This is a genomic window from Arthrobacter sp. NPDC093128, assembly GCF_040683875.1.
GTDB lineage: Bacteria > Actinomycetota > Actinomycetes > Actinomycetales > Micrococcaceae > Arthrobacter.
Genome location: NZ_JBFBEY010000008.1, coordinates 57672 through 112532, shown reverse-complemented (window position 1 = coordinate 112532; position 54861 = coordinate 57672). Strand labels below are relative to the sequence as shown.

Here is a 54861-nt window from a genome sequence, read left to right as displayed (position 1 = left end):
TTCCGGTAGCAGGGAATCCCGGCGAAGGCCCCGGAATTCCCGCGGTTTACAGGCATTACGACGGCGGCCGCGGTCGGGTTTCGCTGTGCGTGAACGGGCCCCGGGCAGGCAAGAGGCGGCCGGCTGCATCAGCCCGGCCGCCCCTTTTGCCCTGTCGCCGACAGCTCAGTCGCGTGGCGCCTCGGTGTCCGTGTCGTCCTCGGCGTCGTTTTCCGGGGTCAGGTCCGCTTCGTCATCGATGAGCCGGTGTTCGGCACGCTCGCCAGCGGTTCCCGCCGTGCCGTAATCGCCGTCGGGGTATTCCGCGTCACCGGCCGTGACGAGGTTCTCTCCAACGGTCCCGGCATTGCCGTAGTCGCCGGCCTCGTACTCGCCTTCGACGGCGCCGGCCGCTTCCTCCACAACGTCGCCGGCGGCGCCGTAGCTGCCATCCGGATACTCTCCTTCTGCCGCGGCTAGCGCTTCCTCGCCCGCGATGCCTGCGCTGCCGTAGTCGCCGTCGACATACTGGCCGGGCTCACCTTCAACGGCCGCATCCCGGTCATCGGCGGGCTGCTTTGGTGCTTCAAATTCACTGTTCTCTGACACTGACGGATCCCTCCTGGAAGCATCGGACGCCCGGACGGGCACAGTGGCAGTCTATCCATCCGCCCGCCCCTCCGACAGGGCCGAACGGGCCCCTTCCCGGGCCCCGTTCGCTGGTCGCACAGGTCCGCGCGCGGGCCAGCATCCGGTCCCCGCGCACGACGGCGGGCGGCCACGAAAACGTGCCGCCCGCCGTCGTCCGTCACTGCGTCAGCAGTTCATCTCAGTTGCGCACGACCTCCAGTTCGATGGCCGCCCACGAAAGGGCGGGCAGGCTCACGCGGACTTCGCCACCGGCGGCCTTGACTCCCTCCAGCGGCGTGAGGCCGACGGCTCCGGGGTTCTCCTGCGTGTTGGTGATGAAACGGTCGGCGCCGTCAGGAACGCGGAGGACTTCGGCCCGGACCACCTGCCGGGCATCGAAGCCGCGAAGCACCACTTCGATGTCCGCCGCTTCTTCCAGCCCGCGGTTGGCGAGGAACAGCGCGATGCGCCCCGTCTCCTCGTTCCATGTGGCGCTGACGTCCACGAGGTCGGCGTCGCCGAATTTGGCGTTGCTGTACTTATCCGAATCGACCGCCAGCCGGAGGATCTGGCCGTGGGCCAGCTCGGCCATGCGGGCGAACGGGTGGAAGATGGTCTGCTTCCAGGCCGGCCCGTTTTCCTCACTCAGGATGGGGGCGATCACGTTGACCAGCTGCGCCTGGTTGGCGATCTTGACGCGGTCCCCGTGCCGGAGCAGGGAGTTGAGGAAGGTCCCGACGACGACGGCGTCCGTCACGTTGTACTGGTCCTCGATGACGCGGGGGTGCTCGCGCCAGCCGTGCTTGCCCACTTGCTCGGGGCTGTCGGCGTCTCCGGGGCGGGTGTACCAGACGTTCCATTCGTCGAAGGAGAGGTTGATGTGTTTCTTGTGCTTGCCCTTGGCCCGGACGGCGTCCGCCGTGGCGATCACGGATTCGATGAAGTAGTCCATGTCCACGGCGCTGGCCAGGAAGCTGCCGGCGTCGCCGTCGTGTTCCTGGTAGTAGGCGTGCAGCGAGACGTAGTCCACCTGCTCGTAGGTGTGGGTCAGGACGGTCTGCTCCCACGCGCCGAAGGTGGGCATGCCCGAGTTCGAGCTGCCGCAGGCCACGAGTTCAATGTCGGGATCCACGAACCGCATGGCCTTCGCGGCTTCCTGGGCCAGCCGGCCGTACTCCTCGGCCGTCTTGTGCCCGATCTGCCACGGGCCGTCCATCTCGTTGCCCAGGCACCACAGCTTGATGTTGAAGGGGTCTTCATGGCCGTTCTTGCGGCGCAGGTCGGACAGCCGGGTGCCGGACGGGATGTTGGCGTATTCCACCAGTTCACGGGCGGCATCGACGCCGCGGGTGCCGAGGTTGACGGCTTCCATGACCTCCACCCCGGCTTCGCGGGACCAGTCCACGAATTCGTGCAGTCCGAAGGCGTTCGTTTCCAGCGTGTGCCAGGCGCCGTCCAGCCGGCGGGGCCGGTCCGCGACCGGTCCGATGCCGTCCTCCCAGTTGTAGCCGGAGACGAAGTTTCCGCCGGGGTACCTGACGACAGTGGCACCGAGTTCCTTGACGAGGTCCATGACGTCGCGGCGGAAGCCGCGGTCGTCCGCCCGGGGATGGCCCGGCTCGTAGATGCCGGTGTAGACGCAGCGGCCCATGTGCTCGACAAATGATCCGAAGATCCGGCGGGGAACTTCACCTACGGTGAAGTCGCGGTCAATGGTGATTCGTGCGCGGGACATTTTGCTCCTGTCCTGGTGTTTGGCTTGGTGTGGATGGCGCAGGGTGTTGAGGTCCGGCGATGGCCTAGGTGCCGGCGAGGCCGGTGGTGGCCACACCCCTGATGATCTGCCGCTGGAAGAACAGGAACACCACGATCAGGGGCAGTGCGGCCAGCAGGGCCGAGGCCATGTTCTGGGCGTACTGGATGCCGTAGGCGCTCTTGATGGTCTGCAGGCCCACAGGCAGAGTGAGCAGGGAACTCTCGTTCGTGGCAATGAACGGCCACAGGAAGTTGTTCCACGCCCCGATGAACACGAAGATGGCCACGGCGGCAAGGATCGGGCGGGACAACGGGAGCACGATCGTGGTGAAGATCCGCAGCCGGCCCGCGCCGTCCATCAGGGCTGCTTCCTCGAGTTCACGCGGAATCTGGTCGAAGAATTTCTTGAGCACGAACACCATGGGCGAGTGGATCACCTGCGGCAGGATCAGCGCCCAGTATGTGTCGATCAGGTTCAGCGACTGCATTTGCTGGAACAGCGGGATGATGAGGACAGGCGGCGGAATGATGATGGAGGCCACGATCACGCCCATCAGCATTTTCTTGCCGCGGAAGTCGATCCGCGAAATGGCGTAGGCCACGGACGCGGAGATCACCAGCGTGATGGCGGTAATCGCCGCGGAAGTGAACAGTGAATTGAGCGTCCAGGTGGGGATGTTGCCGCTTTGCAGCACTTTGGCAAAGGCATCGAAAGTGAAGCCCGACGCCGGGATCCAGCTGATGGGGGTGGACGCGGCATCCGTTTCGGTCTTCAGCGCGGTGGCGGTGGCCCAGGCAAAGGGCACGAGCCACGCCACAGCGAGGACCGAGACGACGGCGGTGGCCAGGATGCGGGAAAGCGGAGTCTTCGGCCGGCGGTTTGGCACGGTTTCGGCGAAGCCCTTGGGCCGGAGTGCAGGCTTGGAAAGTGTGGTGGTGGCCATGGCTAGGCGCTCCTTTTCCGTGCGGTAAAGACCTGGGCCAGCGCGATGAGCAGGATCAGGCCGAAGAAGATGTAGGAAATGGCTGCGGAGTAGCCCAGCCGGTAGCCCGTGAATCCGGCCTCGAAGATGTACTGCACGATGGAGCGGGTCGCTCCGCCCGGTCCGCCTTCGGTCATCTGGTAGATCTGGTCAAAGACCTTCAGGGACGCGAGGATCTGCAGGATAACGATCATCACTGTGGTGGGGCCCAGCTGGGGAAGACTGATGGAGAAGAACTGCCGCCATCCGCCCGCGCCGTCGAGCGATGCCGCTTCATAGTGCTGCTGCGGGATGTTCTGCAGCGCGGCCAGGTACAGCAGGAAGTTGAAGCCCACGGTCCACCACACCGTCGCAATCACGACGGCCCACATCGCCACGGACGGGTCATTCAGCCAGGCCACCGGCGGAATGCCCAGGTTGGCGAGCAAATCGTTGAACAGCCCAAGCTCCGGGTTGTACATCCAGGCAAAGAAGAGCGAGACCACGGTGGAGGCGAGCAGGAACGGGGAGAAGAATGAGAGCCGCCACAGCCACTGCGCCGGAAGGCCCATGTTGACCAGTGCTGCCAGGGCCAGGGCGATGACTACCAGCGGCACGGTGCTGATCAGCGTGAAGTACAGGGTGTTCCCCAGCGACCGCCACATGTCCTGGTCGGCGAACGCCTCGGTGTAGTTGGCCAGGCCGATGAACCCGCTGTTGGCGCCGGTGAGCGACTTTCCCGTGAGGCTCATGACGGCCCCGGAAATCATGGGCCAGACCAGGAACGTCAGGAAGAAGGCCAGGAACGGGGCAGAGAAGGCCCAGCCGTGGATGTTGTCGCGCCTGGAGCGGGACGATTTCGCCGCGGGCGCTGGGATGTCATCGCGCCGGCTGCGGGTTGATTTCCCGGCGGGCGCTGTTGTGGGGGCGGTGCTCATGAGGACTCCTTTGTCACGAACGGGGCGGTGCTCAATCGGGATTCGGCGATGCGTGCTCCGGCAGTACTGCCGGGTTGGATGCTCACACCGGGTTGGGCATGGCGAGGACCGCGTTGATGCGCTTCATGAAGGCGTCCCAACCGTCGGTGGCCTTGTCCCGTCCGAGGAACACGTTCTGGACGTTCTCGGCGAAATAGCTCTGGAAGTCGGATCCGGAGCCGGTGAACCAGGCCTCGGGATCGTAGTTGATGATGTCTGCTGCATTCGCATAGTCCGCCTGCGGATCCAGTGCCGCGTACTCCTTGGACTTCACCACCGGCTGGTAGGCCGGAATGTGGCCGGCTTCGGCCCAGCTCAGGGATCCCTTGAGCATCGACGCAACGAACTGATACACACCGCGGCGCTTGGATTCGTCGAGCCTCGCCTGGTGCGGCAGCACGAACGAGTGCGAATCGGCGAAGGCTGCCGGCGTTCCGAACAGGGTGGGGATGGTGCTTGCTCCGAGCGGAACACCCGCCGTCTTCATGGTGGGCAGTTCCCAAACGCCGGTGAAAAGCAGCCCCGACCCCTGGCTGGCGAATTCCGCGATGGCCGTGCCGCCGTCGCCGCTTCTTGTGGAAATGGTGTTATCCAGCAGCGACTTGATGAATTCCAGGCAGTCGATGGCCACATCCCGCTCCACCTGGGCGGGCTTGCCGGGGTCCAGGACAAAGTCCGCGCCGTGCTGGCGGTAGAGGGTATAGAACAGACGCCACATCTGCGCGCCGTCGCCCAGGTACCCGTAGGAGAGCCCGTGCTTGCCGGTGACGCGCTGCAGTTCACGGCTTACTTCGAGGAACTGTGACGGCGAGGAAATACTTTCCAGCTTGCCGTCGTTCCCCAGCACGCCGGCCTTGGCCGCCACCTCCGTGTTGTAGAGCATCACGAACGGGTGCGAGTCCAGGGCCAGCGAAAACACCTTGCCGTTGAACTGGCTCTTCTCCCAGATTCTCGGGCCGAAGTCCTCCGGCCGCACCCCGAACTCCGCCAGCAGGTCCAGGTCCCAGGCATCCAGCAGTCCCCCGGGAGCATAGCCGGGCACCCTGGCCGCATGCATGATGGCCACCTCGGGCGGCCGCCCTCCCGCAGAGGCCATGGCCAGCTTGGTGTAGTACGGCGCGCCCCAGGCGAGCACAGTGGGCTTGACCCGGAAGTCGGTGTGGTCCGCGTTGGCTTTGTCGATCATGGCCATCATTTTGATGCCGTCTCCGCCGGAGAGCAGGTGCCAGAAGCGGATGTCGTCCGCGGCGGCCTGGGCTGCACCGCCGCAGCCGGTCAGGCCGCCGGCGAGGGCGAGCCCGCCAAACAGGGCACCTCCGCTCAGCAGCAATTGCCTGCGGTTCAAATGGGTACTGCCGGAATCCTGGTGCTTCACCGTCACTCCTTTGGACGTAGCCGGACAAAACTTGTAGCCGCCTTCGGATGACCGGAAGCCGGTCTGCGCGACCGTGGGCTGCACCACACTTTACATCGTTGTAGAAGGGCAGACAAGACTTTTTTGTTAGCGTTCACAAATGCCATGAAACCGCTGGTCCCTGCAGTCACATTGGCCCCCTAGCCGAGCCCGGCCAGCCCACCCAGCACCCGGAGATGATGTTCAAAAAGCGCGTCCGGGGCCGAGAAGGTGCCTGCCCCGTACTGCCCGAAGACTTCGAAGCTGACCGCTCCGAAAAGTGACGTCCACGCCAGTGCGCCGCGCGCCAGCAGGTCATCGGGAATGGCCAGGCCGAACTCCTCCCGGATGGCGTGCAGGTCGGGCGCCAGGGGGCCGGGAACCGCTGGAATCCCGTCCGCCGGCGCCGCCCCGGCACCCAGCGCGCCCGCCCGCCAGGCGGCGTCGAAGATGGCCATCAGGCTAAAGATCACCCGGGTCCCCGGTCCGGTAGTGCGCTCGGCCGGGGCCCGGTATCCCGGTACCGGGCTGCCGAAAAGCAGGGCATAGCGGGCGGGCTCGCGGATGGCCCAGCCGCGGACGGCGCGGCCCAGCGCCTGAAAACGCCCCATGAAGTCCGCTTCCGCCACGCGGCCGACGGCGGCATCCACCTCGTCGCCGAGCTCGCCGTAGGCGTCGATCAGCAGAAGGGTCAGCAGTTCGTCCCGGTTTTCCACGTACCGGTACACCGCGGAAGAGACGACACCAAGGTCCCGTGCCACGGCACGAAGCGACAGCGCGGCGGCACCGTGGACGGCCAGGTGCTCCCTGCCCAGCCGGACGATATCGGCGGTGGTCTGCGCCCTGGCGCGCTCCCGCGGCGTGCGGGCTGCCGGAGCCATGGCTTCGCCGGCAGCCGCGCCGGCTGAGCGGGGATGGCCGGGGGCGGAGGAATCGGGGGCTGGCATGCGTCCAGCATTCCATATATCAGAGCACTGTCAACAATTGAGAGCAGTGCTCTTGACATGCCGGCAATCCAGGAGCATTCTTGTTTCGAGAGCACTGCTCTCTTGAGCGAGAGCAGTCTGGCGGGATAACCGCAGGCTGGCCGATGAAGAGCACAATGACATTCCAGAGGAAAGAGAAGCCAATGCCCGAAATATATGTGGTCACCGGAGCCGGTCCCGTTGGCTGGACCGTCGCGGAGCAACTTGCCGGCCAAGGCAAACGGGTGCGGATCCTGACCCGTTCCGGCAGCGGTCCCGAGCACCCCCTCATCGACAGGATGTCCGTGGACGTTTCCAGCCCCGCGCTGCTTGGCGGGGCTTTTGACGGGGCGGCGGCCGTGTTCCACTGCATCCACGGCTCCGCCTACGCAGCGGGAGCGTGGCGAAAGGAACTCCCGCAAGCCGAGGAGGCCGTACTGGCGGCGGCAGGCAAGGCGGGCGCCGTCGTCGTATTTCCTGAAAGCCTGTACTCCTACAGCCAGCCGGACGCCGTCATGGCTGAAGGCAGCCCCCGGGAGGCGCAGGGCGGCAAGCGCGGTGTGCGCACCGAACTCCTGAAGGCACGTGCAGCCTCCCCGGCGAACACCGTGAGCGTCGTGGCGGGCGACTTCTTCGGTCCGCGGGTGCGGACCTCCCACGCCGGCGAACGCATCGTGCCGGCGGTGCTGGCCGGAAAGCGGCTGCTGGTGATCGGCAGCGCAGACCAGCCCCACTCCTTCACGTACGTACCGGACCTTGCCGCAGCCATGATCCGGGCGGCACAGACGGCGGGCCTGTGGAACCGGGTGTGGCATGCCCCCACAGGCCCGGCCCTCACCCAGCGCCAGCTCGCCTTCGCCTTCGCGGAAGCCGGCCGGGTGGCTGCCCCCAAGGTTGGCGCCATACCCGGCTGGCTGCTGCGGATAATCGGGGTGTTCGCCCCCGGAATGCGGGAGGTCGCCGAGATGCTGTACCAGTTCGAGCGGCCGTTCGTGATGGACTCGCGGGTGAGCGAAGCCAGCCTTGGCCTGCATCCGACTCCCCTTCCGGAGGCCGCTGCCGCCACTGTGGCCTGGTGGCGGGCGCAGGATTGAGGCTCCGGACGGTCGGCCGTGCCTAGCGGCGGCCGGCGGCCTCCGGTTCGGGTTCGGGTTCCGGGGTGCCGGCGTCCAGCTGTACCGCCGCATCCGGCTCTTGCTTGCTCAGCTTTCCGGGCCACCAGATCCGCCGGCCAAGGTCATAGGACAGGGCCGGGACCAGCAGCGAGCGGACCAGCACCGTGTCCAGCAGGACCCCGAAGGCCACGATGAAGGCGAGCTGGACCAGGAACATGATGGGGATGACGCCCAGCGCCGCAAACGTTGCAGCGAGCACCACGCCCGCGGACGTAATGACGCCGCCCGTCACGCCGAGGCCCCGCAGGATTCCCGGCCTGGTGCCGTGCTTGAGGGACTCCTCGCGGACCCGGCTCATCAGGAAGATGTTGTAGTCCACGCCCAGCGCCACGAGGAACACAAAGCCGAAGAGCGGCACCGTGGCGTCAGCGCCCGCGAACCCGAGGATGTTGTTGAACACCAGCGCCGAAACGCCCATGGCGGCGGCGTAGGAAAGAACCACCGAGGCCACCAGCAGGACCGGGGCCAGCACCGAGCGCAGCAGCAGCATGAGGATCGCCATGATGACGGCGAGCACTATGGGGATGATGACCACCAGGTCGCGCTGGGCCGTGGTGTTGGTGTCCAGGGCCGTCGCGGTCACGCCGCCCACCAGCGCGCCGTCGTCGACCGCTTTGACGTTCTCGCGCAGCTTCACCACCACGTTCTCGGCGTCACCGGAGTCTGCCGCGTAGTTCAGGGTCGCGTTGATCAGCACCTTGCCGTCCCGGACACCGGGCGCCGCGGGTGTGCCGGGCGCGGCCTGCGAACCGCTGATGATGGGCACGGCGCCGTCCGCCAACAGGTAGGCGCCGCCGACGCCGCCCGTCGCCTTGGTTTCCGCCAGCACGTCCTCCGCCTTCGCCCCGTCAGCGACTATCACCACGGGACTGCCGGAGCCGGCGTCGAAATGGCGTGCCAGGGCGTCCTGGCCGTCCACTGCGTTGGAAGCCGTCAGGATGACGTCGGTCTGCGGCACACCGTTGGCCTTGAGCTGCAGGATGCCGGCGGAGGCCACGAGGAGCAGCAGCACGGAGGCCACCCAGACGGTCCGGGGCCGGCGGGAGACCAGCGAGCCGGTGCCGCGCCACAGCCCCTTCTGGCCTTCGAGGCCGTTGACCAGCTGCGGTTCACGCTCGGTTTCGGGCACCAGTTTGGGCCGGAACGGCCAGAAAGCGGCACGGCCCAGCAACGCCATCAGGGCCGGAAGCAGCGTGAGGGCCGCGAAGAGCGAACACAGGATGCCGGCGGCCGCCACCGGCCCCAGCGCCTTGTTGGAGTTGAGGTCGGAGAACAGCAGGCACAGCAGGGCGATGATCACCGTGGCGCCGGAAGCCAGGATGGGCTCAAAGGAGGCCTTCCAGGCAGTGAGGACTGCGGCGGTGCGGTTGGTGGTGTGGGTCAGCGCCTCCCGGAACCTGGCCACGTACAGCAGCGCGTAGTCCGTCGCGGCACCGATGACCAGGATGGAGAGGATGCCCTGGCTTTGGCCGCTGAGCTGGATCCAGCCGAGTTTGGCCATGCCGAACACCAGCAGGATGGCCGCACACAGCGCGAACACCGAGGTGAAAAGCACCGCGATGGGCAGGAGCAGGGAACGGTAGACGATCAGCAGGATGACGAACACGGCGGCAAGGGCAACGAGCAGCAGGATGCCGTCAATGCCCGCGAACGCGCTCACCAGGTCCGCGGTCAGCCCCGCGGGACCCGTAACGAACCTCTTCATTCCCTCCGGAGCCGAAGCCTGAACCTCATCGCGCAACTCCTGGACGATCTCCTTGACTTCGCCCGAGGAGGAAATGGGCACCACAAACTGAACCGCTTTGCCGTCCTCCGACGGGATGGGGCCGATGACCGCGCTGCCTGCCTGCACTTCCTCGAGCTTGCCCTTGAGGACGGCAGCCTCGCCCAGCTGGGCAGGAGTGAAGGCGGAACCGCTCTCGAGGACTATGACGGCCGGGATCTCATCCGAGTCCCTGAACTTTGCCTGCCAGTTCTGGGCTTCCGTGGCTTCCGCACCCGAGGGCAGGAACGAAGCCTGGTCGTTGGAGGACACTTCGTCCAGCCGGCCGAACGTGGGGCCGCCGACGCCGGCGATGGCCAGCCACGTGATTACCAGCAACACGGGGACCAGCCAGCGGAGCCAGAACGGAACGCGCGCAGTGCCGGGATGTCTCTGTTTCATGTGTCCTTCTGGTGCTTGCCTCGGCCGGGTAGAATCAACTCCACCATAGACTATCTCCATCATAGAGATAAGTGCACGCCGGAAATCGTTCCGCGCCGGCTTTGAGTGAGAGAATCTTCGCTAGGCCGGAGCATTTGCGAAGCCACTGCAGAAGGAGGTCGCCGTGTCAGAAGAGCCATCCGAACGGCCCGAACCGGCTGCACCCCAGGGCCTGGTCCGGCTGCTGCAGGAGTTCACCCTCGAGGCCAACCGGTATGTGGACTCCGCCGGCGGACGCAATGACATGCACCGCACGGACCTCAATGCCCTGGCCGTGATCATGCGGCACACGGCCAAGGACCAGATCGTCACCCCCGGCGTGCTCCGGAAGGAACTGAACCTCAGCTCCCCGGCCACCACGGCGCTGATCGACCGGCTTTACGGCTCGGGGCACGTGGTGCGCGAACGCCAGGGAGCGGATCGCAGGCAGGTCCAGCTCCGCATGACCCCCAAGGCCTACCGCGACGGCGGCGCCATGTTCCTCCCGCTGGCCCGCCACATGGGCGCCGCAATGGCGGAGTTCACCGCGGCTGAACTGGAGGTGGCCGCCCGCTTCATGGAATCCATGATCGGGGCGACTATCAGCGCAGCACAGGAAGCGGCCGCGCAGGAACCGGCAGGAACCGCGCCCCCGACCACACCGCAGCCGCGGCCAGCAGCGCCGGAACCGCCAGCGCCCAGCCACTGAACAGCAGGATCAGCAGCATCACCGCCGCAGCGACGATAACGCCGTACCACGCCGGCGTTCCGGGCCGCAGCAGCCGGGTGCCCGCAGCGAGGCCGAAGGCCGTCACCGCTGTGAAGCAGGCCGAGGCAGCGCCGATCTGGAACTGCATGCTGGCCAGCCCGGCGACCGCCGCGCCGAAGGACAGGAATGTCATCCCGGCCAGGACGGCGAGGCTCACGGAAGGCACCTCGCCCGGCGTGCTGCCGCGCGCCATCGCCCGCGGCAGCACGCCGTCGGCCGCCAGCCTTGCACCGAGCCGGCTCGCGCCGGCGATGAACGTGTTGAGCGGGCCGAACGTCAGCACAGCGGCGGCAACGGCGGTCAGCGGGGCCGCCAGCGGCCCCAGCCCTTTCTCGAGCAGGTCGGCGACCGGCACCGGACTTCCGGGCAGGGCCGGCCCCAGCACGGCCACCGAGGCTGCCACGACGCCGATGTACACCACCCCGACGACGACGAGCGTCAGCCACGTGGCGCGCTTGAGGTCGCGGCCGGGATCCCGGAACTCGGCCGCCAGGTGCGTCACTGCCTCCCATCCCGCGAAGCAGAAGAACAGCAGGCTGGCCACTCCGCCGACGGCCCAGTAGCCGTGCGGCGCGAAGGGTTGGAAGTTCTCCGCTTTGGCAAAGGGTGCAGCCACGGCAACGGCGAGCGCCAGCAGCGCCACAAGGAGGACCATCAGCACCAGTTGGAGGCGGCTGGACAGCCTGATTCCGACGGCGTTGCTCGCGAATCCGGCCGCCAGCAGCAGCGCCGCGGCCACCAGCGCGGTCCCGTGGCCGCCGCCCAGCGCATTGGCGATGTAGTTGCCGCCGATCACCGCGGTGGCGGGCGCGCCGAACGGGATGGCGAAGTAGAACAGGTAGCCGGCCACCACGGAGGCGCGGCGCCCGAAGGCCCGGGTGACAAAGTGGGCGATCCCGCCGGCGTCGGGCTCCTGGCGGCTCATCTCAGCGAAACTGAAGGCGACGGGCGTGCAGAACACCAGCAGGGCGGCCCATGCGAGGAGAGAGGCCGGGCCCGCTTCCCGGGCGGCGATGGCCGGGAGCACCAGGATGCCCGATCCGAGGATTGCGCCCACGTAGATGCCTGTTGCCCGGAACAGCCCGAGCCCTGCCGGATTGCTGGATTTGTTGTTTCCCACTCCTCCAATCATCCGCAGAACGGCGGGCCGCAGAAGCAGGGAAACTGACGGCGAGGCACCATAAACTGCCTGTTTTCGTTCCGCCCGGCTGCCGCGCATTTTCCCCCACGGCGCTGTAGCGTTTCCTTATGAGTGCGCAGCAGCCTGAAGATGTGTACACGCATGGACACCACGAGTCAGTGGTCCGTGCCCATGCTTCGCGGACCGCCGAGAATTCAGCCGCGTTCGTCATCCCCTACCTCACGCCGGGGGCATCCGTTCTGGACGTCGGCTGCGGGCCGGGCAGCATCACCTGCGATTTCGCCGGCCTGGTGGCGCCGGGGCACGTGACCGGGCTGGACCGCTCCCCGGATGTGATCGCCCACGCCACCGCCCTTGCCTCCGAGCGCGGGGTGGAGAATGTCGAGTTCCTGGCCGGCAATATCTATGACCTCGACTTCGAGGACGAAACGTTCGACGTCGTCCACGCCCACCAGGTGCTCCAGCACCTGACGGATCCCGTCGAGGCCCTGCGCGAGATGCGCCGGGTAGCAAAACCGGGCGGCATTGTGGCAGTGCGGGACGCCGATTTCCACGGCATGAGCTGGTACCCCGCCATCCCGGAACTGGACGAGTGGATGGAGCTCTACCAGCGCATTGCCCGGCGCAACGGGGCGGAGCCCGATGCCGGACGCCGGCTGGTCTCGTGGGCGCAGGCCGCAGGGTTCACCGACGTGGCACCCACCAGCAGCAACTGGCTGTATGCCACCGGCCAGCAGCGCCGATGGCAGGCCCGGGTGTGGGGCGAGCGTGTGCTGCACTCGGCATTCGCGGACCAGGCCCTGGAATACGGCTTCGCCAACGCGGCGGACCTGGCCCGGATCTCGGCGGGATGGCACCGCTGGGGCTCCACGGACGACGGCTGGTTCCTGATCCCCAACGGCGAAGTCATCGCGCGGGCCTAGTACGAGCCCTTCCCTGGACTCCGTTCTGTCCCTAGGATGCGAAGGAAAACCACCAGCGAGGAGAACCCACAATGCGCACGTTGACCGCAGGCCTTTTCTATTCCGTGGACGGCGTGGTTGAGTCCCCGAACCTCTGGCAGTTCGACAGTTTCGACGAGGAACTCGGCGCGGGGATGAAACAGATGATGGCACGGGTGGAAGCCGGGCTCCTCGGCCGGATCGGCTACGAGCAGTGGGCCAGTTACTGGCCCAGCGCGGCCGACGACGCCGATTTCGGCGAGTTCATCAACAAGCTGCCGAAGTTCGTGGCATCGAGGACACTTTCGGGTGAGCTCGGATGGCAGAACTCCCGCCTCATGGATGCGCCGCTGGAGGAGTTTGTGGCCGGCCTCAAGGACGCCGACGGCGGCGAGATTGCCGTGTTCGCCAGCATCTCGCTTACCCGCCAGCTGCTGTTCGCGGGCCTGCTGGATTCTCTGATGCTCATGGTCCACCCCGTGATCGCAGGAAGCGGACGCCGCCTGTTCGAGGACGGCGACCCCGTGACGCGGCTGGAGCTGCAGGATTCGCAGCGCACCAGCAAGGGGAACATGATCCTCCGCTACGGCCGTATGGGCGCCTAGAGGAACGTCGGCGACGTTGCGGCAGCGTTCCCGCCCCTAAACTGGATGGGTGCAATCCTCCCTTTGGCTGGCCTTGGCCGGCGCCGGCGTCCTGATCAGCTTCACTCCCGGAGCCGGTGCCATCAACACCATGAGCAATTCGCTGAATTCGGGATTCCGGCGGTCCATCTGGGGAATCCTGGGCCAGCAGGCTGCACTGGTGGTCCACGTGCTGATCGTGGCCTTGGGCGTGGGTGTCCTGGTGGCCAGCTCCCCCGTGGCATTCAACGTGATCCGGTATGCAGGGGCCGCCTATCTGGTCTACCTGGGCATCCGGCAGTTCCTGCACAAGCCCGACCTGGACCAGGAGAAAGCGTCCGAACTCCGCAACGAACCGGCCCCCTCCATGTTCCGCCGCGGCCTGTGGGTCAATCTGCTGAACCCCAAAGCCATCATCTTTTTCCTGGCCTTTATGCCGCAGTTCATCCGGCCGGAACAGCCGCTGCTGCCCCAGTACTTGGTCCTGACGGCCACCGTGGTGATCATCGACATCCTGGTCATGTGGTTCTTCTTCGCCGCCGCGGCCAAATCGTTTCAGCGGTTCACGCACAATGCGCGCGGGCAGAAGATCCTAAACCGGACGTTCGGCGTGCTGTTCGTGGCCGTCGGGATCATGCTCGCCCTGATCCACTAGCGGCAGGGTTTCAAAAGCAGGGCCGCAACTGTGAGTTGGCCTGCGGGCCCGGCCGGTGACGCCTCAGGCGTCACCAGCAGGGCCGCAACTGTCCGTTCGCGCTGACCCACCAGCTAGGCGGCCAGCGGAACCTCCCGGCTGCCCGCAGCTACCACCAGCTCCGGCCCGTCCGCGGAAACAGTGACCTGTCCCCCGACCGCCAGGCCGGAGCCCACCAGCAGGTCGGCGATCCGGTCGTCGAGTTCACGCTGGATCACGCGCCGCATGGGCCGCGCACCGTATTCGGGTTCGTAGCCCCGCTCGGCGATCCAGTCCACCGCGTCCTCGCTGACATCCAGGCCGATGCCCTGCGAGCGCAGCCGGGCTTCGGTCTCGTTCAGCATCAGCCGGACGATCCGGCGCAGCTGGGCCCGGTCGAGCTTGCGGAACAGCACGATCTCGTCGATGCGGTTGAGGAACTCCGGCCGCATCGATTCACGCAGCCGCGCCAGCACGCGGTCGCGCAGGGCCTTCTCCGAGCCGAACGCACTTCCCTCCCCCGCGGCTGTGAACCCGGTGGGTCCTGCCTTGCTTGCCAGGAACTCCGACCCCAGGTTCGAGGTCATGATGACCACCGTGTTGCGGAAGTCCACGGTGCGTCCGTGCCCGTCCGTCAGGCGCCCGTCGTCGAGAACCTGCAGCAGGAGGTTGAACACGTCCGGGTGGGCCTTCTCGATCTCGTCGAGCAGCACGATCGAGTACGGATTGCGCCGCACCCGCTCGGTCAGCTGCCCGGCTTCGTCGTAACCCACGTACCCCGGAGGGGCACCAACCAGCCGGCTCACGGTGTGCCGTTCACCGAACTCGCTCATGTCGAAGCGGATCATGGTGTCCTCGCTGCCGAAGAGCGAGCCCGCCAGCGCTTTGGCGAGTTCGGTCTTGCCCACTCCGGTGGGGCCCAGGAAGAGGAAGCTCCCGATCGGCCTGCCGGCGGCGCCCATGCCCGTGCGGTTGCGGCGAACGGACTTCGCAATCAGGCTCACGGCGTCCTCCTGGCCCACCACCCGCTGGTGCAGGTCTTCTTCCAGCCTGGCCAGGCGTTCCCGGTCACCCTCGGTGATCCGGCTCGCCGGGATGCCCGTAGCACGGGAGATGATCTCGGCGATCTCCGCTTCACCCACGACGCCGGACTCGCCGCCGGGGGCTTCCTGGCCGGCCGCGCCGCCGTCGAGCTTCTCCTTCAGGGCTTTCGCTTCGTCCCGGAACCGGGAGGCCGCTTCGAAGTCCTCCGCAGCCACGGCGGCGTTCTTCGATTCCTCGAGCGCGTCCAGCCGCTCGCGGAGGCCGGCAGCGTCCTGGCGGGACCCGAGCTTGAGGCTCAGCCTGGCACCGGCCTGGTCGATAAGGTCGATCGCCTTGTCGGGTAGGAACCGGTCCGTCACGTAGCGGGCGGATAGTTCGACGGCGGCCCTGACCGCCTCGTCGGTGTAGCGGACACCGTGGTGTTCTTCATACCGCTCGCGCAGCCCGGAAAGGATCTGCACGGCATCTTCGATGGAAGGCTCCCCTACCTGCACGGGTTGGAAGCGGCGCTCGAACGCGGGGTCCTTCTCCACCTTGCGGTATTCGTTCAGCGTGGTGGCTCCCACTACATGGAGTTCGCCGCGGGCCAGCCGCGGTTTCAGGATGTTGCCCGCATCCATGCCGCCCTCGCCTGCGCCGCCTGCACCGATGACGGTGTGCAGCTCGTCGATGAACAGGATGAACTGACCCGGGTTCGCGGTGACTTCGTCCATCGCCTTGGTCAGCCGCTCTTCAAAGTCGCCCCGGTATCGGGTCCCTGCGAGCATCGCCGGAAGGTCCAGCGAAATGACCCGCTTGTTCTGGAGCTGTTCGGGCACGGTGTCGGCGGCAATTGCCTGGGCCAGGCCTTCGACGATGGCCGTCTTGCCCACGCCCGCTTCGCCGATCAGCACCGGATTGTTCTTGGTGCGCCGGGCGAGGACCTCGATGGTCTGGGCTGTTTCATCGGAGCGCCCGATGACCGGGTCAAGGCCGCCTGAGCGCGCGAGGGCCGTCAGGTCAGTCCCGTAGGTGTCCAGCGTCGGCGTCTCCGAAGCGGCGCCGGGATCGCTTGCCGATGCCGCAGCGTCCGGGGTGCCGGCTCCGGACGGCTCGGTGCCGGCAACCTCGCGTGCCCCGGCCTGGAAGGACTCCGGCGTGACGCCGGCCGCGGCGAGCACCTGCCCGGCGGGGGCGTCCTGATTGAGCACCAGGGCGAAGAACAGGTGCTCCGGGTCGATGTAGGTTGACCCGAACGCCCGGGCCACCTGATAGGCATCGAGCAGGGCGCGCTGCGCGGACGGCGTCAGCGCAGGAGCGGTTGTCGCCGCCCGGCCGGACTTCTCCGGCAGGCGTTCTTCAGCCGCCTTGGCCACTGCCGCGGGGTCGGCCCCGGTGCGACGCACATAGCTGGTGGCCGGCTCCGCTCCGGCCATCGTCCGCAGGATGTGCAGGGCGTCGACATCGCCGTGTCCGAGGTCCACGGCGAACTGGCCGGCGAGCGAGAGCACTTCGTGGGTGCGGCGGCTCAGCAGCCGGGTGATGTCCGTGGGGCGCCCGGACCGGGCCGCGCGCTGGCCCTGCAGGTAGCGCGCAAGGAACTCGTCAAACGAACCGCTGCCGGTACCGGCAGGTCCAAAAAACGTTGGCATGTACCCTCCGTAGGTAAAGTTGAGTGCAATTGACTCAAGTCTCTAGCTACGAAGATTATTCCCGGTCCGGGGACAGGGCCGCAAGTGCCCGTTCGCGCCCGCCCCCGGGGCCGCAAGTGCCCGTTCGCGCTACTGCAGCTGTCCGTTCGCAGGCGTGAGCTTCCTCAGGTCCGCTTTCCGGATCTTGCCGCTCGCCGTCCGGGGCATCTCGTCCACGAACACCACCGACTTGGGAATCTTGTAGCGGGCCAGGCGGCCGTCCAGGTGTGCCCGCAGCTGCTCTTCGCTCAGCTGTGCACCGTCCCGCAGGAGCACCACGGCCCGCGGCACTTCGCCCCATTTTTCGTCTGGCACACCGATCACCGCCACACTGCCGACGGCGTCGAGCTCCGTGATGGCCTGCTCCACCTCGGCCGGATAGATGTTCTCGCCGCCGGAGATGATCATGTCCTTAAGCCGGTCCGAGATGAACACGAAGCCGCCGTCATCCTTGTAGCCCATGTCGCCGGACTTGAACCAGCCGTCCCCGGTGCAGGAGTCGGCGGTCGAGTCGGGCCGGTTCCAGTATTCGTGGATGACGTTGGGGCCCTTGATCTGGATCTCGCCCACCGTACCCGGTTCCGCGGAGCGTGCATCCGGATCAGCCGGGTCGGCTATCCGGACGTCCGTGAAGAAGTGCGGCAGTCCGGACGATCCGGCCTTGTCCCGGGACCGTGCCGCCGGCAGCGTTGTGGCGCCCGGTGCCGTCTCAGTCATCCCGTAGCCGTTCGAGAACCGCAGCCCGCGCTTCTCGTAGGCATCCAGGACGCGCAACGGCACGGCAGACCCGCCACAGGTCAGCTTATTCAGGGAGCTGAGGTCCGTGGCGTCCCAGGCGGGATGTTCGCAGAGCATCTGGTAGGTGGTGGGCACCCCGCTGATGGTCGTCGCCCGGTGCCGTTCGATGAGCTGCAAGGTCCGGAGGGGATCGAATTTGGACTCCAGGACCACGGTGCCGCCCTTCAGCAACGTAGGCAGGACGCCCATGTCCAGGGACGCCACGTGGAACATCGGGGAGATCATCAGGGCAACGTCCGTGGAGGCGAAGTCGAAATCGACAATCACGTTGATACAGTTCCAGGTGATGTTTCCGTGGGTCAGCAGGGCGCCCTTGGGCTGCCCGGTGGTTCCCGAGGTGTAGAGGATCATGGCCCCGTCGTCCAGGCCCACCGGCTCGTCCGGGGCTACCTCCGCGCCGGACGCGACGACGGCCTCATAGTCCTCGGCCGCCGTCGCGCCTTCCGTTTCACTTTCCGCTGGGACGGCACCGGGGGAACGGTCGACGGCGATCCGCCGGCGCACTGCGGTCGCTGCACCGCCGCGGACCGCCAGTTCCGACAGGCTGTCCGCGTGGACCAGCAGGACGGCCCCGCAGTCCTGCAGCTGGAACTGGATTTCGGGCGGGGCCAGCCGCGTATTGAGCGGGACGAAGATGGCGCCGAGGATGCCGCAGGCGAAGAGTGTCTCCAGGAAGGACGGATCGTTCTCCCCGAGGTAGGCCACCCGGTCCCCGCGGCCCACGCCGCGGTCCCGGAAGGCGTTGGCGAGCCGGATGGAGCGTTCGGCCAGTTGCTCGTAGCTGAGCTCCCGGTTTCCGGCGATGATTGCTGTCTTGTTGCCCGACTTCGGGCGGCGCCGTTGCAGCCACGAGCCGATGCCAAAATTTTCCACGGCAAATCCTTTCTAATTAGACGGTAGTCCTTGGCGGCCGGATCAGGGCCGGACAGTCTCGAGATCGTTGTTCTTGGGTTCCCGCGTCAGCAGGATGAAGACGATCGAGACCACCGACATGATGGCCAGGTACCAGACCACGGAACCGGTGTTCTGGCCGGAATCCTTGAATATCTGCGCCACGATGCCGGGCGTGAACCCTGCACCGAGCAGCGTTGCCAGCTGGTAGCCCAGCGAGGCGCCCGTGTAGCGGGACGTGGTGCCGAACTGTTCGGAGACGAAGGCCGCCAGGGGGCCGAACAGCGTGGAGTGGATCATCAGGCCCACGGCGAACGCCACGAAGATCAGCATGATGTTGTTGGAGGACAGCAGCTGGAACATCGGCACGAGGTAGGCGATGAACAGCACGAGCCCGCCCACCATCACCGGCCGCCGGCCCAGCTTGTCCGAGAGCCTGCCGCCCAGGACCACAAAGACGATTGAGACCAGGGAGGCGGCGGCGTAGGCGTAGAGCACGCCCTGGCGGTCGGCGCCCTTGGAGACGGCGAACGTCACCGCGAACGTTGCCAGCACCACCTGCAGGGCGAACCCCGCGGCTCCGGCCAGCATGGTGAAGACCAGCGTCTTGGGGCGGCGGAGCACCTGGAGGAGGGGAATTTCACGGCGGGCCGGCGCGGCGCCGCCGGTCGCCGGCGAGCCTTCGGCCTGCTCCCGCTTCTCCTGTTCCAGCGCGGCCTTGAAGATGGGGCTCTCGGAGACCTTCAGGCGGACAAACATGCCCACGCCCAGCAGCACGAAGGAGAGGAGGAACGGCACGCGCCAGCCCCAGGCGAGGAACTGGTCGTTCGGCAATGAAGAGAACGCGCCCATGATGAACGTGCCCAGCACGGCACCCGTCGGCGCACCGGCGTTTACGAACGACGCCGCAAAGCCCCGCCGTCCGGACTCCGAGTGTTCCAGCGCCATCAGGGCGGCTCCGCCCCATTCGCCGCCAACGGCGATGCCTTGGAAGACGCGGAGGATTACCAGCATCACGGCGCCCCACGGACCTGCCACGGATGCACCGGGTACCAGGCCGATCAGGGTGGAGGCCACGCCCATGACCAGCATGGACACGATGAGCATTCCCTTGCGGCCCAGCCTGTCACCGAAGTGGCCGAAGATGATGCCGCCGAGCGGGCGTGCCACGTAGCCGGCGGCGAAGGTGCCGTAGGCGGCCACCACGCCTACCCAGTCGTCCATTCCGGAGAAGAAGACCTTGGGGAAGACCACCGCGGCGGCCGTGGCGTAGAGGAGGAAGTCGTAGTACTCGATGGTGCTGCCCAGATAGCTGGAGGCGATGACCGTACGCGCTTCCTTGCGGCGTTCGGCAGTACCCATGGCTTGGAGCTGAGTGAGTCCGGACATGGCTGTTCCTTAGGACAGAGGGACAAAACGGGATTGGTTGCTTGCGGGAGCGGTGGACCTTTTGAAGCGGGCTACTTTGTAGAAGCTGTCTACTTGTAGAAGCGGGCCAGGAATTCGGCCACGACGGCGGGACGTTCCTGGCCTTCAATCTGGATGGTGTTGGCCACCTTGATCTGGGCGCCGCCCTTGACCTCGGTGACTTCGGCGATGGTGGCCTGCATGCGGATCCGCGAGCCCACCTTCACCGGCGAGGTGAAACGGACCTTGTCCAGGCCGTAGTTCACCTTGGTGGTGACGCCGTCCACGTCGAACAGCTCGCCCCAGAACGGGATAATGAGCGAGAGCGTGAGAAAGCCGTGGGCGATCGGGGCGCCGAACGGGCCGTCCTTGGCGCGTTCGGGGTCCACGTGGATCCACTGGTCATCGCCGGTGGCGTCGGCGAATTTGTTGATCTGTTCCTGGGTGATTTCGCGGTATTCGGTCACGCCGAGGTCGGTTCCGGCGAGCGTGAGCAGTTTGTCGAAGTCGACGACGAGATTGGGCATCTTTGCCTCCTGTTGTGGGTTTTTGGAGTTGCGGAAGTACGACGGCGGTGCGGTGCTGCCGCCGTCGTGGTTCAGTTGTGGTTCGGTGTCGGTCAGTGCTGCGTCAGCGGGCGAAGGCGCTTTCGCCGGTGAGGGCGCGGCCCACGATGAGCGCGTTGATTTCGTGGGTGCCCTCATAGGAGTAGACGGCTTCGGCGTCGGCGTGGAACCTGGCGACGCCGGCTTCGAGGGTGATGCCGTTGCCGCCCACCACTTCGCGCGCCAGGGCCACGGTTTCGCGCATCAGCAGGGATGTCTGCATTTTTGCCAGGGCGGAGTCCTGGTCGCGGTAGATGCCCTTGGCTTGCTGTTCGGTGAGCCGGACCACCAGGGACAGGGAGGCCGTGACGTTGCCGAGCATCCGGGCGAGTTTTTCCTGGACCAGCTGGAAGGATCCCAGCGGGCGGCCGAACTGCCGGCGTTCCGTGACGTACCGCAGGGCGGCTTCGAACGCGCCGGCCTGGATGCCGGTGGCGATCCAGGCGACGTCCGAACGCATGGCCCCGAGCATCGCGGCCACGTCCTTGAAGGAGTTCACGTTGTGCAGGCGCCAGGACTCGGGAACACGGACGCGGTCGAGGGTGATGTGGGCGTTCTGCATCATCCTCAGTGCTGTCTTGCCGTGGATTTTCTCCAGCGTCACGCCTTCCGCCTGCCGGTCAACGAGGAAGGCCTTGACCTGCCCGTCGGCCACGTCGCGGGCGAAAACCGCGAGCACGTCGGCCGTGGCGGCTCCCCCGATCCAGCGCTTGGCGCCGTCCAGGACCCAGGAGTCCCCCTCGCGGCGGGCGCTGGTGGAGAGTCCGCCGGCGATGTCCGAACCGGAGTCAGGTTCGGTGAGCGAGAAGACGCCTTTGAGCGAGAAGTCGATGACCTTCGGCATCCATTCGGCCTGCTGCTCCGCCGTAGCGCCCACGCGGATGGCTGTCCGGAACAGCCCGGCCTGCGCGGTGTACCAGGTGGCCAGCGACGCGTCGGTGCGGGCCAGCTCGAAAATCCGGAAGCCCTGGTAGATGCCGCTGGCCGCCCCGCGGTCCGGACCCGCCCCTGTGAGGTCAGCGGGCTCTATCAGGTCCAGGTCGATCAGCGGCTGCGCGAGCTGCTGCGGAAACTCGCCCCGCTCCCAGTACTCGGCAAGCAGGGGCTGCGCTTCCCGGTCCAGGAAGCTCCGCAGCCGTCCCAGTACGCGGCGTTCCGCCTCGGTGAGGAGGGACTCGGCGTCGTAATAGTCGCAGACGCCGTAAAGCCGGGTCGTTTCGGCAGTAGGGGTCTGCTCGGCTGTGGCGGTACTCATCTCAGCCGTCCAGTCCGAGCAGGCGCACGGCGTTGTGCTTGAGAATTTTCGGCCGGACCTCGTCCTTGAGCGGAAGGTCCGCGAAGGCGGCCAGCCATTTCTGCGGCGTGATGAGCGGAAAGTCCGTGCCGAACAGGACCTTGTCCTGCAGCACGGAATTGGACATCCGCACCAGGGACTCCGGGAAGTATTTGGGCGACCAGCCGGAGAGGTCGATGAACACGTTGGCCTTGTGCGTGGCGATGGAGTTGGCCTCGTCCTGCCACGGCACGGAGGGGTGCGCCATGATGATCTGCAGCTCCGGGAAGTCCGCGGCCACGGCATCAAGCAGGAGCGGGTTGGAGTAGGCCAGCTTGATGCCGTAGCCGCCGGGCAGCCCGGCGCCCATGCCGTTCTGCCCGGTGTGGAAGATGGCCGGCAGGCCCAGTTCCTGAAGCGTCTCCCACAGCGGATAGAACTGTTCATCGGAGGGGTCGAAGCCCTGCAGGCTGGGGTGGAACTTGAAGCCGCGGGCGCCCAGGTCGATGGCCTGGCGTTTGGCCCCCTGGATGGCTTCGGCGCCGGTGCGCGGATCGACGCTGCCGAACGGGATCAGCACGTCATTGTTCCGGGCCGCGCCGGCGATCAGGTCCTCGATGCTGTTGGGCTCGTGCTTCAGCTGCGTGCGGGCGTCCACGGTGAACACGACGGCGGCCATGTTCAGTTCGCGGTACACCTCGGCAATGCGGTCCAGCGACGGGGTGCGGTCCTCGGACTTGAAGTACTTGGCGGAAGCCTCGGTGAGGGCCGGCGGCAAGGACTCGTGGCCGTGGCCGTCCACTTCGAGGTGGACGTGCATGTCGATCGCGTCGAGCTTCGAGGCGTCAATGCCGAGCTCGTAGCGGGCAGCAGCCATTGCTAGCCGACCTTCGCAGGCTGTGGCTGGTTCTGCGCAGGACGTGCTTCCGGCTGCAGTTCCTCGGGCAGCGGAAGGAATTCCTCGCCCACGGACTGCAGCTTGCCACCGAAGAGCGGGCCGAAGTTCTCTACGAGGTCCTCATAGCGCCAGCCACCCTCGCGGTATTCGGTGGCCGCCGCCTCGGGGTGGGTCCACAGCTGCAGCCGGTCGCCGCCGGCGCCGATGGCCTGGCCCGTGATGCCGGCCGCGTCATCGGAGGCGAGGAAGGCCACCAGTCCGGAGACGTCGTCGGCCGTTCCGAAACCGAGCCCGTGGCGGAAGAAAGCCGGCATGGCCTCGCCGCGCTCGTCTGCTTCCACGGCTTTTTGGAAGTAGGGGACGGTCTTGGTCATGGCCGTGGCGGCCACCGGGATGACGACGTTGGCGGTCACGCCGGCCTTCTTCATTTCCAGCGCCCAGGTGCGGACCATGCCCACGATGCCGGCCTTGGCCGCGGCGTAGTTGGTCTGGCCGAAGTTGCCGCGCTGCCCGGTGGGCGAGCCGATGGTGATGATCCGGCCGGCGATGCCGTTCTCCTTGAAGTAGGCGAACGCTTCCCGGACGCACGTGAAGGTGCCGCGGAGGTGGACGTTGATGACGGCGTCGAAGTCCTCGTCGGTCATCTTCAGCAGGCTCTTGTCCCGCAGGATGCCGGCGTTGGTGACCAGGATGTCCAGGCGGCCGAACTCTGTGACGGCTACCTGCACCAGTTGTTTGGCAACCTCCGTATTTCCGACCGGAGCGACGACGGCGGCGGCCTTCCCGCCGTCGGCTTCGATGGTCCGGACTGCTTCCGCAGCCACCTCGGCGTCGACGTCGTTGATGACGACGGCGGCACCCTGGCGGGCGAGTTCCCGGGCGTAGGCGAGGCCCAGGCCCCGACCGCTTCCGGTGACGATTGCTACTTTGCCTGACAGGCTCATGGCTGCTCCTTTGCTAGCTGACCTTGTGCATCCTGGCCGTCGGCGTGGGATGCTGTTCTGTATCCATGAAAATATGGATAGTTGAAAATGTCAACGATTTATTTTGAGGATCATTGGAGTTGGCCATGACGATCGAGACACAGGGCGGTCAGCGGACCGAACAGGCGCACAAGCTTGTGGCCGCGTCCATCAGCCAGGACTTGGGCTTCCTGCTGGCCAAGCTGCATGCCACGGGGTCCGTGGTGAACAACAGGGCATTGGCCGAGTTCGACCTCAAAGAACGTTCCTACTCGGTCCTGATCCTGGCAAACAGCGGACTGGAGCCGACGCAGCGCGAAATGGCGGACTTCCTCAGCCTGGATCCCAGTCAGATTGTGGCCCTGGTCGATGAGTTGGAGAAGCGCGGGCTCGTGGTGAGGGCGCCCGGGAAGCAGGACCGCCGCGCCAAGACCGTAACGGCCACCGCCAAGGGAGGAAAGCTGCTCGAGCAGGCCGGCGAGGCTGCCCGCAGGGCTGAAGCGGAAGTGCTCGACGGCCTGCCCGCCGAGGAGTCGGCCCAGCTCAAGGCCCTGCTCCGCAAGGCTCTGTGGGGTGCCGGCCTGCTTGGATGACGCCGTCGCCAGCGTTCCGGCCCCGGCGCCGCTGACAGGCCCGCTAGTGTTCCGAACCGTCCGGGCGCGGGCGCCTTTGGCAGTCGGTCCCGCTCCGCCGCGCCAGCTCGGCCATGACCACGGGCCTCACCACGCCGGCGTGGTTCGGCCCGGGGGTGCTGCAGTGATTGTTCAGCAGGTCCGCCAGGGCTTCGAGCTCATCTGTGGGAACGGACCGCAACGAGTCAAAGGACCTGAAGATGCGCCGCTCCGCGATCCCGGCAAGGCGGCCGCGCCCCGCATTCATGTGGCCCTCGGGGCAGGTCTTGCAGCTGCGGCCATCACCTGAACGGCGGAAGGGGCAGAAGCCGCGGGAAATCCCGCGGGTGAACCGGTGACGAGGAATTCTGGGCCCATGGGATGTCCTCAGCGAAGTATCCGGAGGCTACCTGCATAACCCGGAACCAGAATACCCCAGTCGCTGTCTGCAACGCAGCCATTCCGCGGGCGTGGGGAACCGCCACCGGGAGTCCTGCCCTGGACAAAAGCGCGCCGGTCGGAAGGGCCGACGGCGACTGGGGACAGCCCGGGTCTCAGCGGGCTTTTTCGCCGCCGGCCCCATAACAATTTTAGGAGATTCCACCCCGCCGCGGGCGAGTGGACGCTACCCGTTTTCTCCGGGTTCGCTTAGGCGGACTCGGTTCCGGCCACGCGCCCCTCGGCACGGGCGGAACGGCGGTTCCGGAGCCAGCGGCGGAGGAGGTCAACCATGGCCAGCAGTCCTGCCAGGGGCGAAAGAACCGCTGCGGCGTAGACGAAGAGCAGCCACGTGAGCGTGGCGATCGGGGGCTGGTTGGTGCTGAGGAGTGACAGGCCGCCGAAGAGGGCCACCGTCCAAAAAATCACAACGCCGAAGAGCACCGCCGCAGCAGGGAAATACTCGTTTGTCACTACGGTCATCACAGTATTCAATGCTCTTCCTCCTGACTGGTTTGGCGCCGGAAATCACCGCGTCAATCTCAGTATGGGGGCAGCGAAACCCGGAACCCGGCAGGACGCAGAAACCGTGACGAAAATAACCTCGGTCCCGCTTTCCGCGGTGGTCCCCGTCCCCGCGTTAACTACTGGACGCTCTGCCGGTCCCGGACCGCCGGGTGGTGGCATGATGGGCGCATGAGCCGAGTCACGTGCGATCTGACCATCTCCCTCGACGGATTCCTCGCCGGCCCGAACCAAAGCCTGGCGGAGCCCCTGGGCGAGGGCGGAGAGCTCCTGCACAGGTGGCAGTTCGAAGAACCCGAGGCCAACGCCGCCGCCCTCGAAGGCATCCTCGCGGCGGGTGCCTACATCATGGGACGGAACATGTTCGCAGGGCCCGGACCCGGGAAGTGGGATGCGGACTGGCGGGGATGGTGGGGCGAGGAGCCGCCCTATCACGCACCGGTGTTCGTCCTCACGCACCAGGCACGCGAGCCCCTGGAGATGCAGGGCGGCACCACGTTCAACTTCGTGTCCGATGGGATCGAATCGGCGCTGGCCCAGGCGCGGAAAGCCGCTGGCAGCAAAGACGTGGCAATCGCCGGCGGAGCACAGACTGTCCAGCAATACCTCTCGGCAGGGCTGATCGACGAACTGCGGCTCCACACTTCGCCCATGATCCTGGGGGCGGGCGAGCGGCTGCTCGACGGCGTGGCGAACGTCAGGCTGGAGCCGACGGAAGTGAGCGGCACCGCCCTCGTCACCCACGTGCGCTATCGGGTGATCCACTAAAAACCTGGCGCTCGGGGCCCCCGTTCCGTTGGGCGATGCACCATAGGATGGGACTGTGCCGATCCTCCCGAAAGAGCGTGACCCCCGGCTGATCACCATCCGCCGCGGGGGTACCCTGACGGACGAACACCACCGGCTGTTGGCTGACTGGGCGCTCGTATGCGCCGAGCACGTGCTGCATCTGTTCGAGGAGCATCAGCCAGGTGACAGCCGGCCACGCGACGCCATCGGTGTCGGTCGGGCCTGGATCCGCGGTGAGGTGCCCATGGGTGATGCGCACCGGGCGGCTTTCCAGGCGAACGCCGCGGCGCGCGGGATGCCCGACCCGGCGAAGTTCGCCGCCCTGTCGGCGGGCCAGGCGGTTGCGGTGGCTCACGTCGCCGCCCATGACCTGGGTGCTGCTGCGTACGCCATCAGGGCAACCGGTGCAGGTGTCCCGGCCGACGAGGCAGCGCGGGCCGGGGCCAGGGAACGGGAGTGGCAGCGGGCGCACCTCCCTGCCGCCGTGCGCGAACTCGTTCTCGACGATCAACAACGGCGGAGCGCGATCTGCTGGCATGTCTTCGACGACTGATCCTAAGCCTGCCGCTCATCCGCCGATCGCCATAACCTGCGCGACTATGAGGGAGAGCTCGAGTCCGAGGCACGCCCGGAGGGGATCCGCACCATGCGGATCACCCGCACGCCGCCCTCCACGTTCACGGTCCCGTCCGCCACGAACCCGTGCTTGCGATAGAACGCCTGCGCCCGAGGATTCGGATCAGCGACCCGGAGCGCTGCGGAATCGTGCGGGCGTGACGAACCCTCACCGGCGTACTCATGGGCGAAACCCTACCGAGCGCTCACGTCATCTTGTAGCTGAGCCGGTACCTTGCGCCGTCTTTCGCGAACTCCATAATCCCGGCTTGGCTGCCGGGTTCGAGGACCTGCTGGCCGAGGTAGTCGTCACCTTCGACGTCCTTTTCATAGAGCTTCACTGAAACCTTGCCGGTGAACTGGATGGTCTTGTCGATGCCCGTCGTGTCGCCTCCGGCGATCTGCACGGACTTCCCCAGGTTCTGATCCTCGACCTTGATCTGGATTTCGTCATCGCCAACGAAGTCCTCCTGCTCGACGCAGTGCAGGGTTCCGAGACGGACCTTGCCACCGGGCAAGGACGTCAAGGTGCTGAGTTTGGCCCTGTGCACGCCGTCGATCACGTTGATCGCAGGATCCCCGCTGAAAGCGTTGTACTTGTACGAACCGGATTCGAAGAGCAGGTACGCCTCGCCATCCGGTGTGGCGGTGATCCCTTCCGCCATGCTGGGCGCGCGGAAGCAACGTACGGATGCCCTGTCGAGGTTCGTTTCGGCCTTGTCCGTGACGTAGAGGTTGCTGCGGTACTTGCGGCCGCTCGAGGTGCTGAAGAGGAAGCGTCCCTCGGCGACTGCCACGCCCTGGGTCCACTGGGGCACCTCCCAGCGCAAGCCGTTGCCGTCTTCCTTCCTGTCCAGGGTCAGGATTCCGTCGTCCGTAATCGTGTAGCTGTACATCCAGTCACGGCTTTCCTTGCTGAACTTGCCCGCGTAAAGATGGTCGCCGTCGATGGTCATAAAGGACGCGCCGTAGACCTTGCGGTCTTCGCCGTCAGGCTTAACGGAGCCGCTTCCCGCCGTCATCGCCTTCCTGAGATCGGTCAGGCTGTACTTGCGGATCGTGTGCCAGTCGCCTGATTTGGGGCCGTCGACGAATACCCACTTGTCGTTCAGCGCGAGGGCACCGGCGTGGGTCTGTTGCTCCGTGCCGTTCCTCGGCTCGATGTCGACGGTCCCCACAGTCTTGTTCTGAGCCTTCGGATCGAGGCCGACGATGTGTGCCTTGCCCTTGCCGTAGGTTGTTACGAGCAGCAGGTCATTGCCCGTGCCGTCCCAGTTCTTCCACCAGGCAACACCCTGAGGCGTATGGTCGCTGAGCTCTTGGGAAGTCAGACCCGGCCCCGGTTTGAAACGCGCGTCGTACATGTACGACGCGGACTTGCCGTCGTACAGCGGTGCCGTGCCGCCGGACGCCGCTTCCTCGCACTTGATGATCGTGGTGGGCTCCGGTGGTCTTGCCTCCTAGGCCTCCGCGACACCGTTCGCGTTCAGAAGCAGGAGCGGCGCGGTCAGCACCGCGATCGCGGTTCTCATCACCCCACCCTAGGCATGAGCGCGGAGGGCTTGGCAAGTCATACGGCAAACGGTCCTGCCCGGGCCGGGCCTCCGGCGCCGTCGCTCGAGTAGTGGAGCAAAACTACACCGTTGCCGAACGTCCGCGTCCCCTTGAGCCTGAGGTCCATCCGGACGTCAGGGGCCTCGAACAGCGGCCGGCCCTGCCCCAGGACCACGGGATGGACGAGAATTCGGAATTCGTCGATCAGTCCATGCCGCATGAAGGTGGCGGCCAAGTTGGCGCCGCTAAGGGCGATGTCGCCGCCGGGCTGCGCCTTCAGTTCCGCAATCTGTTCAGGCACGACGTCGTGAATCACCGTGGTGTCCCGGCCCGCCTGCGTGACGGTCCGCGAGAACACGAATTTGGGCATGTCGCGCCAGATCCCGGCGAACTCGAGCATAGGCGCCGAGATGTCCGGATCCTGGTCGGCAGTGGGCCAGTGCCCGGTCATCAGCTCATGCGTGATCCGCCCGAACATGAAGGCTCCCATCGTCCGGAACTGCTCGTTCAAGTGGCGGAGGAGTTCGTCATCCACCAGGTGCCAGTTGATGTCCCGGTCGGGCGTCTCGAAGAATCCGTCCAAGGAGACCGACATCATCAGGATGATCTTGCGCATTCGGGTCCCTCCAGCTGCGGCGAAAGGCCGCTGTGGCCGCCGTCGTATCTTCCAGTGAAACACTCCCGGGTCCGGCGGAACAGGACATGATCAAGCCGGCAGCCCAAGCAGTCCTTCGCCCCGCACTCCGGGCTCGGCCGATTGCCGTGGCCCGCTGCTTAGTTCCCCGGGGCTTCGGCGATCTCCCGCGCTGACTGGTAGGGCGTGAGGTGGGTGGTGTCGATAACCTCAGCTTCAGCGTGGAGCCATGTTCGGGCAGCTTGGGCATACGGTTCCAGATAGTTCAGCCGGAAGGGGGAAGGGGTGTCGTGGTCCCCAGCTATCCGGGCGTAGAGAGTGTCCTGGTCGGCGTGGATCACGAAGTGCCGTACTGGAATGGCATGTTGAGCCAGGCCGTCGCTTATTTCGCGCCAATACTCTTCTACCAAAACGGTCATGGGCATCACCAGCGTGCCGCCAGTGTAGTCAAGTACACGTTTTGCGGTCTCGACAACGAGGGGTCGCCATGGCGGCCAGTGCTGGAAGTTATCCGTTGCGGGCAGGCCGGGAGAGATATCCATGAGCGTTTCACCAACCTTCTCGGCGTCGAACACTCTCGAATCGGGAATCAGTTGCTGCACAATGGCGCTCGTTGTCGTTTTACCTGCACCGTGGGTGCCGTTGAGCCATACGATCATGGCACCAAACGCTAGCAGTGCCATGTCCGACGCAAAGGAGTTTGCACCGCGTCCGGCTGATGGGTGGTGTTGCCCGTGAAAGGAACCCGACAGCGTGCGGCAACCTGGTGGGGTGTAATGGTGGACCTCCAAGTAGGTTTCCACCGAGTTGGGACTAGGAGACCTGAGCCCGTGGTGGACTGTGAGGGTGACTCACTCAATGTCGGAAAATGGCCAGGCATCTCCAGCAACTCACTCCGGATCTGAGAGTGGGGCCCTGTTCTATGACCGGCCTGGCGTGGCCGAGCGGTATGGGGTTCACCGCCATGGCGGGGTGTCCAGCCCGAACTTCGTGATGGAAGAGCCGGCGCTGCTTGCTGAGCTAGGAGACGTAGCAGGGCTAGACGTCCTTGACCTTGGTTGTGGGGACGCCGCCCTGGGTGCGATGCTCCTGCAGCAGGGAAGTGCCAGCTATCTGGGTGTTGATGGTTCCCGGGAGATGGTTTCCCGGGCGGAGGAGACGCTCCAGGACGCTCGGGGGACGGTGGCCCTTCAGAATATGGAGGAGCTGTCGCTTCGCGACGGGAGCGTTGACCTCGTTGTCTCGCGGATGGCGTTGCACTACCTTGAGGACCTGGAGGCTATTCTGCGGTCCTGTCACGCCGCGCTGCGCCCCGGCGGGAGGATGTGTTTCTCGGTCCTTCACCCCGTGATCACCTCATCGGACGTGCAATCATCTCCGGGTAGGCCGCGCGGAAGCTGGACGGTTGATGACTACTTTGTAGGTGGAGCACGGGAGCGCTTGTGGATGGGCGACACCGTGACTTGGTTCCATAGGACTATCGAACAGTATGTTGGCGCGCTTATTGGTGCGGGCTTTACTCTGACAGCCCTGCGCGAATGCGAACCGGAACCTAGCCGATTCGGCGGAGACGAAGCCGAGCTGACGCGCAGAAGGCGTGCGCCGTTGTTCTTGCTGCTGTCAGCCCGAGCGACCTAGCTCGGTTCAAGGGCCCAGCCTCTGTCCAAGGGACCGGATTCGAGCCGATCCGGCACCGCGCGGGCAACTGCACGGGACTGAGCGCGTCACGTCCGAAGAGTCACCCGGGACGAATTGCCGGCCGCGCCGCCTCAGGGGATCTCGAGCTCCATGACAGGGGTGAAGGACACCTTCCCGTCAGGCTTTCCAAGCATTCCTCCCCCGAGCCCGAGCGTCACGGTCTGCGGTGCCGGCCTGGCGAACGACGCTGATAAAGCGCTGAAACGTTCCCCGCCGCCGCCGTTGCCTTGGACCAGACGGGCGTCCGACCCGTCGGCCAGGCGGAGGGCAGGCCTGTCATGGATACTGCCCAACGGCGTGTCGATCAGAGCGATGTTCACCCGGACGAACGCATTCCAGATCTCGTAACTGAGCACGTAACCGTGTACTGCGACGCCTTCCGGGACCGCCACCTCGAACTCATGCTTATATGGGAGCAGAACCTGCTCCAGCCGCGGCTCGGGGCTGCGAATTGTCCCCCATGAACTTCCCGGTGCCATGCTTTCCCCTGTGATGATCCGGGCAGCCGGCCCGCGTCTGCTCATATTAGACGGACAATCTACAGGCACATCGAGGGCGTATGCGGGACTCCAGTGGCGGAGACCCCCAACGCTGCGCCGGATCGGCCCCTCGGGCCTTCCGCTATCGAGGCCCGCCATGGCCAGCCTCCGTTCCTGCATCAGACGCAATTCCCCAAAGAAATCTGCAATGTCCGGGCCAGGGTCTACACTGAAGTTATCGAACATATATTCGAATAAAGGTGTGTTGTGGGCATAGTTATCGGTCCCCGCGTGATAGATGCGGGCACTTCCCTGTTGTCGGTGCTGATCTCCCCGGTACGAGTCGCGGCTGGCTACCCTTCGCCGGCGCAGGACTACTTTGACGGCCGGATCGACCTCAACGAACACCTCATCAAGGACATCACCAGCACCTACGTCGTGCGGGTGTCCGGGGACTCGATGGAGGGTGCCGGGATCAGCGACGGCGACGAACTCATCGTCAACCGCGCCCTGGACCCGAAAGACGGATCGGTGGTCATCGCCGTCCTGGACGGCGAGCTGACCATCAAGCGGCTGAGGATCACAGCATCCGGAGTAGTGCTGCAGGCGGACAACCCCCGGTATCCGGACATCCGCGTTCCAGACCTGTCGGATCTTGTTATCTGGGGCGTCGCCACGCGGTGCCTGCACCATGTCTGACGCGCGCGCACCGGACACGGGCCGGCGGATTGCCCTGGTGGACGTCAACTGTTTCTACGCGTCGGCGGAGCGCGCTTTCGACCCGTCGCTGGAAGGCCGCCCCCTGGTTGTCTTGTCCAACAACGACGGCTGCGCGGTCACCAGGTCCCCCGAGGCCAAGGCCCTCGGCATCCCCGTCGGCGAGCCGTGGTTCAAGATCGCGCCCCGCGTGAAGGAATGGGGGCTGGTGGCCAGGTCCAGCAACTACGAGCTCTACGGCGACATCAGCTCACGTGTCATGGAGCTCCTGGGCAGGTACTCGGCCTGGCTGGAGGTCTACAGCATCGACGAAGCCTTCCTGGGCGTCAAAGGCAGCCCGGACGAGCTCCTGCGGCTTGGCCACACCATCAAGGCGGCTGTCCGCCGCAACGTCGGGGTCCCGGTCTGCGTGGGGATTGCCAATACCAAGACCCTCGCGAAGCTGGCCAACAAATGGGCGAAGAACAACCCCGGCCTTAACGGCGTGTGCCACTGGGATGCCATGCCTGCCCAGGCCCGCGAAGCGCTGATGCGCCGGCTCTCCGTCATAGAACTCTGGGGTGTGGCCGGCAGGCTCACCAAACGCCTGAACGGCCTGGGTATCCATTCCATCCTCGACCTTGCAAACGCCGATCCGGTGCGGATCCGGGAGCGCTTCTCCGTGGTGCTGATGCGCACGGTCCTGGAACTCCAGGGCATTCCCTGCATCCCCATGGAAGAAGAGCGCATCGGACGTGACCAGCTCATCTTCAGCCGGTCCTTCTCAACGCCCATCACCACCGCGGCGGACCTGCGCCAGGTCATGAGCGTATATGCGCAGCAGGCGAGCGCCCGCCTGGCCAAACACGGGCTCCAGGCCAAGGTCCTCAATGCGTTCGCCGGCACCTCGCATTACAACCCGCTGGATACGTCATATCCGACTGTCACCGTGACGCTGCCCCTGCCCACCGCGGATCCGGTGCTGCTGACGAAGGCTTCGCATGCGCTGCTCCCCCGGATCCAGGAAGGCATCAGGTACGTCCGCGCCGGCATCATGGTCACCGACCTCCGCCCCAGCGGACGGCAGGCGCCGCTGCCGGTATTCGCGAACCCGCATGAGGAACGCGGCATCGGAACCTTACTGGAGGACATCAGCCGCAAGTACGGACGGGGTTCCGTGGGCCTGGGCCATGCCGGCATCCGGGGCGGACCCGACTGGTCCATGGAACGCAGCATGCTCTCGCCGCGGTACACCACCAACTGGGACGAGCTCCCGCTCGTCCGGGCAGCCTGAAGCGGCGGGGCCGTCCCGCAACCCGCCCCCTATGCCGCCAGCGGGGATCCGAACATTTCCGCAGCCCGCCGCAGCAGGTGCCCGGGGACGTCAGCTTCACCGCCGGGCCCGGTCCGGCCAAGGAACACAGCCGTTCCGCGGGCCGCGTCCGAGAGGTCGAGCCCCGCCTCGTGGATGAGTTGGGCTGCCCGGATGTTCGGCGGCAGGTTCATGGAGTGGCCTTCGGCGTTGATGTAAACATGCCAGTCGCCGCGGCTTACGGACTCCAGATGTCCCCCAACCAACTCCCGCAAGACATCCGGAGTGGCGTCGATGGCCACGGTTCGTAGGGCTTCGTCCAACCGGACCGGAATGACAAGTGCCGTACACGTAGTGCTCATTTTTTACCCTCAGTACTCATAACTGAGAGGTCCGTTAGTCTGTTCCCGCAAACGGCCAATTTGACCGGATCAATAATGATGTTTCACACTGCTGGCAAGGGAGCCTGTGTCAGGGTTGCAGCGTCTGGGCCAGCCCGGCCAGGACGGGCTCGCGGCCAAGCTCGATGTGCGAGTACGCGAGTGAATACGCCAGATCCGCCTTGCCGGCAAGGATGGCATTGCACAGTTCCATGTGTTCGTCCCGCTGGAGTTCGTTGCTGCGGTTGTGCGCGAGGCCAAAGATCCAGCGCATCCGCCCAAACAGCGGTTTTACCGATTCGATCAGGAGGCGGCTGCCCGCAAGCCGGACGATCTCGGCATGGAACTCGGCGCTGAGCCGCACGACGTCGTCCGTCCGCCCGCCGTCGATGGCGTACCGCGTTTCGTCCAGCAACTCCTGAAGCAGGCGGCCGGACTCGCCCCCGGACACCCGCACGGCTGCCATCCGCGCAGCAAAAGTCTCCAGGCAGAGCCTGACGTCGAACAGCTCGTTGACGTCGGTGAGGGTCAGCCGGCGCACCACCGCGCCGCGGCGCGGGAACGTCTCCACAAAGCCGTCCTGCTCCAGGCGCTGGATGGCTTCCCGGACCGGAATCCGTGAAACGTCATAAACCTCGGAGAGCTCGCGTTCGCGCAGCCGCATGCCCTGCTCATATTTTCCGGCCACGATGCCTTCGAGGACCAGCTGGTAGACATGCTCGGCGCGGGCTTCGTCGTCGCGGCCGTTCAGCGTTTCGGGCACAGGCTTGGCCACGTTCGCATTCCCCTCCATACAGTCACCTCCGGAGCCGGAGGCACGGCCCCGCCCAGTGTTCCACCCGAGCATACACGGGCGGAAACAGCCCGGCCGTGGACCTGCGGGACCCATCCCGGAGCGTGTATGCGGCCTTCATTTAAGCCGCATCCGAAGAACAAAGTGGCCGATCACTCCGCGACGGTGGTGACGGCACCCGCAGGTTGTTCGAGACAAGGATGAGGGCAGCCAGCACCCAGACGGCGACGGTCCCGTCGCTGGTTTTGTTAGCGCTCCTCGGCGGACGTGCTGAATCCACTGATTACCTCCCCGGCATCTCCTTGATATACCAAGTGAAAGTAAAGTGAGAATGGCTAAAGTAAAACTTCCCGCCAGCTGGTGGATGATGCGTCCGCATCCGCCTGAATGGAATACCAGCAAGGCTGAGCGGGGTTCACATCGGCGGCTTTCCGCGGCGTCCGATATGACCCGGGCCGTAACATGGTTTACCCGCCGGTAAAGGCGTAGGGGCCGTGACTAGCCAAGACGGGGCACCATCCCCCATGCTTGCTCCATGTCCTCAATGTCGAGCCCATACCGGATCATCGCGGTCTGCACCGGAAACATCTGCCGGTCCCCGATGGCCGAGCTGATGCTGGCCGAGGCCTTCGCAGCAGCGGGGCTCGCCGGCGACGTCGTCGTGGATTCAGCCGGCACCACCGCCTACGAGGCCGGCCGCCCCATCGATCCCCGGGCCGCACGCAAGCTGGCCGCCCACAAACTCGCCTCCAACAGGCACATTGCGCGGGAATGGAGGCCCGAGTGGTTCCGTGACCGCCACCTGATTCTGGCCCTCGACGTGGACCATTACGGCTGGTTACGGGCCACCGCCCCTAACGGCGAAGCGCTGTCGCGGATCCGGATGCTGCGCAGTTTCGATCCGGCAGTGGCCGGCCGGGACCTCCTGGACCAGGGCATCGAAGACCCCTGGTACGGCGGCCATGCGGATTTTGACGTCACCTGGGACCTCATCAGGGCGGCCGTTCCCGGAATCGTGGCGCATGTCCGCCGGGAAGTGCTGCAACAGAACCAGTCCGGCCAGCAGGTACGCTCTATTTCATGACCCCTGCACCCGTGATCATTGCCATCGACGGCCGGTCCGGCGCAGGAAAAACCACCCTGGCAATCGAGCTTGCCGCCCGGCTGCGGGAGCACCACAAGGTGTCGCTGTTCCATCTGGAGGATGTCTACCCGGGCTGGAACGGGCTGGCGGCGGGCATCGAGCGGTACGTCACCACCGTGCTGGCCCCGCTGAGCCGCGGGGAGGCTGCCGAATGGGTCAGCTGGGACTGGGAGATGCACTACGACGGCCCGGCGCGCACCACCCTGCCGGCGGAGATCGTGATCGTGGAGGGCGTGGGCGCCGCGGCGGATTCCGCCCGTCCGATGCTGGACGCTGTCATCTGGGCGGAATCCTCCGACGACGACCGCCGCACCCGGGCCCTCGCCCGTGACGGCAGCACCTACGAACCGTTCTGGGACCAGTGGGCCGCGCAGGAGGATGAGTGGCTTGCTGCGGATGCGGTGCACGAAACCGCCGACATCCGTGTGCTCAACAGGGCCGACGGCACGGCCCCGGACGACGTCCTCCTGGCACTGCAATACCTTCCCGCGCTCGCCCCCGCGCTGCTGCCCGAGCTCTCCGTGCGGCGCGGCCTCCAGCTCCATGCCGAGCGGCTGGACTGTGTCCCTGACGCCGCCCGGCTCTTCGATACCCTCTACGGCCGCTCGCCGAATGCCGTCTGGCTGGACTCTTCCCTCCGGACCGACGGTACGGCCGCCGAGCGCAGCCGCTTCAGCATACTGGCGGACGACGGCGGCAGCTACGGCCAGGTCGTCTGGCACCGATCCGGCGTGACCCGGCTGACCACCGGCACCGCCACTGTTGAGACTGCCGGACCGTTCTTCCGCTGGCTCGACGGCGTGTGGGGCCGCCGCGCCCTCCGCGCTCCCGAGGGCTACGACTGCGAATTCACCCTGGGCTGGCTGGGCTACCTCGGCTACGAGCTCAAGCGCGAAACGGGCGGCAGCGACATCCCCTCCGGCACCCCGGACGCCGCCATGATCTTCGCCGGCCGCGCCGTGGTCCTTGACCACCTCGAGGAATGCGCCTGGCTCCTCGCCTTGGAGGCGCCCGACGCCCCGGAGTGGACGGCACTCGCCCGCTCGGCGGTCACGGCGGCCGCGGGTGCGGCCAGCACCGCCACCGCAAGCACCGCCGTCGGAATCGGCAGCATCGCAGCCCCTGCCTTCACGGGCCGCGACACAGAGCACGCTTACAAGGCCAAGATCGCCGACGCCCAGCATGAGATCACCGAGGGAAACACGTACGAAGTCTGCCTGACCACGGCCGTCCGTGCCGATGTTGCAGGGGGACCGGACGGGCTGGATCCCTGGCAGGCGTATCTGGCCCTGCGCCGGAAGAACCCGGCGCCGTTTGCCAGCTACCTGCGGTTCGGCGAGCTCACCGTGGCCAGCACGTCCCCGGAGCGGTTCCTGAAAATAGCGGCCGACGGCGGCATGCGCGCCGAGCCGATCAAGGGCACCCGGCCCCGGGCCGCGGACCCTGCCGGCGACGAGCAGCTGCGGCGGGACCTGGAGTCCTCCCCCAAGGACCGGGCCGAGAACATCATGATCGTGGATCTGCTCCGCAACGACCTAAGCCACTTCGCCGTGGCCGGATCTGTCACGGTCAGCAGGCTCTGCGCCATCGAAAGCTATGCGACGGTCCACCAGATGGTCAGCACCATCGACGCGAAGCTGAAGCCCGGGCTGCCGCGCGCTGAAGCAGTTGCCGCATGCTTTCCCGCCGGATCCATGACCGGGGCTCCGAAGATCAGCACCATGGCCATCCTGGACCGGCTCGAAGGGGCGCCCCGCGGTGTCTATTCGGGCGCCATCGGCTACTTTTCGCTGAACGGGGCCATGGACTCGGCCGTGGCCATCAGGACCCTGGTGATCCGCGCAGACGGGGCGGGCGGCGCTGAACTGAGCCTCGGCATCGGCGGCGCCATCACGGCGGATTCCTCAGCCCAGGAGGAGTACGACGAAATCCGGACCAAGGCCTTCGGCGTGCTCTCCGCACTGGGCGCGGGCTTCCCCGAAAGCTGACGCCTGCTTACTGCAGGGTGGCCGTGAGCCGGGCGACGTTGTCCACGTACTTGACCGCCATAGGCCGCTTCATCCAGTCTTCGAGCGTCAGTTCGCGGGAGATGTCCCGGTAGGTGTCCTCCACGGCACGCATCTTGGCCACGATGTCCGCGCCCAGGAGCATCACCGAAACCTCCAGGTTGAGCGAGAAGGACCTCATGTCCATGTTGCTGGAGCCCAGGACGGCCACTTCGTCGTCGATGGTGAAATGCTTCGCGTGAAGCACGAACGGCGCCTTGTACAGGTAGATCCGCACGCCCGCTTCCAGCAATGCCTCGTAGTAGGACTGCTGCGCGTGGTGGACCAGGAACTGGTCCCCCTTTTCCGAGACAAAAAGTTCGACGTCGACGCCGCGCTGCGCCGCCGTCGTCACCGCGTAGAGCAGCGAATCGTCCGGGACGAAGTACGGGCTGCAAATGGAGATCTTGTGCTGGGCGGAATAGATGAGCGTGTTGAACAGGCGCAGGTTGTTCTCGGTGATGAAGCCGGGGCCGCTGGGCACGGCCTGGGCGGTCACCCGGCCCGGCGCCATTTCGGGCCGGTGCTCCAGCTGGTCTTCGAGCGACTCGTCCGTCTCGCTGAGCCAGTCGGTGGCGAAGACAACGTTGAGCGTGGTGACAATGGGCCCGCGCAGGCAGGCCATGAGCTCCACCCATTCGCGCCCCACCTTGCGATGCCGGGGGTTGTTGTAGGAGGGCTCGATCAGGTTCTGCGAGCCCGTGAAGGCTATTTCGCCGTCGATCACCATGATCTTGCGGTGGTTGCGCAGGTCCGGGCGGCGCCACTGGCCGTGCACCGGGCGCAGCGGCAGCATGGGCCGCCACTGGATCTTGCTCGCCTTGAGGCGCCTGATGAGTTTCCGGTAGCCCTTGATGCGCAGGGTGCCGAGGTGGTCGAACAGGACCCGGACCTGCACTCCGCGCTCCGCGGCTTCCTCAAGAGCACCGAAGAGGTCATCGGTGATGTGGTCCGTGCTCATGATGTAGAACTCGGCGTTGACGAAAGTCTTCGCTTCGCGGACGGCGGCAGTCATGGCCTTGATGGAGTCCGGGTACCCGGGCAGCAGCTCCACGCTGTTGCCGTCCACCATCGGCAGGGAGCCCAAGGTCTTGTTCAGTTCCGCCGCGGAGGCCACCCACTCCGGGCCGCTGTAGCGGCTTTCGACGGCGGCCAGCTGGGACGTGCCGGCCCGGACGCGCTTGTTCACGGCGTCCTGCTGTGACCGGCGCTTGCGTGAGAGCTTGAAGTTCCCGAACAGTAGGAACAGGATCAGGCCCAGGGCTGGCACGAAGAAGATGCCCAGCAACCACGCCATGGCGGTGGTGGGGCGCCGGTTGCCGGGAATGATGCCCAGCGCCAGCACCCGGATGACCAGGTCAAGAATGCTCAGCGCCAGCACGAGCCAGTAAGGCGCGGTGCCCGCCAGCGGAAACGGCCACAACACAGGCTAGACCCCCACGGTTCCTCACCCGCAGGACCGGTTCCGGAACGGGCGTTCAGCCCAGCCTATCCCGCACAGGGGCGGAACGCCGTTGGGCTCCGTGGCGGCCTGTTGCCGGGGCCGGCGTCCCGGCCCGAGGCTAAGCTGGAAGCATGACTCCTGCTGCCCCGGCCACCGTGCTGGTATTCCTTGACCCCCGGTTCGACGACGGCCGGATCGCCGATGCTTCGCAGCCGCAGCTGATGGCCACCGACCAGGGCGCCACCCGCGGCGACGGCGTCTTTGAATCCATGCTCGCCGTGGGCGGAAACCCGCGTAAACTCGACGCGCACCTGAAGCGCCTGGAAGGTTCCGCCATGGCGATGGACCTGCAGATTCCTGAAGGGGACGCCTGGCGCCGTGCCATTGGGACGGCGGTTCGCCAGTACCGTTCCCAGCACCCGGCCGGCACGCCGGAGGAGGACGAGGTGGTGGTGAAGCTGATCTGCACGCGTGGCACCGAAGGCACATCCACGCCCACGTGCTGGGTGCAGGCATCGCCCGTTCCGGCGGCAGGAAGGCGCCAGCGGGAGACCGGAATCGACGTCATCCTGCTGGACCGCGGCTACGACAGCGAAGTGGGCGAACGGGCGCCGTGGCTGCTCCTCGGCGCCAAGACGCTCTCCTACGCCGTGAACATGGCGGCCCTGCGCTACGCCCACAAGCAGGGGGCGGACGACGTCATCTTCACATCATCCGACGGCCGGGTCCTGGAAGGCCCCACGTCCACAGTCCTGCTCGCGCACCTTGACACGTCCGACGACGGCGCCGGCGGCACCCGCACGGTACGCCGCCTCATCACCCCGCAGCTGGACAGCGGTATCCTCCCGGGCACGTCGCAGGGCGCGCTGTTCGCTGCCGCAAAGGCGGCGGGCTGGGAACTCGGGTACGGCCCGCTGGAACCCCGGGACCTTTTCGATGCCGACGCAGTGTGGCTGATTTCGAGCATCAGGCTGCTGGCTCCCGTGAACCATATCGACGGCAAGGAAATCGGTACGCCCGCGCTGCGCAAGCAGCTGACCGCCGAGCTCAACGAGCTCTTCGCCACGATCGGGTAGGGCCACTCCCGACGCTCTCTCACTTTTCGTCGGGGTTATCCCGGACGCTCTCTCACTTTTCGTCGGATTATCCCGGACGCTCTCTCACTTTTTGTCGGATGCCGCGCGGGCAGCCGCCTTGATCCGGGCCCGGTGGGCGGCCCATTCTTGGGGAGTCCGCGTGGTCAGGTTGGGGTCCCCAGGCCGCTGTCCTGCTGATCCGTCGATGAGCTCGCGGAGGATGTCCGCGTGGCCCAGGTGTTGGGCCGTTTCGACGCACATGTGGACAAGGATCTGGTGCAGGGTCACGTGCCGCCGTTCCTCCGGCCACCACGGCACAGCCCCCGCTGCGTCCAGGGCCAGCGCCTCAATGGTGGCGTCGCTGTGCTCAGCGGAGAACCGGTGGAGTTCCACGATCTGTTCCCGGGTCTCCGCCGGGGTGGCCCACATGTCGGCGTCTGGCTCTGCGTCATCGTCCAGCCACGGCAGCTCCTTGGGGGCAGTGCGCCCGAAGACCTCGCCGAAGTACCCGAGTTCCACGCTGGCCACATGTTTGACCAGGCCCAGCAGGTTGGTGCCGGTCGGCGTCAGCGGCCTTCGGGCGTCGTACTCATCAAGTCCGTCGAGCTTTCCCAGGAGGTCGTCGCGCCGGGTGCGAAGGTAACGGTGCAGAATTGCCTTGTCATCCATAGCGCGCACTATACCGACGCTCTCCCCACTTCCTGCACAGATTTCACCGGCGCTCTCTCACTGGATCCGGGGAAAGTTTGTCGGTTCGGTCCGTCGCGCTGCAATCCTGATTGAATGGCGTGATGATTCGAAAGGCACACCGCGAAGACCTCACCAGGATGCAGGCCATCGAAGTCAGCGCGGGGGATGCCTTCCGCGGTCTCGGCATGGACTTCGTCGCCGACGACCCGCCACTGAGTTCCGATGCGCTGGCAGCTTACGCGGATGCGGGTCTGGCGTGGGTTGCCACGGACAGTTTCGACCGTCCGGCGGCCTACATCCTGGTGCGTGTGGTGGACGCGTGTGCACATATCGAGCAGGTCTCAGTCCACTCGCTTCATAGCCGCCAACGCCTCGGCCAAGCACTCATCGAGGAAGCAGGACGCTGGGCGGCCGCTGCCGGGCTCCAAGGGCTCACCCTGACCACCTTTGCGGATGTGCCCTGGAACGGGCCGTACTACTCACGCCTGGGCTTTGAACCGGTTCCCGAGGACCGCTGGTCAGCAGGTCTGCGTGAGATCGTGGCCGAAGAAGCGGCCCACGGTCTGGATGCCTGGCCCCGCGTTGTCATGAAACGGCCGCTCTCCGCCAAGTGAGAGAGCGTCCCGTTTCGGACCGCAGAAACTGAGAGAGCGTCCGGGGCTTGGGCTAGATTGCCGGGCCGGCGGATCCCGAAATGGATGCCTCGTGCTCGGCCGGGGTCCGCCAGGCGGCCCAGTCGAGCGGCTGGACGGACGGGCGGCCCAGCAGGTACCCCTGCCCGGTGGTCATCCCGAGTTCCTTGACCGCGTCGAGCTCGGCCTGGGTTTCGATTCCTTCCGCCACCAGGTCCGCGCCGATCTGCCGGGCGAACTCGACCATGGCCGCGCCAAGGGTCTTTTGGCCCGCGCCTCGGTCGATCCCCGCAATGAGGTTGCGGTCGAGCTTGATGATGTCCGGGCTGAGGTGCGTGACCTGGCTCATCGAGCCGAAACCCGCGCCTGCGCCGTCAACAGCTACCCGGAGACCACGCATCCGAAGGGGTGCCAGGGCGGCCACTACGGGATCGTATTCGTCCTCGGCAAGCCGCTCAGTCAGCTCGATGACGATCCGGTCAACGGCCAGCTGGGACTGCTCCACGAACGCCCGGAGCCGGGGGTCAAGGCAGGTGGCAGGCGACAGGTTCAGCGCGACGTAAACGTTCTCCGGAAGCTGTTCCGCTGCAACAAGCGCGGCCTGCAGGGCGGCGAATTCAAGGTCCGGGCCGAGGCCCACAGCTGCGGCTTCATTGAACCAGTGATCCGCGCTGGCGCCGTCGTCGCTGACAAATCGGGTCAGCGCTTCAACACCGATGACGTTACGGCTGGAAAGCTCGTGGATGGGCTGGAACGCGGTGAGGAGCATCCTGTCGCCGAGGATGGCCTCAATGCGGCGCCGGCTCCGTCTCGTGAACAGCACGGTGGTGCCGTAGTCCTCATCAGGCGTCGGCAGATCCGGGCTGGGCAGGTTGGCCTCGGGCAGCTCGGAAACGTCGGACTGCTCCTCCGTGATGCTCCTGGTGGCAATCAAGTGCTCCAGCAGGGCACGCTCGGGGTTCCCCGGGTGGGATTCCATCTGGCTGCGCAGTTGCTCGCGCACCCACTCGTTCTGCGGTGTGGCATCATCCAGTACGGACTCGATGATGTCCCACGCCTGTCCGCGGATCGTCGGATCACTCACGTCCGATAGCGGGATCGACTCGTGTCCCCGGAACCCAGTCGATTCTCCATCGGTCAATGCTGGAAAAGAAGTCTCATCCATTGACATTGGCTATTCCTTTATAAGTGCTGGTCCCGGCTGAGCCCGGGACCCGTCCATGACCACACCGCATACTTATTCGAGGATGCGGGAACCGCGAACGTTTCAAAAGCGTACAACGAGACCGGCGGTCTGTCTCTAGCTGTATCCGAGTCGTAATGCTAAGCAGGCGAGCTATTCCTCCACGAATTCCGCGGCCAGATGGATGTCGTTGTCCGCCAGCCACACCGGGTTGAACGCCTTGCTCAGGTAGTTGCTCCCGGCGTCGGGGGCTATGGCTACCACCACCGAACCGTGCGGTGCGGCGAGCGCGACCCTCATGGCGGCCGCAACGGCAAGCCCTGACGACGGGCCAAGGGAGAGCCCCTCCTCGTTCAGCAGCCGGTGCTCGGTGGTGTACACCTCGTTGTCGGGAACGCGCAGGAAACGGTCCACGATGCTGCGGTCGAAGATCTTGGGCCACTCGGCTTCCGGCCAGGAATTTCCCACACCGTCCACCAGGATCTCGCCGGGGTGGCCGCCGCTGTACACCGAGCCGACAGGATCCGCGGCGATCACCTCAACATGGCCACCCGTCTTTTCCTTCAGGTACCGGCCGTTGCCGCTGATGGTGCCGCCGGTGCCGATTCCGGCCACGAAGTGCGTTATTTTGCCGGACGTCTGCTCCCAGATCTCCGGTGCCGTCCCTTCGTAGTGGGCCAGCGGGTTGGCGGGGTTGTCGAACTGCTGCGGCCGCCACGCACCGGGAAGGTCGGCCGTGATCCGTGCCGCGACTGTCCGAGCGTTCTCGGGTGACTCCGCTGGTGCGGCCCAGTCCGTCACCACCACCTTGGCTCCATAGCGGTACAGCGCCGCGAGTTTTTCGGATGAGATGGTGTCCCCGGTGACCACGACGACGGGATGCCCCGTCAGCGCGCCGACCAGCGCCAGCCCGATCCCGGTGTTGCCCGAGGTGCTCTCGACAATGGTGGCCCCCGGCCGGAGTTCGCCGCTGCGCTCAGCGGCGCGGACCATGCTCAGTGCCGTCCGGTCCTTGATGGAGCCGCCCGGATTGTCGGATTCGAGTTTGACGTAGACGGTACTGCCGAGGCCCTTGCTCAGGACCTTCAGCGGCACCAGCGGCGTGTTTCCCACTTGCGCGAGGACCGCCGCGGCATCCGCCGCAACATCAGCTTCCTGAACCGCATGCCTGCCTGTCATTGTGCTCATGGCTACCTTTCCGCCCCGCCGTTGTGGTCACCGTTCAGGGCACGGCCCAGCACGCTTCCCATGGCGCCGTTCAGTTCGATGCGCGCCTCTTCCACCAGCGCCGCCGCCGGCAGGTGCCGGGCCAGCAGGCCCGAAAGGCGCTCGACGACGGCGCCCGTCCCCTTTCCCAGCGGCCGCACCGCCCGCGCTTCGGCCCCGCCCAGCAGGTACGCGGCCGTGAGTGCCTCGATGGCGAGAAGCTTTTCAGCCGCGTCCACGGAGCGCTCCAGGAGTTGGAGGGCAAGCGGAGCCAGCGTTGAGTGGTCTTCGATATCCGCGGACAACGTGGGCGCCCCGAGGGTCGCCGGCGCAGCGAGGACCTTGAGCTCGGACAGCAGGCCGGCTGCCGAGTACCAGAGCAGTCCGGGCAGCTCTTCAGGTTCCAGCGCGGCTCCGTTCCTGGCGGCCTCGAGGTGACGCTGGCGGATGCGCCGCTGCGGCGGGTAGAGCTTGGCGATCCGCCGTTCGCTGCTGATTCCCAGATGGGCCAGCCCGAGGCGCAGGCCTTCGAACGCCAGCGCAAGCTGCATGGGCTGGAAATTCCCGCCGGACACCATCCGCCCCGAGTCGAGATCGGTGAGCGGGTTGTCGCCGCGGCCGTTGAGCTCCACCTCCAGGGCGTCTTCCAAGGCGGTTACCTGCCACCGGAAAGCTCCGTGGGTCTGGGGTGCGGCCCGGAAGGAAAGCGCGTCCTGCACTGACGCCTCCCGCGTCGGGTCCTCCAGCCATCCACCCCGGAGCAGCCGCCGGACATTGCCTGCCGTGACCGCCTGGCCGTCTACCGCCTTGGCCGCCTGCACCGCCGGCGAAAACGGGCTGAGGTTGCCGCCGCCGTCGTGCCTTGCCGTTGCCTCAAGCGACAGCGCAAGAGCGGTGTCCGCGAGATCGGCGAGCCGCAGGATCCGGTGCAGCACCAGCGCGCCCACCCCGATCGAATAGGAGTTGGAGCTGACCAGGGCCAGGGCCTCGCCGGGTGCCAGTTCCAGCGGCGCCAGCCCGCCGTCCGCAAGGGCCTGCCCGCCAGGCACCAGCTTCCCGTCCGGCGCCACCGTCTGGCCTTCCCCGATAGCGACGGCGGCCACGGCGGCGAGATGGGTCAGGTCGGCAGAGCCCACGGACCCGTCGCGCGGGATGGCGGGGACCACTCCCCTGTTCAGCATTTCGGCATAGAAGCGGGCAGTTTCGGGCCGGACGCCGGAGCCGCCGCGGCTGAAGCCCACGAGCCGTGCCAGCATGACGGCCCGGACCTCGTCGCGGTCCAGGGGGTCGCCCACACCGCTGTTGTGGTACCGCACCACCTGCACCTGGTAGGCAAGGATCGATTTGTCCTCCACAGCGGTGTCACGCCCGGAACCCAGCAAGGTGTTGAGGCCGTAGACGCTGTGGCCGGACTCGATGGCCTGCTGCACCACCTCACGCGAGAGCCCGATCAGCTCCAGGGCGTCAGTACTCAGGACGAATTTCACCGCCGGATCGGCCGCTGCCTCCGCGACGTCCCTGGCGCGCAGGTGGGCCGTGCCGATCAGGAAGTTGCCGCTGCCGTTGCCCATGGGACTAGAAGTCCAGTAGGTTCCGGCGGAAGCCGCCGTCGCCATAGCTTGTTCGGAGCAGCCCCCGGCGCCGCAGCACCGGCGCCAGGCGGTCCAGCACCCCGTGAACCGTGGCCGGGTCCACGAAACCGGAGAACAGGAAACCGTCCCCGCCCACCTGCGCCCCTGTCTCCTCGAGGTAGTCCGCAATCTCTTCGGCGGTGCCGATGATGCTGTCCCCGGCGCCGCCACTGCGGGCCTGCAGGAGCTGGCGCAGCGTGGATCCGGGCGGACCGGCTTTGGCGAAATGGTCCAGGGTGCCCTGGTTGCTGTTCGTGGTGAGGTCGGGGAGCGGGGCGTCGAGGTCGAACTGCTTGAAGTCGATCACGGAGAGGTAGGAGATGGAATTCAGCTGGCTGTCGATGTCGCGCTGCGTGAGCTGGCGGCGCTGCTCCCGGAGCTCCTCAGCTTCGGCGCGGGAGCCCACCACGGTGGGTTTGAGGACGTAAAGCACCTTGATATCGTCGGCGTTCCGCCCGGCCGCGGCTGCCTCGGCGCGGATCGAATCGCGGTAGGCCTTCATGCCGTCCACACCCCTCGCCAGGGCAAGAGCGACGTCGGCGTTGCCGCCCGCGAACGCCTTGCCCCGCGGGGACGCGCCGGCCTGGACCAGCACCGGCTCCTCGGGCAGCGGCGCGGTGTTCAGCGGCCCCCGGACCTTGAAGAACTCGCCGTCGTGGTTGATCGGGTGGACCTTCGTGTGGTCCGCGAACACGCCCGCTTCCGCGTCCTCCAGGATGGCGTCCGGCTCCCAGCTGCGCCAGAGCCTGCGCACCACGTCCACGAATTCCTCCGCCTTCTCGTAGCGGAGGTCATGCTCGATCTGCTGGTCCAGGCCGTAGTTCTGCGCGGCAAGATCGCTGCCGGAGGTCACCACGTTCCAGCCCAGCTGCCCGTTGGAGAAGTGCTGCAGGGTCGCCAGCAGCCGCGCAGCTGTGAACGGCGGGTAGAAGGACGCGCTCACCGTGGGAACAATGCCGAGGTGTTCCGTGGCGGAGAGCAGGTACGGAACCAGGGCCAGCGGATCATGCTTGGGCGCGAAGGACGCCTGGGCCAGCGACACCTTGGCGCTCCCGCCGTAGGTGTCCGGCACGGTGAGTGAATCCTCGATGATGAACAGGTCCAGCCCTGCCCGTTCGAATTCCCGCACGGCGTGCTGGTAGAGCGCCGGCTTTTTCCAGTCGTACCCGATGCCGTAACCGGGAGTGCCCCAGCCCTGGACGCCAAATCCGTGACCCACAAACCAACCGAAGTGCAGCATGGGACTGACTGTATTCCCGTTGGATCTGTTCACGGCTGCCTGATTTCATCCGGCGTTACAGCGGTTCATCTCCCGTCATTATCCTCCCCGCACCGGCATTTGTAACCGCAATACGGGGTCACGTACAGGCCGTAAGTGACCCCCAATAAGTTCCGGGTTAACTGCGCATTGCGCGTGGTCCCGTTACGGAAGATGACGACGACGGCGATGCAGGCGGCCGTCGTAAGTGTTACGTTTTTGGGGAGTAATGAGAACCGGTGGCAAGCCCTGACTGGCCGGTCGGCAACCCTCCCTTTCGCGGCGGGGTGCCTCAGGTGAATACTCGGCATATCGACCAATTCGAGCTGCAAGCGTGAGAGAAGGAGACCCGTCGTGTCTGACGCCCCCGCCCAACTGGTTCCGGCCGCCGCCCCGGCTGCCGCCCAGGACCAGCCCCAGGAAAAGCTGGCGTACCGGCTGATCACCGGCCCCGATGACCGCACCTTCTGCGAGCGCATCTCCGCGGCACTGTCCGAAGGGTACATCCTGCACGGGAGCCCGGCGGCCACCTTCAACGGCACGAGCGTGATCGTGGCGCAGGCAGTGATCCTGCCCGCGGCCATCGCCACCGCCGACGCCGCTGTGGCAACCGCGGTGGACGAGCTCGACTTCGACGCCGACTTCCCCGGCGACGCTTTCGAGGGGCACGCGTGAGCTACGCCGGAGACCTGAGCCCCCAGGACGCCTGGGCCAAACTGGAACAGGGCGCCGTCCTGGTGGACGTCCGCACTGAGGGTGAGTGGGCGCACATCGGCATCCCGGACACCAAGGCCACGGAAAACGATCCCCTTTTTATCCAGTGGACTTTCCCGGGCGGGATCCCCAACCCGGAATTCATCAACCAGCTGAAGCAGCAGGCCCCGGAGGACACCGGCGTCGAACTGGTGTTCCTCTGCCGTTCCGGCGCCCGGTCGGTTGCCGCCGCCATCGCCGCCACGCAGGCCGGCTTCACCGCCTACAACGTCCTTGAAGGCTTCGAAGGCGAACCGGACCGTTGGGGCGAGCGCACCGTCAACGGCTGGAAAAACCGCGGCCTGCCCACCAACCTCGGAAAGAACTAAGTGACCTTCAACCCCGATGCCGCCGGCTGGAGCCCCGACACCCAGGCTGTCCGCGGCGGCCTTGACCGCACCAATTTCCAGGAAACCACCGAGCCGATCTTCCTGACCTCCGGCTTCGTGTACGAATCCGCGGCAGCTGCCGAGCGCGCCTTCACGGGCGAGGACGAACGGTTCGTCTACTCCCGCTACGGCAACCCGTCGGTGGCCACCTTCCAGGAACGCCTCCGGCTGCTCGAAGGCACCGAGGCGTGCTTCGCGACGGCGTCCGGCATGTCCGCCGTGTTCACGGCACTGGGCGCCTTGCTCGCCGCCGGTGACCGGGTTGTGGCTGCACGCTCGCTGTTCGGCTCGTGTTTCGTCATCCTGAACGAGATCCTGCCGCGGTGGGGCGTGGAAACGGTGTTCGTCGACGGACCGGACCTGGACCAGTGGCGGGCCGCCCTGGCAGAGCCGACGACCGCCGTGTTCTTCGAGTCTCCGTCCAACCCCATGCAGGAGATCGTGGACATCGCCGCGGTCAGCGAACTGGCGCATGCGGCAGGAGCAACGGTGGTGGTCGACAATGTGTTCGCCACTCCCCTGCTCCAGCGCTGCGGCGACCTCGGCGCCGACGTGGTGGTGTACTCCGGCACCAAGCACATTGACGGCCAGGGCCGGGTCCTGGGCGGCGCCATCCTGGGCACCAAGGAGTTCATCGACGGTCCGGTCAAGCAGCTCATGCGCCACACCGGACCGGCGCTTTCCGCATTCAACGCCTGGGTGCTGACCAAGGGCCTGGAAACCATGGCGCTGCGCGTCAACCACTCCTCGGCCTCGGCGCTCCGCCTGGCCGAATGGCTTGAGGAGCAGCCCGCCGTCAGCTGGGTCAAGTACCCGCTGCTGAAGTCACACCCGCAGTACGAGCTGGCAGCAAAGCAGATGAAAGCCGGCGGGACCGTGCTGACGCTGGAGCTGTCGCCGTCCGCGGGCCGTACGGCGAAAGAGGCCGCCTTCGCGCTGCTGGACTCGCTGCGGATCATCGACATCTCCAACAACCTCGGCGATGCGAAGTCGCTCATCACCCACCCCGCCACCACCACCCACCGTGCCATGGGGCCGGAAGGCCGTGCGGCCATCGGGCTGAGCGACGGCGTGGTCCGGCTCTCGGTAGGACTCGAGGATGTTGACGACCTGATCCGGGACCTGGAACAGGCGCTGAAGCAGATCTAGCGTGTCCTGGCGGACGCTGGCCTCGAATGTTCCGCTGCCGGAGCAGAACCTGCTGGGTATTGCCGCCGGCCTGCTGCTGCAGCGCGTACTGCCGTTGCGCCTGGGCGGCGGGACGAACCATGTTGTGCCCGGCACCCGGCGGCCGGGCACGCGGCAGCCCCACGCCGGCGGGCAGCGCTTCGATGGGCAAGAGGTCATTGGCCTCGGCGCCTTGGCAGCGGGGTGCTTGGTAATCGGCTGGTCCTGGGCAGCCGCCCGCGAAACGCGCCTCGCGGACCCCGGCGTGCTGGTCACTTCAGGACCCTATGCCCTCTGCCGCAACCCGATGTACGTCGGCTGGTCCCTCCTTCACCTGGGGATCGGCCTGGTGCGTGATGACGCGTGGATTCTAGCCGCCCTCCCGTTTTCGGCCGCCGCCGTCCACCGGCAGGTACTCCGTGAGGAGTCGCTGCTGGCGGACAAATTCGGTGACAGCTTCAGGTGCTACGAGCGCTCCGTGCCACGCTACATTCCTGCGTTTGTCAGCCGTGGGCGAGGATGGTGTCGATCAGCCGGGCCAGCTCGGGTGCATTGTTCGGGGTGACTTCAGGGCTGGCCTTCGCCTCTGGGCGTCCACCCCGGCTTTGGCGGGAGTCTTGACGCCAGTGCAAGGATGAAGGCATGTCCTTCTTCGACGACATTCCCGAACCGCCGCCGAGGCCCCGCCCGCCCCGGCACGTCCCGCCGGTGTGGGCCGGACCGCCGTCTGACGAGCTTCCTGCGGTCATTTCAGTGGGGCAGTTCCTTCACCGGTCTGACCGGATGGTCATGGCGGCGAAAAGTGTCGAGGTCTTTTCTGCCGGGTGCCTGTTCGAGGTGGTGTGGGCAGTCCGCCGGTCCAGCGAGAAGGACAGCGAATGGAGCCTTATCACCGATCAGTGCTTCAACCGGGGCGGCTACAGGCCGGATGCGGCGGGCGGCCACGGCGGCGCCCTCCGTTTCGGCGTCGCCTTTCCGGACGGGCGGAAGACCACGACTTCCCGGCTGCACCCGGGCATGTTTGACGGATCAGAGACAGTGGCGGGGCCGGTCCTGATGATGGCAGGCGGCAGTGGGGGCTCGGGCAGCGATGATGAGCTCTTCGCCTCCAGCAAGTTCTGGCTGTGGCCGCTTCCCCGGGGCGGCGACAGCCGGGTGGTGGCGCAATGGGACGACCTTGGCATGGCCGAGGTGTCGGTTCTGATCAGCGGAGAACAACTGGCGGCGGCAGCTCCGAAAGTGCAAAAGTACTGGGCCGGGCAGTGACCCCGGCCGGGTCATAGCACTGGGCTGGGCCACAACACTGTTCCGGGCCGTGGAAGGCGCCGATGGGGCGCCCTCACCGGCTGTCAGGTGGGGTTATGCCCAGAATGCGTCGCCCTTGGCGGTGTCCTGGAAGAACTCCCGTCCCTCAGTGATCTTGCCGTCAGCTACCCGGAATGCGATTACGCCGTCCTGGTCCAGGGCCCGGCCGCCGTTCTCGGCCTGGTTGTGCTGCACCGCAATAGTGTTGGTTTCCCCGCCGATGATCTCCTCAACTGTCACCTTCAGGTTGCCTCCTGAACGGGCACCGAGTTCACCGAAATAGGCCAGGATGGCGTCGCGACCCTCCTTCTTTCCGGACAGCACGCCGTCTCCGGCGACGTGCCAGACTGCGTCCTCCGCGAATATTTCACCAAGGGTTGCCATGTCACCTGCGCTGAATGCCTCGTATCCGCGCCGGACCAGTTCAACATTCTCCTGGGTTCCCATTTCGGGCACCTCTCCGTCATCATCGTCGGGTAATTCCCGGACGGACTAAGGCTATTCCCAGCCAATATCCTTGTCGATGGATCCCGGAAACAGCAGTGCCTAGGTGTCGAGCTCCCAGTGGATGCGGATGGCATCGGCGACGGGCGCGGTGGCGACATCCACTGTGAAGGCCACTGGCGCGGTTCCGGTCTCTTCTATAACGGTGTCGTGGTAGACGCGGCCGCAGGCGGGGCACAGGGTGTAGAGATCCTCGTCTTCCGGCCACGCGGCCAGGCCGGCAGGCACTGGCGTATCCCCGCCAAGGTGGACCGGCATGCCTTCGGAGTTGGCCTGGATCAGTCCTTCATCGCCCACAGTGTTTCCGCATATGCAGGTGATGGTGGTGACATCATGGCCGGTGACTTGGGCGAATTCGGTTTCCATGGCGCGCTCCGGGGTTGTAGGAACTGATCACGACTGCCGAACGCGTAACAGAACCGGCGCCGGCCCGCGCGCGTTGATGTCTTCGGCCCTGCGCATGGTGACTTCCACCGCGTGCGCCACGACGGCGGCGAGCGCCGCGGCGGCATCAGAAGCTCCTGCGAGGCCGTCCTGCATGGCACGGCGCTGCTGTTCCGAACCGGTCCCGCGGTCCAGGATCCTGCGCACGCCTTTCCGGGCCAATTCCAGTTCGTCCTGTTCCGCCAGGACCGGCGCCACGAAGTCCACCAGCGCCTCCACCACTTCCTCGGCCGGAGCCGGGCGGAACGTGCCGAAATCGAGCAGTTCACCGCGAAGCCCGCAATTGCTGGCCTGCCACGCCGCCATCCGCAGGAGCACGGTGGGGACAGGGGCGGGGTCAACTCCGGCCCGCCATTCCCTGCTGGCCGACTCGACCAGGCCGCGCACCAGGACGGCGATCAGCGCAGCGTCCTCGGCCTCCAGGCAGACGTCGGCCACACGGACCTCCACCGTGGGGTGGTTGCGGGACAGCCGCGCGTCAAAATAGATCATCCCCTCGTCCAGCAGCACGCCGCTGTCCAGCAGTCGGGTGACGACCCGCCGGTACATGGAGTGCGTGCCGAAGATCTGGGACGGGCCCGACGTCGGCCAACGGTTCCAGGCCTGCGTGCGGTAGCTCTCGAAGCCGGTCTCCACGCCGTTCCAGAATGGCGAGTTCGCGCTGAGCGCAGTCAGCACCGCCAGCTTGTCCCTGATCCGGTCGAGGACAGCCACGCCTTCCTCGGGCGACTCGATGAACGTGTGGACGTGGAACCCGCAGGTCAGCTGCTCGTGGACTGTGAGCCCAAAACGCTCCTGCATGGTGGCGTAGCGGGGGTTCGGCGTGGTGTGCGTCGTGGAGGCAATCGGCGATGTTGCCAGCGCGGCCACCCGTGCGCTGTGTTTCTTGGCGGCGCGGTCGGCCAGTCCCCGGCCCTCGCGGATCTGGTGGAGCAGCTCCGCGTAGTCGAGGCACGGCCGCGTCTGCGTCTCGATCTGCTCAAGTTTCAGCTCGGCAGTCAGCCCAGTGGCGTCGTCGTCATTCGTTGAGTCGTTCGTTGCGTCATGCGGGTCCGGAATCCTCGGCTTGTCCGGGGAATCGTCGGCGGCGAGCTTCCGCCCTGTCAGGAGGGCGTCCGCCAGCGCCAGCGGCTCCCCGGTCACGGGGTCCACGATCAGCAGCTCTTCCTCAACCCCGAAAGTTCGCATGCATACATTGTGCGCCCGTGTCGCCGGGTTAGACAGGTTCCGTAACGGAAGCTCATGAACGGACGGGCACGCTCTGGGACGCGCCGTCGCCCGCGCGTCGCAGAGCGGACGTCAGTCCTGGAAGTATTCGATCTTCGCGCCGATGGTGTTGAGCCGCTCGGCCAGGTCCTCGTACCCGCGCTCGATCACGTAGATGTTGCGCAGCTCAGACACTCCCCGGGCCGCCAGCATGGCCAGCAGGATGCACGCCGCCGGGCGCAGGGCAGGCGGGCAGCCCACTTCCGCGGCACGCCACCGCGTGGGTCCGTTCACGTAGATCCGGTGCGGATCCAGCAGCTGGACGCGGGCTCCCAGCTTGTTCAGCTCGGTCAGGTAGATGGCGCGGTTCTCGTAGACCCAGTCGTGGATCATCGTCTGGCCTTCGGCGTTGGCTGCAATGACGGCAAAGAACGGCAGGTTATCGATGTTCAGGCCGGGGAACGGCATCGGGTGGATCTTGTCCGCGGGGGCATGCAGGGCAGAAGGCTTCGTGGTGACGTCCACCAGCCGGGTGCGCCCGTTGCGGGCAAAGTACTCCCCGGAGATCTCCAGTTCCTGGCCCATCTGTTCCAGGGTGGCGAGTTCGATTTCCATGAACTCGATGGGGACACGGCGGATGGTGACCTCAGAATTGGTGACGATGCCGGCGGTGATGAGGCTCATCGCTTCGATGGGGTCCTCGGACGGGAAGTATTCGATGTCGACGTCGATGGACGGCTGCCCGGTGATCTTCAGGGTGGTGGTCCCCACCCCCTCGATAACAACGCCCAGCCGCTGCAGGTAGAAGCAGAGGTCCTGGACCATGTAATTGGGGCTGGCGTTGCGGATGACTGTGGTGCCGCGGCGGTGCGCCGCGGCCATGATCGCGTTTTCGGTGACCGTGTCACCGCGTTCGCTCAGCACGAAGGTGCGGTTGTCGCCGTCGGCCGGCGGAGCCTGCACGGAATAGAAGCCGGACTTGGCTTCCACCGAAAGGCCGAACTGGCGGAGGGCCTGCATGTGCGGCTCCACAGTTCGGGTGCCCAGGTCGCAGCCGCCCGCGTACGGAAGCCGGTACTCTGCCGACTCGTCCAGGAGCGGCCCGAGCAGCATGATCACGCTGCGGGTGCGCCGGGCGGCTTCCACGTCCATGGAATCAAGGTCCAGGACGGCGGGACGGCGGAGCTGCAGGTCGTTGGCGTTGAGCCATGTGCACTCGACACCGATGCTGGTCAGCACCTCGACAATCCGGTTCACTTCCTCGATCCGGGCCAGGCGCCGCAGCGTGGTGGTGCCGCGGTTGATGAGGCTGGCACAGAGCAGCGCCACGCCGGCGTTCTTGCTGCTGTTGACGTCCACGGAACCGGAGAGGGTGCGGCCGCCCTCCACCCGAAGGTGCGTCATCTGCGGCCGGCCGACCTTGACGATGCTGCGGCCCACAATCGCCTCGAGCCGCTGGATCATTTTCAGGCTGAGGTTCTGCTTGCCCTGTTCCATCCGGGCGATGGCGCTCTGGCTGGTTCCCAGCTCGGCCGCCAGCTGCCCCTGGGTCCAGCCTTTCTCGCCGCGGGCATCGCGGAGCAGCAGGCCTACGTGTTCAGCGGTCTCTTGAGTCATATGACGAAAATATCACGCATGAGCTATTTGGTCATGCGAAACGCCGGAAAGTGCACTTGAACTCACAGAATATCCACTTCGTGCGATATGTACGGGGTTGATTCTGCTCTCGCTTGTCCTGACGTGCACCCTTGGCGGCTGCTCCCTTGGAGGAACCACCATGCCTGAAGGAAACGACAATCTGAACAGCCTGGTGCTGGAAGCGGCGACCACGGGCACAGAGCTGAGGTTGGCCGATGCCACCGACTTCGACTGGGACGAGGCAGGCTTCGTCACCGAGGGGACACCCGCGAAAGACCTTGAGGCAGCGTTCGGCGAGGCGGTCACGAGGGAGAACCGCTACACGGCTTCCCCGGCGCTGTTCATCTTCCTCAAGGACGGCAAGGTCGCCAAGGCCATTCGTATTATTCCGGATGCCTTCTTCGGCGAGGATGCAAAGAAAAAGTACGGGCGCGACGTCGTGCTTACGCCGCTGGAAGGCCACAGGGGATTCCTCCACTGGCGCGAATAATGCTGGCGCGTCACCACTCCGAGGCGTGGCCCGGGCGGTCTATTGCTGCTCGAGGAACACCATGTTCCAGGTCCCCGCGCCGACTGCCGCGGAGACGGCCGCGGCGGCAATGAGGAGCCCGCCGAGGACCACCCAGATATCCAACGCACTGTACGTCGATTCCCGCGCCCAGGTCCGTTGCGCGCCGCCGAAGCCGCGCGCTTCCATGGTGACCGCGAGCCGTGAAGCCCGGCGGATGGCCTGCACCAGGAGGCCGAAGCTCTGCCCGAGCGTCGCCCGGAGACGCTGCGCGGGAGTCCCGTGCGAGCCCACGCCCCGCGCGCGCCGGGCCATGCCGATGGTCTGCCATTCCTCCGCCATCAGCCCGACCAGCCGCATGGCCGCCAGCGTGCCCAGTACAAAGCGGTGCGGCAGCTTCG

Annotated in this window: 55 protein-coding genes and 1 riboswitch (1 of these 56 cut by a window edge); of the genes, 21 read left to right on the top strand and 34 right to left on the bottom strand. The window is 66.3% G+C overall.

Annotated features, from left to right (window positions below):
* Positions 1–165: 165 nt before the first annotated feature.
* From AB0N24_RS11395 to AB0N24_RS11370, 6 genes are all read right to left on the bottom strand, one after another.
* Positions 166–588, bottom strand: a complete 423-nt coding sequence (locus tag AB0N24_RS11395; RefSeq protein WP_364123849.1) for a hypothetical protein — start codon at positions 586–588, stop codon at positions 166–168.
* 220 nt (positions 589–808) lie between these two features.
* The gene (locus AB0N24_RS11390; protein WP_364123847.1) at positions 809–2344 is read right to left on the bottom strand and encodes an alpha-N-arabinofuranosidase; all 1536 of its coding nucleotides are present in this window, start codon (positions 2342–2344) and stop codon (positions 809–811) included.
* Positions 2345–2408: 64 nt separating this feature from the next.
* On the bottom strand, positions 2409–3308 hold the full coding sequence (locus AB0N24_RS11385) for a carbohydrate ABC transporter permease (protein WP_364123845.1): 900 nt from the start codon (positions 3306–3308) through the stop codon (positions 2409–2411).
* Positions 3309–3310: 2 nt separating this feature from the next.
* Entirely contained in the window at positions 3311–4264 is a 954-nt protein-coding gene (locus tag AB0N24_RS11380) for a sugar ABC transporter permease (protein WP_364123843.1), read from the bottom strand.
* An 82-nt stretch (positions 4265–4346) separates the two neighbouring features.
* Positions 4347–5678, bottom strand: a complete 1332-nt coding sequence (locus tag AB0N24_RS11375; RefSeq protein WP_364123841.1) for an extracellular solute-binding protein — start codon at positions 5676–5678, stop codon at positions 4347–4349.
* Between the two features lie 179 nt (positions 5679–5857).
* Positions 5858–6577 carry a WHG domain-containing protein gene (locus AB0N24_RS11370; RefSeq protein ID WP_364124076.1) on the bottom strand — a complete coding sequence of 240 codons (720 nt, stop codon included), beginning with the start codon at positions 6575–6577 and terminating at the stop codon, positions 5858–5860.
* 248 nt (positions 6578–6825) lie between these two features.
* On the opposite strand from AB0N24_RS11370, the gene AB0N24_RS11365 reads away from it, so the two are divergent.
* On the top strand, positions 6826–7755 hold the full coding sequence (locus AB0N24_RS11365; RefSeq protein WP_364123839.1) for an NAD-dependent epimerase/dehydratase family protein: 930 nt from the start codon (positions 6826–6828) through the stop codon (positions 7753–7755).
* Between the two features lie 22 nt (positions 7756–7777).
* Here the strand turns inward: AB0N24_RS11365 and AB0N24_RS11360 are convergent, their stop codons facing one another.
* Positions 7778–10000 (bottom strand): efflux RND transporter permease subunit, encoded by a 2223-nt coding sequence (locus AB0N24_RS11360; protein WP_364123837.1) that lies wholly within the window; start codon positions 9998–10000, stop codon positions 7778–7780.
* A gap of 163 nt (positions 10001–10163) precedes the next feature.
* Here AB0N24_RS11360 and AB0N24_RS11355 point away from each other — a divergent pair, with 163 nt between their 5' ends.
* On the top strand, positions 10164–10727 hold the full coding sequence (locus AB0N24_RS11355; RefSeq protein WP_364123835.1) for a MarR family transcriptional regulator: 564 nt from the start codon (positions 10164–10166) through the stop codon (positions 10725–10727).
* Here AB0N24_RS11355 and AB0N24_RS11350 read toward each other — a convergent pair.
* On the bottom strand, positions 10621–11907 hold the full coding sequence (locus tag AB0N24_RS11350; RefSeq protein ID WP_364123833.1) for an APC family permease: 1287 nt from the start codon (positions 11905–11907) through the stop codon (positions 10621–10623). The two genes, AB0N24_RS11355 and AB0N24_RS11350, sit on opposite strands and share 107 nt — an antisense overlap.
* Positions 11908–12035: 128 nt before the next feature.
* Between AB0N24_RS11350 and AB0N24_RS11345 the strand changes: the two genes are divergently transcribed.
* The 3 genes from AB0N24_RS11345 to AB0N24_RS11335 all read left to right on the top strand — a co-directional run bounded on the left by AB0N24_RS11345 (position 12036) and on the right by AB0N24_RS11335 (position 14147).
* The gene (locus tag AB0N24_RS11345) at positions 12036–12851 is read left to right on the top strand and encodes a class I SAM-dependent methyltransferase (RefSeq protein WP_364123831.1); all 816 of its coding nucleotides are present in this window, start codon (positions 12036–12038) and stop codon (positions 12849–12851) included.
* Positions 12852–12922: 71 nt separating this feature from the next.
* Positions 12923–13474: a dihydrofolate reductase family protein gene (locus tag AB0N24_RS11340; protein WP_364123829.1), complete on the top strand. Its 552-nt coding sequence runs from the start codon at positions 12923–12925 to the stop codon at positions 13472–13474.
* A 49-nt stretch (positions 13475–13523) separates the two neighbouring features.
* A complete protein-coding gene (locus tag AB0N24_RS11335; RefSeq protein ID WP_364123827.1) occupies positions 13524–14147 on the top strand; it encodes a LysE family transporter in 624 nt (207 codons plus the stop codon).
* 113 nt (positions 14148–14260) lie between these two features.
* Here AB0N24_RS11335 and AB0N24_RS11330 read toward each other — a convergent pair whose 3' ends face one another.
* From AB0N24_RS11330 to AB0N24_RS11300, 7 genes are all read right to left on the bottom strand, one after another.
* Positions 14261–16840, bottom strand: coding sequence for an ATP-dependent Clp protease ATP-binding subunit (locus AB0N24_RS11330; protein ID WP_364123825.1), 2580 nt, complete (start codon positions 16838–16840; stop codon positions 14261–14263).
* A gap of 129 nt (positions 16841–16969) precedes the next feature.
* Complete coding sequence (locus AB0N24_RS11325; protein ID WP_364123823.1) at positions 16970–18550, bottom strand: long-chain fatty acid--CoA ligase; 1581 nt, start codon at positions 18548–18550, stop codon at positions 16970–16972.
* 42 nt (positions 18551–18592) lie between these two features.
* Positions 18593–19957: an MFS transporter gene (locus AB0N24_RS11320; protein ID WP_364123821.1), complete on the bottom strand. Its 1365-nt coding sequence runs from the start codon at positions 19955–19957 to the stop codon at positions 18593–18595.
* Positions 19958–20046: 89 nt separating this feature from the next.
* Positions 20047–20502 carry a MaoC family dehydratase gene (locus AB0N24_RS11315; RefSeq protein WP_104174745.1) on the bottom strand — a complete coding sequence of 152 codons (456 nt, stop codon included), beginning with the start codon at positions 20500–20502 and terminating at the stop codon, positions 20047–20049.
* Positions 20503–20605: 103 nt separating this feature from the next.
* Entirely contained in the window at positions 20606–21835 is a 1230-nt protein-coding gene (locus tag AB0N24_RS11310; protein WP_364123819.1) for an acyl-CoA dehydrogenase family protein, read from the bottom strand.
* A gap of 1 nt (position 21836) precedes the next feature.
* Positions 21837–22730, bottom strand: a complete 894-nt coding sequence (locus tag AB0N24_RS11305; protein ID WP_364123817.1) for an amidohydrolase family protein — start codon at positions 22728–22730, stop codon at positions 21837–21839.
* 2 nt (positions 22731–22732) lie between these two features.
* Entirely contained in the window at positions 22733–23695 is a 963-nt protein-coding gene (locus AB0N24_RS11300) for an SDR family NAD(P)-dependent oxidoreductase (protein WP_364123815.1), read from the bottom strand.
* A gap of 125 nt (positions 23696–23820) precedes the next feature.
* On the opposite strand from AB0N24_RS11300, the gene AB0N24_RS11295 reads away from it, so the two are divergent.
* A complete protein-coding gene (locus AB0N24_RS11295) occupies positions 23821–24306 on the top strand; it encodes a MarR family transcriptional regulator (RefSeq protein ID WP_364123813.1) in 486 nt (161 codons plus the stop codon).
* A 43-nt stretch (positions 24307–24349) separates the two neighbouring features.
* Here AB0N24_RS11295 and AB0N24_RS11290 read toward each other — a convergent pair whose 3' ends face one another.
* Both AB0N24_RS11290 and AB0N24_RS11285 read right to left on the bottom strand, forming a co-directional pair.
* Positions 24350–24592, bottom strand: coding sequence for a hypothetical protein (locus tag AB0N24_RS11290; protein WP_364123811.1), 243 nt, complete (start codon positions 24590–24592; stop codon positions 24350–24352).
* A 380-nt stretch (positions 24593–24972) separates the two neighbouring features.
* A complete protein-coding gene (locus tag AB0N24_RS11285) occupies positions 24973–25245 on the bottom strand; it encodes a hypothetical protein (protein WP_251042273.1) in 273 nt (90 codons plus the stop codon).
* Positions 25246–25458: 213 nt separating this feature from the next.
* Here AB0N24_RS11285 and AB0N24_RS11280 point away from each other — a divergent pair, with 213 nt between their 5' ends.
* Positions 25459–26055: a dihydrofolate reductase family protein gene (locus AB0N24_RS11280; RefSeq protein WP_364123809.1), complete on the top strand. Its 597-nt coding sequence runs from the start codon at positions 25459–25461 to the stop codon at positions 26053–26055.
* Positions 26056–26110: 55 nt separating this feature from the next.
* Positions 26111–26629 carry a putative immunity protein gene (locus AB0N24_RS11275; RefSeq protein WP_364123807.1) on the top strand — a complete coding sequence of 173 codons (519 nt, stop codon included), beginning with the start codon at positions 26111–26113 and terminating at the stop codon, positions 26627–26629.
* Between the two features lie 268 nt (positions 26630–26897).
* Here the strand turns inward: AB0N24_RS11275 and AB0N24_RS11270 are convergent, their stop codons facing one another.
* From AB0N24_RS11270 to AB0N24_RS11260, 3 genes are all read right to left on the bottom strand, one after another.
* Positions 26898–28055, bottom strand: coding sequence for a hypothetical protein (locus tag AB0N24_RS11270; RefSeq protein ID WP_364123805.1), 1158 nt, complete (start codon positions 28053–28055; stop codon positions 26898–26900).
* Positions 28056–28261: 206 nt separating this feature from the next.
* Positions 28262–28861, bottom strand: coding sequence for a dihydrofolate reductase family protein (locus tag AB0N24_RS11265; RefSeq protein ID WP_364123803.1), 600 nt, complete (start codon positions 28859–28861; stop codon positions 28262–28264).
* Between the two features lie 158 nt (positions 28862–29019).
* On the bottom strand, positions 29020–29562 hold the full coding sequence (locus AB0N24_RS11260) for an ATP-binding protein (protein ID WP_364123801.1): 543 nt from the start codon (positions 29560–29562) through the stop codon (positions 29020–29022).
* 289 nt (positions 29563–29851) lie between these two features.
* On the opposite strand from AB0N24_RS11260, the gene AB0N24_RS11255 reads away from it, so the two are divergent.
* A complete protein-coding gene (locus AB0N24_RS11255; RefSeq protein ID WP_364123799.1) occupies positions 29852–30517 on the top strand; it encodes a class I SAM-dependent methyltransferase in 666 nt (221 codons plus the stop codon).
* 131 nt (positions 30518–30648) lie between these two features.
* On the opposite strand, the gene AB0N24_RS11250 is transcribed toward AB0N24_RS11255, so the two are convergent.
* Entirely contained in the window at positions 30649–31056 is a 408-nt protein-coding gene (locus tag AB0N24_RS11250; RefSeq protein ID WP_364123797.1) for a hypothetical protein, read from the bottom strand.
* 267 nt (positions 31057–31323) lie between these two features.
* Between AB0N24_RS11250 and umuD the strand changes: the two genes are divergently transcribed.
* The gene (gene umuD / locus AB0N24_RS11245) at positions 31324–31755 is read left to right on the top strand and encodes a translesion error-prone DNA polymerase V autoproteolytic subunit (RefSeq protein ID WP_104174766.1); all 432 of its coding nucleotides are present in this window, start codon (positions 31324–31326) and stop codon (positions 31753–31755) included.
* A complete protein-coding gene (locus AB0N24_RS11240) occupies positions 31748–33046 on the top strand; it encodes a Y-family DNA polymerase (RefSeq protein WP_364123795.1) in 1299 nt (432 codons plus the stop codon). The genes umuD and AB0N24_RS11240 overlap by 8 nt, the downstream gene beginning before the upstream one ends.
* 29 nt (positions 33047–33075) lie before the next feature.
* Here AB0N24_RS11240 and AB0N24_RS11235 read toward each other — a convergent pair whose 3' ends face one another.
* Both AB0N24_RS11235 and AB0N24_RS11230 read right to left on the bottom strand, forming a co-directional pair.
* On the bottom strand, positions 33076–33426 hold the full coding sequence (locus AB0N24_RS11235; RefSeq protein ID WP_364123793.1) for a DUF3846 domain-containing protein: 351 nt from the start codon (positions 33424–33426) through the stop codon (positions 33076–33078).
* A 109-nt stretch (positions 33427–33535) separates the two neighbouring features.
* Positions 33536–34237, bottom strand: coding sequence for a GntR family transcriptional regulator (locus tag AB0N24_RS11230; RefSeq protein ID WP_364123791.1), 702 nt, complete (start codon positions 34235–34237; stop codon positions 33536–33538).
* Between the two features lie 535 nt (positions 34238–34772).
* Here AB0N24_RS11230 and AB0N24_RS11225 point away from each other — a divergent pair.
* Positions 34773–35321 (top strand): low molecular weight protein-tyrosine-phosphatase, encoded by a 549-nt coding sequence (locus AB0N24_RS11225; protein WP_364123789.1) that lies wholly within the window; start codon positions 34773–34775, stop codon positions 35319–35321.
* A complete protein-coding gene (gene pabB / locus AB0N24_RS11220) occupies positions 35318–37369 on the top strand; it encodes an aminodeoxychorismate synthase component I (protein WP_364123787.1) in 2052 nt (683 codons plus the stop codon). Before AB0N24_RS11225 ends, pabB begins: the two co-directional genes overlap by 4 nt.
* A 7-nt stretch (positions 37370–37376) precedes the next feature.
* On the opposite strand, the gene cls is transcribed toward pabB, so the two are convergent.
* Positions 37377–38852: a cardiolipin synthase gene (gene cls / locus AB0N24_RS11215; RefSeq protein WP_364123785.1), complete on the bottom strand. Its 1476-nt coding sequence runs from the start codon at positions 38850–38852 to the stop codon at positions 37377–37379.
* A gap of 149 nt (positions 38853–39001) precedes the next feature.
* On the opposite strand from cls, the gene AB0N24_RS11210 reads away from it, so the two are divergent.
* Positions 39002–39946: an aminodeoxychorismate lyase gene (locus tag AB0N24_RS11210; protein WP_364123783.1), complete on the top strand. Its 945-nt coding sequence runs from the start codon at positions 39002–39004 to the stop codon at positions 39944–39946.
* 84 nt (positions 39947–40030) lie between these two features.
* Here the strand turns inward: AB0N24_RS11210 and AB0N24_RS11205 are convergent, their stop codons facing one another.
* Positions 40031–40615: a DinB family protein gene (locus AB0N24_RS11205; RefSeq protein ID WP_364123781.1), complete on the bottom strand. Its 585-nt coding sequence runs from the start codon at positions 40613–40615 to the stop codon at positions 40031–40033.
* Between the two features lie 122 nt (positions 40616–40737).
* Between AB0N24_RS11205 and AB0N24_RS11200 the strand changes: the two genes are divergently transcribed.
* Positions 40738–41250, top strand: coding sequence for a GNAT family N-acetyltransferase (locus AB0N24_RS11200; protein WP_364123779.1), 513 nt, complete (start codon positions 40738–40740; stop codon positions 41248–41250).
* Positions 41251–41302: 52 nt separating this feature from the next.
* Here the strand turns inward: AB0N24_RS11200 and AB0N24_RS11195 are convergent, their stop codons facing one another.
* The 4 genes from AB0N24_RS11195 to AB0N24_RS11180 all read right to left on the bottom strand — a co-directional run bounded on the left by AB0N24_RS11195 (position 41303) and on the right by AB0N24_RS11180 (position 46528).
* Positions 41303–42352 (bottom strand): EAL domain-containing protein, encoded by a 1050-nt coding sequence (locus AB0N24_RS11195; RefSeq protein WP_364123777.1) that lies wholly within the window; start codon positions 42350–42352, stop codon positions 41303–41305.
* A 252-nt stretch (positions 42353–42604) separates the two neighbouring features.
* Entirely contained in the window at positions 42605–43639 is a 1035-nt protein-coding gene (locus AB0N24_RS11190) for a cysteine synthase family protein (RefSeq protein ID WP_364123775.1), read from the bottom strand.
* Between the two features lie 2 nt (positions 43640–43641).
* A complete protein-coding gene (locus AB0N24_RS11185; protein WP_364123773.1) occupies positions 43642–45228 on the bottom strand; it encodes an aromatic amino acid ammonia-lyase in 1587 nt (528 codons plus the stop codon).
* A gap of 4 nt (positions 45229–45232) precedes the next feature.
* A complete protein-coding gene (locus AB0N24_RS11180; protein WP_364123771.1) occupies positions 45233–46528 on the bottom strand; it encodes an NtaA/DmoA family FMN-dependent monooxygenase in 1296 nt (431 codons plus the stop codon).
* A gap of 243 nt (positions 46529–46771) precedes the next feature.
* A riboswitch (SAM riboswitch) is annotated at positions 46772–46887 on the top strand.
* A 34-nt stretch (positions 46888–46921) separates the two neighbouring features.
* Between AB0N24_RS11180 and AB0N24_RS11175 the strand changes: the two genes are divergently transcribed.
* The 5 genes from AB0N24_RS11175 (at position 46922) to AB0N24_RS11155 (ending at position 50121) form a co-directional block, all read left to right on the top strand.
* Positions 46922–47221, top strand: coding sequence for a DUF1737 domain-containing protein (locus tag AB0N24_RS11175; protein WP_364124073.1), 300 nt, complete (start codon positions 46922–46924; stop codon positions 47219–47221).
* Positions 47218–47628 (top strand): rhodanese-like domain-containing protein, encoded by a 411-nt coding sequence (locus tag AB0N24_RS11170; RefSeq protein ID WP_104174785.1) that lies wholly within the window; start codon positions 47218–47220, stop codon positions 47626–47628. Before AB0N24_RS11175 ends, AB0N24_RS11170 begins: the two co-directional genes overlap by 4 nt.
* On the top strand, positions 47629–48837 hold the full coding sequence (locus tag AB0N24_RS11165) for an O-succinylhomoserine sulfhydrylase (RefSeq protein ID WP_364123769.1): 1209 nt from the start codon (positions 47629–47631) through the stop codon (positions 48835–48837).
* Between the two features lies 1 nt (position 48838).
* Entirely contained in the window at positions 48839–49420 is a 582-nt protein-coding gene (locus AB0N24_RS11160) for an isoprenylcysteine carboxylmethyltransferase family protein (RefSeq protein WP_364123767.1), read from the top strand.
* A 77-nt stretch (positions 49421–49497) separates the two neighbouring features.
* On the top strand, positions 49498–50121 hold the full coding sequence (locus tag AB0N24_RS11155) for a hypothetical protein (protein ID WP_364123765.1): 624 nt from the start codon (positions 49498–49500) through the stop codon (positions 50119–50121).
* A gap of 93 nt (positions 50122–50214) precedes the next feature.
* On the opposite strand, the gene AB0N24_RS11150 is transcribed toward AB0N24_RS11155, so the two are convergent.
* The 4 genes from AB0N24_RS11150 to AB0N24_RS11135 form a co-directional block, all read right to left on the bottom strand.
* Positions 50215–50607: a nuclear transport factor 2 family protein gene (locus AB0N24_RS11150; RefSeq protein ID WP_364123763.1), complete on the bottom strand. Its 393-nt coding sequence runs from the start codon at positions 50605–50607 to the stop codon at positions 50215–50217.
* Between the two features lie 99 nt (positions 50608–50706).
* Complete coding sequence (locus AB0N24_RS11145) at positions 50707–51030, bottom strand: hypothetical protein (protein ID WP_364123761.1); 324 nt, start codon at positions 51028–51030, stop codon at positions 50707–50709.
* Positions 51031–51057: 27 nt separating this feature from the next.
* Positions 51058–52296, bottom strand: coding sequence for a glutamate--cysteine ligase (locus tag AB0N24_RS11140; protein ID WP_364123759.1), 1239 nt, complete (start codon positions 52294–52296; stop codon positions 51058–51060).
* Positions 52297–52407: 111 nt separating this feature from the next.
* Entirely contained in the window at positions 52408–53931 is a 1524-nt protein-coding gene (locus AB0N24_RS11135; RefSeq protein WP_364123757.1) for a UDP-N-acetylglucosamine 1-carboxyvinyltransferase, read from the bottom strand.
* 160 nt (positions 53932–54091) lie between these two features.
* Here AB0N24_RS11135 and AB0N24_RS11130 point away from each other — a divergent pair, with 160 nt between their 5' ends.
* Positions 54092–54442: a hypothetical protein gene (locus AB0N24_RS11130; protein WP_364123755.1), complete on the top strand. Its 351-nt coding sequence runs from the start codon at positions 54092–54094 to the stop codon at positions 54440–54442.
* 39 nt (positions 54443–54481) lie between these two features.
* Here AB0N24_RS11130 and AB0N24_RS11125 read toward each other — a convergent pair whose 3' ends face one another.
* Positions 54482–54861, bottom strand: partial view of an energy-coupling factor transporter transmembrane component T gene (locus AB0N24_RS11125; RefSeq protein ID WP_364123753.1) — the end only. The gene runs 424 nt beyond the window's last position; only the last 380 of its 804 coding nucleotides appear in the window; its start codon lies off the right edge, out of view — the gene reads right to left on this strand; the stop codon is at positions 54482–54484.

What these genes read in the sequence shown, in the direction of transcription:
- AB0N24_RS11390 (WP_364123847.1), bottom strand. Translation starts at nt 2,344, where the DNA reads ATGTCCCGCGCACGAATCACCATTGACCGCGACTTCACCGTAGGTGAA.
- AB0N24_RS11385 (WP_364123845.1), bottom strand. Translation starts at nt 3,308, where the DNA reads ATGGCCACCACCACACTTTCCAAGCCTGCACTCCGGCCCAAGGGCTTC.
- AB0N24_RS11380 (WP_364123843.1), bottom strand. Translation starts at nt 4,264, where the DNA reads ATGAGCACCGCCCCCACAACAGCGCCCGCCGGGAAATCAACCCGCAGC.
- AB0N24_RS11370 (WP_364124076.1), bottom strand. Translation starts at nt 6,577, where the DNA reads ATGGCTCCGGCAGCCCGCACGCCGCGGGAGCGCGCCAGGGCGCAGACC.
- AB0N24_RS11365 (WP_364123839.1), top strand. Translation starts at nt 6,826, where the DNA reads ATGCCCGAAATATATGTGGTCACCGGAGCCGGTCCCGTTGGCTGGACC.
- AB0N24_RS11360 (WP_364123837.1), bottom strand. Translation starts at nt 10,000, where the DNA reads ATGAAACAGAGACATCCCGGCACTGCGCGCGTTCCGTTCTGGCTCCGC.
- AB0N24_RS11345 (WP_364123831.1), top strand. Translation starts at nt 12,036, where the DNA reads ATGAGTGCGCAGCAGCCTGAAGATGTGTACACGCATGGACACCACGAG.
- AB0N24_RS11340 (WP_364123829.1), top strand. Translation starts at nt 12,923, where the DNA reads ATGCGCACGTTGACCGCAGGCCTTTTCTATTCCGTGGACGGCGTGGTT.
- AB0N24_RS11330 (WP_364123825.1), bottom strand. Translation starts at nt 16,840, where the DNA reads ATGCCAACGTTTTTTGGACCTGCCGGTACCGGCAGCGGTTCGTTTGAC.
- AB0N24_RS11320 (WP_364123821.1), bottom strand. Translation starts at nt 19,957, where the DNA reads ATGTCCGGACTCACTCAGCTCCAAGCCATGGGTACTGCCGAACGCCGC.
- AB0N24_RS11315 (WP_104174745.1), bottom strand. Translation starts at nt 20,502, where the DNA reads ATGCCCAATCTCGTCGTCGACTTCGACAAACTGCTCACGCTCGCCGGA.
- AB0N24_RS11310 (WP_364123819.1), bottom strand. Translation starts at nt 21,835, where the DNA reads ATGAGTACCGCCACAGCCGAGCAGACCCCTACTGCCGAAACGACCCGG.
- AB0N24_RS11305 (WP_364123817.1), bottom strand. Translation starts at nt 22,730, where the DNA reads ATGGCTGCTGCCCGCTACGAGCTCGGCATTGACGCCTCGAAGCTCGAC.
- AB0N24_RS11300 (WP_364123815.1), bottom strand. Translation starts at nt 23,695, where the DNA reads ATGAGCCTGTCAGGCAAAGTAGCAATCGTCACCGGAAGCGGTCGGGGC.
- AB0N24_RS11295 (WP_364123813.1), top strand. Translation starts at nt 23,821, where the DNA reads ATGACGATCGAGACACAGGGCGGTCAGCGGACCGAACAGGCGCACAAG.
- AB0N24_RS11290 (WP_364123811.1), bottom strand. Translation starts at nt 24,592, where the DNA reads ATGAATGCGGGGCGCGGCCGCCTTGCCGGGATCGCGGAGCGGCGCATC.
- AB0N24_RS11285 (WP_251042273.1), bottom strand. Translation starts at nt 25,245, where the DNA reads ATGACCGTAGTGACAAACGAGTATTTCCCTGCTGCGGCGGTGCTCTTC.
- AB0N24_RS11280 (WP_364123809.1), top strand. Translation starts at nt 25,459, where the DNA reads ATGAGCCGAGTCACGTGCGATCTGACCATCTCCCTCGACGGATTCCTC.
- AB0N24_RS11270 (WP_364123805.1), bottom strand. Translation starts at nt 28,055, where the DNA reads ATGTACGACGCGCGTTTCAAACCGGGGCCGGGTCTGACTTCCCAAGAG.
- AB0N24_RS11265 (WP_364123803.1), bottom strand. Translation starts at nt 28,861, where the DNA reads ATGCGCAAGATCATCCTGATGATGTCGGTCTCCTTGGACGGATTCTTC.
- AB0N24_RS11260 (WP_364123801.1), bottom strand. Translation starts at nt 29,562, where the DNA reads ATGGCACTGCTAGCGTTTGGTGCCATGATCGTATGGCTCAACGGCACC.
- AB0N24_RS11250 (WP_364123797.1), bottom strand. Translation starts at nt 31,056, where the DNA reads ATGGCACCGGGAAGTTCATGGGGGACAATTCGCAGCCCCGAGCCGCGG.
- AB0N24_RS11240 (WP_364123795.1), top strand. Translation starts at nt 31,748, where the DNA reads ATGTCTGACGCGCGCGCACCGGACACGGGCCGGCGGATTGCCCTGGTG.
- AB0N24_RS11235 (WP_364123793.1), bottom strand. Translation starts at nt 33,426, where the DNA reads ATGAGCACTACGTGTACGGCACTTGTCATTCCGGTCCGGTTGGACGAA.
- AB0N24_RS11230 (WP_364123791.1), bottom strand. Translation starts at nt 34,237, where the DNA reads ATGGAGGGGAATGCGAACGTGGCCAAGCCTGTGCCCGAAACGCTGAAC.
- AB0N24_RS11225 (WP_364123789.1), top strand. Translation starts at nt 34,773, where the DNA reads ATGTCCTCAATGTCGAGCCCATACCGGATCATCGCGGTCTGCACCGGA.
- pabB (WP_364123787.1), top strand. Translation starts at nt 35,318, where the DNA reads ATGACCCCTGCACCCGTGATCATTGCCATCGACGGCCGGTCCGGCGCA.
- AB0N24_RS11210 (WP_364123783.1), top strand. Translation starts at nt 39,002, where the DNA reads ATGACTCCTGCTGCCCCGGCCACCGTGCTGGTATTCCTTGACCCCCGG.
- AB0N24_RS11205 (WP_364123781.1), bottom strand. Translation starts at nt 40,615, where the DNA reads ATGGATGACAAGGCAATTCTGCACCGTTACCTTCGCACCCGGCGCGAC.
- AB0N24_RS11200 (WP_364123779.1), top strand. Translation starts at nt 40,738, where the DNA reads ATGATTCGAAAGGCACACCGCGAAGACCTCACCAGGATGCAGGCCATC.
- AB0N24_RS11190 (WP_364123775.1), bottom strand. Translation starts at nt 43,639, where the DNA reads ATGAGCACAATGACAGGCAGGCATGCGGTTCAGGAAGCTGATGTTGCG.
- AB0N24_RS11185 (WP_364123773.1), bottom strand. Translation starts at nt 45,228, where the DNA reads ATGGGCAACGGCAGCGGCAACTTCCTGATCGGCACGGCCCACCTGCGC.
- AB0N24_RS11180 (WP_364123771.1), bottom strand. Translation starts at nt 46,528, where the DNA reads ATGCTGCACTTCGGTTGGTTTGTGGGTCACGGATTTGGCGTCCAGGGC.
- AB0N24_RS11155 (WP_364123765.1), top strand. Translation starts at nt 49,498, where the DNA reads ATGTCCTTCTTCGACGACATTCCCGAACCGCCGCCGAGGCCCCGCCCG.
- AB0N24_RS11150 (WP_364123763.1), bottom strand. Translation starts at nt 50,607, where the DNA reads ATGGGAACCCAGGAGAATGTTGAACTGGTCCGGCGCGGATACGAGGCA.
- AB0N24_RS11145 (WP_364123761.1), bottom strand. Translation starts at nt 51,030, where the DNA reads ATGGAAACCGAATTCGCCCAAGTCACCGGCCATGATGTCACCACCATC.
- AB0N24_RS11140 (WP_364123759.1), bottom strand. Translation starts at nt 52,296, where the DNA reads ATGCGAACTTTCGGGGTTGAGGAAGAGCTGCTGATCGTGGACCCCGTG.
- AB0N24_RS11135 (WP_364123757.1), bottom strand. Translation starts at nt 53,931, where the DNA reads ATGACTCAAGAGACCGCTGAACACGTAGGCCTGCTGCTCCGCGATGCC.
- AB0N24_RS11130 (WP_364123755.1), top strand. Translation starts at nt 54,092, where the DNA reads ATGCCTGAAGGAAACGACAATCTGAACAGCCTGGTGCTGGAAGCGGCG.